This window comes from Streptomyces sp. NPDC107528 (assembly GCF_055639295.1).
The window spans coordinates 110,136-165,366 of record NZ_JBVKAV010000017.1 but is presented as its reverse complement, the minus strand read 5'-3'; the positions used below and the strand labels follow the sequence as shown (position 1 = coordinate 165,366).

Below are 55,231 nucleotides of genomic sequence, written 5' to 3'. Positions count from 1 at the left end.
CGAGTAGCGGAAGATGACCGGGAAGTCCGCGGTGACCTTCTCGCGTACGGCGGCCACGATCTCCGCGGCGAACTTCGTACGGGCGACCGGGTCACCGCCGTACGCGTCGGTGCGGCGGTTGGTGCCGCCCCACAGGAACTGGTCGACGAGGTAGCCGTGGGCGCCGTGGATCTCCACGCCGTCGAAGCCGATGCGCTCGGCGTCCGCGGCGGCCTGGGCGAACGCGCCGATGACGTCGTCGAGGTCGCCCTGGGTCATCGCCTTTCCGGTGGGCTCATCGGCGCCGATGCGCAGGCCCGAGGGGCCGACGGCGGGGGCCTCGGCGTAGGGCGGCTGGCCCTGCTCACGCACCATGCCGATGTGCCACAGCTGCGGCACGATCGTGCCGCCCGCCGCGTGCACGGCATCGGCGACCTTCGCCCACCCCGCCAGCTGCTCCTCACCGTGGAACCGCGGCACCTTGTGGCTCTGCCCGGCCGAGTCGTGCCCGACGTACGTGCCCTCGGTGACGATCAGACCGACGCCGGCGGCGGCGCGGCGCGCGTAGTACGACACGACGTCCTCACCGGGCACGCCGCCCGGGGAGAACATCCGCGTCATCGGCGCCATCGCGATGCGGTTGGGGACGGTCAGACCGTTGATCACGGTCGGCCGGGACAGGATCTGGGCCGCACGGGAGGCGGTGGGCTGGGTGACGGTCACGTGGGGAGCTCCTCGATAGGCATTGACCAGCGGGTATGTGCACGCGCATTGTTGCACCTCCTTAAGCAACTGCTCATCAGAGGTTGCCTATTCCGCACCCCGCCCCCTCCGGCAGTGACCCCGGCCACATACAGCGCGGCACGGCCGGGCTCGGCTGCGTGCAGGGAGGGGGCTGTCACAAACGGGGACGCGGTTTGGTCCTTCCTGCGGACACTCCCTGTTTGGAGGAATTCATGAGCGCTGAGCACGCACACCTGCCCCCGGGCGTCGAGGTGATCAACACCCTGCCGGAGGCGGCGGCCCGGATTCCGGCGGGCGCCGAGGCCAGGACCATCCGGGTCACCCTTGCGCCGGGCGACCCGGGTGCGCCGCCGCACCGGCACCCGGGGCCGCTCTTCGGCTATGTGACCCAGGGCGAGATCCTCTTCGAGCTGGAGGGGCAGCCGCCCCGGGTGCTCAAGGCCGGTGACGCCCTCTTCGAGCCCGGGGGTGACGTGATCCACTACCAGGGCGCCAACAACCTTCCGGACGCTCAGTCGCAGCTGGTGGTGACCATGTTCGCGCCGCCTGGCTCCCCGGTTCTGACCGTGGTCGGCACGGCGGAACTCGCCGAACGCCGACACCTCCGGGCCGACCGGCCAGGATGACCATCGCCGGGTGAGCAAACGCCCGAGGGCGGCACCCCCTGTCGTAACAGGGAGTGCCGCCCTCTATGGACGGACCGGGTCCGAGCCTTCTTGCGAAGAGGCTCAGAAGTCCATGTCACCGCCCGGCATGCCGCCACCGGCAGGCGCAGCGGCCTTCTCCGGCTTGTCGGCGATGACGGCCTCGGTGGTGAGGAACAGCGCGGCGATCGACGCGGCGTTCTGCAGCGCGGAACGCGTCACCTTCGCCGGGTCGATGATGCCCTCGGCGATCATGTCGACGTACTCGCCGGTCGCGGCGTTCAGACCGTGGCCGACCTGAAGGTTGCGCACCTTCTCGACGACGACGCCACCCTCGAGACCACCGTTGACGGCGATCTGCTTCAGGGGGGCCTCGAGCGCGAGCTTCACGGCGTTGGCGCCGGTCGCCTCGTCACCCTCGAGCTCCAGCTTCTCGAACACCTGGGAGGCCTGCAGCAGGGCCACGCCACCACCGGCGACGATGCCCTCCTCGACGGCCGCCTTGGCGTTGCGCACGGCGTCCTCGATGCGGTGCTTGCGCTCCTTGAGCTCCACCTCGGTGGCGGCACCGGCCTTGATGACCGCGACACCGCCGGCGAGCTTCGCCAGGCGCTCCTGCAGCTTCTCGCGGTCGTAGTCCGAGTCGCTGTTCTCGATCTCGGCGCGGATCTGGTTGACCCGGCCCGCGACCTGCTCGGAGGAGCCGGCACCGTCGACGATGGTGGTCTCGTCCTTGGTGATGACGACCTTGCGGGCCTTGCCCAGGAGGTCCAGGGAGGTGTTCTCGAGCTTGAGACCGACCTCCTCGGAGATGACCTCGCCACCGGTGAGGATGGCGATGTCGTTCAGCATCGCCTTGCGGCGGTCACCGAAGCCCGGGGCCTTGACGGCGACGGACTTGAAGGTGCCGCGGATCTTGTTGACGACCAGGGTCGACAGGGCCTCGCCCTCGACGTCCTCGGCGATGATCAGCAGCGGCTTGCCCGACTGCATGACCTTCTCCAGGAGCGGGAGCAGGTCCTTGACGGAGCCGATCTTGGAGTTGGCGATCAGGATGTACGGGTCGTCGAGCGACGCCTCCATCCGCTCCATGTCGGTGGCGAAGTACGCCGAGATGTAGCCCTTGTCGAAGCGCATACCCTCGGTGAGCTCCAGCTCCAGACCGAAGGTCTGGGACTCCTCGACGGTGATGACGCCTTCCTTGCCGACCTTGTCCATGGCCTCGGCGATGAGCTCGCCGATCTGGGTGTCGGCGGCGGAGATGGAGGCCGTGGAGGCGATCTGCTCCTTGGTCTCGACATCCTTCGCCTGCTCCAGCAGGGCGGCGGAGACGGCCTCGACGGCACGCTCGATGCCGCGCTTGAGGGCCATCGGGTTGGCGCCGGCGGCTACGTTGCGAAGGCCTTCCTTGACGAGGGCCTGGGCGAGAACGGTCGCCGTGGTCGTACCGTCACCGGCGACGTCGTCCGTCTTCTTGGCGACTTCCTTGACCAGCTCGGCGCCGATCTTCTCGTACGGGTCCTCGAGCTCGATCTCCTTGGCGATGGAGACACCATCGTTGGTGATCGTGGGGGCGCCCCACTTCTTCTCGAGGACGACGTTGCGACCCTTGGGGCCGAGCGTCACCTTGACGGCGTCCGCGAGCTGGTTCATGCCGCGCTCGAGGCCGCGCCGCGCCTCCTCGTCGAACGCGATGATCTTGGCCATGTGAAGTGGTCCCTCCAGGACTGGGGGTGATTCCTTCGGACCGCGCCCGCGCCCGCGACGGACGGCTCACATGCCTCGTGGTTCCTTGCCCCACCCGGCTTGCGGGCCTCACCGACCCGGTCCTTCTTTGTCACTCTCACCTTCAGAGTGCTAACGCCAATGATTAGCACTCGGGGTAGGCGAGTGCAAGCGCCTCTCGGGTATCGGGCGGCACGCTCTGCGGTGCGCGAACAGGGACGGGCGCGGCCGGGGGCCGGAGCCGGCAGGCTCGGGACAGGACCCGGACGGACCCCGGACATGGCGAAGGGCCCGCACCTCGGGAGGTGCGAGCCCTTCGAAGAAGAACGTCGCTGCTGTTAGTCGACGCGTGCTTCAGCCGGTGGCCAGACGGACCATGTCCGCCTGCGGCCCCTTCTGGCCCTGCGAGATCTCGAAATCGACCCGCTGGCCTTCCTCCAGGGTGCGGTAACCGTCCATCTGGATCGCGCTGTAGTGGACGAAAACATCCGCACCACCGTCGACCGCGATGAAGCCGTACCCCTTCTCCGCGTTGAACCACTTGACGGTGCCCTGAGCCATGCCTAACTCCCCTATTACTGGCCCTTGCACAGATCCACACTTCGCGGATCCGGGTCAGACCTCACCCCCCATCGGTCGGGGGCGTGCGCCGGAACGCGTCGACCGCGGCTGAATGTATCTGCCCAACTGCCGTCTGCAACAGGTCAATCGGACGAGAATTCCGGGCACGACCGGTCGGGAATGTGGGGACAATTCCGCTGACTTCAGGTCAAGTCGGACCCGGCATAGGGAACAAAAGCCGCAAAAAACCCGCACACTTTGGCTACTTCTTGTCGGGCTTGCGGCAGAAATCAAGGGCAGCCGACCAGTGGAACGGCGGCACGTTCCCCAACTGTACCTCGCTCAACCACACAGAATTGCCCCCTCCGCTTCTCTCACGGAGGGGGCAATTCGATGAACTCTCGGTTACCGGGGTTACCGATGGTAATGATCGGTCATTCGGTCAGCCTGTCAGCCACCCGCGACGGCCGGAATGATGGAGACGCCGGCACCGTCGGGAGTCGCGGTCTCCAGCCCCTGCTCGAAACGGACGTCGTCGTCATTGACGTACACGTTGACGAACCGACGCAGCTTGCCCTGGTCGTCGAGAACTCGGGCGGCGATCCCGGTGTGGTTCTTCTCCAGGTCGGCGATGACCTCGCCGAGGTTGGCACCTTCGGCGGCGACCTCGGCCTGGCCACCCGTGTAGGTGCGCAGAATGGTGGGGATGCGGACGTTGACGCTCACGTAATGACCTCCGGTCAGGTGAATGGGCTAAGGGGCGGGGCTGGGCTGAGCTATGCGAGGCCGGCCTCGTGGAACGAATCCAGGTTGGGACGAATCGTCGCAGTCAGCCCGGTACCGGCCACCGCATCCAACGTCTTCAGCCCGTCGCCGGTGTTGAGCACCACAGTCGTGAGGCTCGGATCCAGCACACCGCTCTCGATCAGCTTCTTCGTGACACCCACGGTCACTCCGCCGGCGGTCTCCGCGAAGATGCCCTCGGTCCGGGCGAGGACCTTGATCGCGTCGACGACCTGCTCGTCGGTCACGTCCTCCACGAAACCACCCGTGCGGCGGGCGATGTCCAGGACGTACGGACCGTCGGCCGGGTTGCCGATCGCCAGCGACTTGGCGATGGTGTTCGGCTTCTGCGGCCGGACCACGTCGTGGCCCGCCTTGAACGCCGTCGACACCGGCGAGCAACCCTCGGCCTGCGCGCCGAAGATCTTGTACGGCTTGTCCTCGACGAGCCCGAGCTTGATCAGCTCCTGCAGGCCCTTGTCGATCTTCGTGAGCTGCGAGCCGGAGGCGATCGGCACGACCAGCTGGTCCGGCAGCTGCCAGCCGAGCTGCTCGCAGATCTCGTACGCCAGGGTCTTGGAACCCTCGGCGTAGTACGGCCGCAGGTTGACGTTGACGAAGCCCCAGCCCTCGCCGGCGGGGTCACCGATCAGCTCGGAGCAGAAACGGTTCACGTCGTCGTAGTTGCCCTCGATGCCGACGAGCTCGCCGCCGTAGACCGCGGCCATGACGACCTTGCCCTGCTCCAGGTCGTGCGGGATGAACACGCAGGACCTGAAGCCCGCGCGGGCGGCGGCGGCACCCACCGCACCGGCGAGGTTGCCGGTGGAGGAGCAGGAGAGGGTGGTGAAGTTGAAGGCGCGCGCGGCCTCGATGGCCTGGGCGACGACGCGGTCCTTGAAGGAGTGCGTCGGGTTGCCGGAGTCGTCCTTGACGAACAGCTTGCCGGCGTCGACGCCGAGCTCGTTCGCGAGGTTGTCGGCCTGGACGAGCTTGGTCCAGCCGGGATTGATGTTCGGCTTGGTGGCCACGTCCGCGGGGACGGGCAGCAGGGGGGCGTAACGCCAGATGTTCGCGGGGCCCGCTTCGATGCGCTTGCGGAGCTCCTCGGTGTCGTAGGCCGAGAAGTCGTACGCGATCTCCAGCGGGCCGAAACACTCCTCGCACGCGAAGACCGGTCCGAGGGGTACCCGGTGACCGCACTCGCGGCAGGACAGCGCCGCGGCGGGACCAAGGTCTACGGTGGAGTCGGTGGTGCTTGCAACAGTCTGCACAGCCATGTGAGGCGAGGCCCTTTCTCCTCATCTTCCTCACGACGCATCTCGCCGTGAGACGGATTTGGCACCTTCCCTAGCCGGGAGCCTCGCGGGGACGATCGACAGTGATCGCCACGAGACCGGCTGGAGGGTTGCCGGGGCTTCATCGGGCCGTTTCCCTCTGCCCCTCTGGATGAGCTGTATTCGGTTGTCAACTATGGGCGACCTCGGACATGCGATGGTCACCCGCGTTGTTCAAGACTGTAACCGAAGGCCAGGACAGTTGAGATAGTCGTCCGAACCGCGAGATGGATCACACGATTACCTGCTGTGATCACGACAGTGAGGAGTCGCCGACTGTGCTGGAAGAAGTCGAGCGCTGGCTGAGCACCCGCTCCTGGTCCGCGACCGATCGCCCGCTCCACCACATACTCGCCGCCAAACAGCGTTCGGGCCAGTCGGTCTCCGTCGTGCTGCCCGCGCTGAACGAGGAGGAGACGGTCGGCGACATCGTCGCGATCATCCGTCACGACCTCATGCAACAGGTCCCGCTGGTCGACGAGATCGTCGTCGTCGACTCCGGGTCCACGGACCGCACCTCCGAGGTGGCCGCCGCGGCGGGCGCCACCGTGGTGCACCGGGACGCGATACTCCCGCGCATCCCGGCCGTGCCCGGCAAGGGCGAGGTCCTGTGGCGCTCGCTCCTCGTCACGACCGGGGACATCGTCTGCTTCATCGACGCGGACCTGAAGGAGTTCTCCTCCGACTTCGTCTCCGGGATCGTCGGCCCGCTGCTCACCGACCCCGGGGTCGACCTGGTCAAGGGCATGTACGACCGTCCCCTCGGCGGGGCGGCCGGACAGGGCGGCCGGGTGACCGAGCTGATGGCGCGCCCGCTGCTGAACATGCACTGGCCGCAGCTGGCCGGTTTCGTGCAGCCGCTCGGCGGCGAGTACGCGGCCCGCCGCTCCCTGCTGGAACAGCTCCCGTTCCCCGTCGGGTACGGCGTGGAGCTGGGCATGCTGGTCGACGCCCTGCATCTGGTGGGCCTCGACGCGCTGGCCCAGGTGGACGTGGGCGTCCGCAAGCACCGCCACCAGGACGGACAGGCCCTGGGCCGGATGTCGGCCGCGATCTACCGCACGGCCCAGCTGCGGCTGGCGCGTGGCCACCTCGTCCGGCCGGCGCTGACACAGTTCGAGCGGGGCGAGGACGGATTCGAGCCGCGCACGTACTCCGTGGACACCGAGGAGCGGCCGCCGATGGTGGAGATCGCCGAGTACGCCAAACGGAAGGTCGCATAAGGCCCCGTACCGGGTCATACGCCGGGCAGGGCCGCTGATCGTATACGGACCGGCCACTGAGTGGAACCGTACGTTTGAGCGTTTCCGGGCCGGGCTAGGTTGAGGCGTATGGCTTCCACGCAGGGTGCTGCCAAGGTGCTGGTCGCGTCGAATCGCGGCCCGGTCTCGTATGCGGTGCGCGAGGACGGCTCGCTGCACTCCAAGAGAGGCGGTGGCGGACTCGTCTCCGGGCTGTCGGCGATCGGGCCGGACACCGACGCGCTATGGGTGTGCTCGGCGCTGTCCGACGGGGACCGGGAGGCGGTGCGGCGCGGCGTCGGCGAGGACGGCGTGCTGATGCTGGACATCCCGGCCGACGTGCACGCCGACGCGTACAACGGCGTCGCCAACTCGGTCCTCTGGTTCGTCCACCACATGCTCTACCAGACTCCGCTGGAGCCGGTCTTCGACGCGGAGTTCCGCCGCCAGTGGGAGTCGTACGAGACGTACAACCGTGCCTTCGCGCAGGCGCTGGCGGACCGGGCCGCGCCCGGGGCGGCGGTGCTGGTGCAGGACTACCACCTGTGCCTGGTCCCGGGGATGCTCCGGGAGCTGCGGCCTGACATCAGAATCGGGCACTTCTCGCACACGCCGTGGGCGCCACCGGAGTACTTCTCCATGCTTCCGGACGACATCCGCGCGCGGCTCGTGTGGGGGATGCTGGGCGCCGACCGGCTGGGCTTCCTCACCTGGCGGTGGGCGCAGGCGTTCATGGCATGCGCCGAGGCCGTGGACCGCGAACGGATCGTCCCGTCCTGGCCGAGCGGCGCCCCGGCGTCCGTCCAGCACACGTCGACCGGGCGCCCCCCGCTGCGGACCACGTGGATCGGCGTGCACGGCCTGGGCGCCGACGCGGAGTTCCTGCGCGCCCGCTCCCACGAGGCCGATGTCGAGGAGCGGATGGCCGCGCTGCGTTCGGAGATCGGCACGGCACCGGACGGCACCGCCCGCCGGACCGTCGTCCGCGTCGACCGGACCGAGCTGTCCAAGAACATCGTGCGCGGCCTGCTCGCATACCGGCAGCTGCTCGACGACCACCCCGAGTGGCGCGAGCGGGTGGTCCACGTGGCGTTCGCGTACCCCTCCCGCCAGGACCTCGCGGTGTACCGGGACTACACCGCCGAGGTCCAGCGACTGGCGGACGAAATCAACTCCGCTTACGGCACCCCGACCTGGACCCCGATCGTCCTCCACGTCAAGGACGACTTCGCCCGCTCCCTCGCCGCGTACCGCCTGGCGGACGTCGCCCTGGTCAACCCCATCCGCGACGGCATGAACCTCGTCGCCAAAGAGGTGCCGGTCGTCTCCGACGAGGGCTGCGTCCTCGTGCTGTCCCGCGAGGCGGGCGCCTTCTCGGAACTGGGCGAGGACGCGATTCCCGTCAACCCGTACGACGTGATCGGCACGGCACGGGCCCTGCACGAGGCGCTGTCCATGGGCCCGGAGGAGCGCGCGGAACGCTCGAAACGGCTGGCGGCGGGGGGTACGGCGTTGCCTCCGGCGCAGTGGTTCTTGGAGCAGTTGCGGGCGTTGGAGGAGGAAACCGGCGGCGAGCGACGCGAGTGAGCGGCGCTCGGCGGGGGGCCTTGCAGGGCGTTTGCCTGGCTCAGCTTGCCGGAGTGGCGGGCGATCGCGGGCATCAGCCCGCCGGGCGGCGTCCACGCGAATCAGCCAGCCTGACGACGTCCACTCGAACCAGCCCGCGTCACGGCGACCGCCTCGATCGCACCCCCTGGCGACCGCGGCAGCAGTCCGCCGGATAGCGTCCGCCTGGACCATCGCGCCTGACGACGGGCCGTCTGGACCGCATTGCCCTGGCGATCGCCTGCGGAGGCCCGCCCGACGGCAACCACCTCTAACGCATCGCCCGGCGACCGCACGCGGCAGCCCGCCCGACCGCGACCGCCTGGACCATCGCGCCTCACGACGGGCCGTCTGGACCGCATTGCCCAGGTGATCGCCTGCGGCAGCGCACCAGACGGCAACCACCTCTAACGCATCGCCCGGCGACCGCACACGGCAACCCGCCCGACCGCGACCACCTGGACCATCGCGCCTCACGACGGGCCGTCTGGACCGCATTGCCCTGGCGATCGCCTGCGGCAGCGCACCAGACGGCAACCATCTCTAGCGCATCGCCCGGCGACCATATGCGGCAGCCAGCCCGACGGCGACCGCCTCGGACGCATCGCCCCGCGACCGCACGCGGCAGCCCGCCCGACGGCGACCGCTTGGACCGTCGTGCCTCACGGCGAGGCGGCTGCAGCCCGCCTCACCACGACGGGCTGGGGCAGGTGCCCCCTGGGTCAGGTCGCCTGCGTGGCGATCGTCTGGAGGAGTCGTACGACGCCCTGCGGGCCGTCGACCACGACGTCCGCCTTCTCCGAGAGTTCGGTGACCTCCTCGCTGCCGCTGCAGACCAGGAGGCCGGGGGTGCCGTCGGAGCGCAGTTTGTCGACGGCGGCGTAGGCCGGGAGGTCGCCCAGGTCGTCGCCGGCGTAGAGGACGGACTCGGCGCCGAGTTCGCGGATGTACTTGCTCAGCGCGACGCCCTTGTCCATGCCGGGTGGGCGGAGTTCGAGGACCATGCGACCCGGTTCGACGATGAGGCCGTTGCGGGTCGCGAGGTCGGTCAGGGGGGCTCGGAGGGCGTCGAAGGTGCCCTGCGGGTCGGGCGCGCGGCGCGTGTGCACGGCCAGGGCGTGTCCCTTGTCCTCGATCCAGGTGCCCTGCGCGGTGGATTCGAGGAGACCCGGCAGGGCGGCGCGGACCGCTGCGACGCCGGGGTGGGGGTCGGGGGCGGTGACCTCGCCGCTCACGGCGTCCCAGCGTTCGGCGCCGTAGTGGCCCAGCACGACGAGGTGCTCAAGGCCGGGGGTGTCGGCGAACCCGCCGTACTTCACTGCGACCTCGGCCGGACGGCCGGTGATCACCGCGACTGCGGCCACCTTCGGCGCGAGTGCGGCCAGGGCGGGGATGGCGTCGGGGTGGGCTCGGGCCCTTTCGGGGTCCGGAACGATGGGGGCGAGGGTGCCGTCGAAGTCCAGCGCGATGAGTGAGCGCGCGGGGTGGGTGAGGATGGCGGCCAGGCCGTCGCGGCCGGGCTGGGTGGTGGGGGTCGGGAGGGGATCCTTGTGACTGCCCATGGGGCGACCTTATCGGGGGGCGGGTGCTGCACCATCCCGACGGGGTCTCTCGACGCCGGTCCCGGCAATTCAGCCCGTCCGGGGGTGCCCTCTCTGGGGGAGTTTGAGGACGAGGCCGTTCAGGCCGACAGCGGGGGTCTGGGGGCGGCAGCCCCCAGGGACGGGACGGGTAGGGGCGGCGGGGGCGAAACCCAACCCCCCGCTGCACCGCCGCGCGTCACCGCTCCCCCCGCCGCCCTTCCCGAACCCGCCGCAACCGATTCACCGTCACCGGATCATGAGCCAGCGCCCGCGGATCGTCCAACAGCGCGTTCAGCAGCTGGTAGTAGCGCACCGGCGCCAGCCCCAGCTCCTCACGTATCGCCCGCTCCTTGGCCCCGGCCCCCGAGAACCCCCGCCGCTCCAGCGCAAGAATCGCCCGCTCACGCTCGGCGAGAACGGCGGCCGCGGGCTGGTCCTGGTCCTCGTCCTGGTCCATGAGCCGCACCGTAGCCCACCCCACTGACAGGAAGCCCCCGCTACCTACTCCGCACTCTCCGCCCGAGCGGCCCCCGACTGCAGCTGCCCCAGGATCGCCGACGGGCTCCCCCCGGACGCCACCGTCCTGCCGATGCTCTTCTTCACGTCCGCACTCACCGCGGCCCACGACGTCCGCCCCACCGGATAGAGCTCGGAGAGCGGGAGCTGATCAAGGAAGGGCTTGAGGGCGGCGTCCTGGTCGGCCCCGGCCATCACCGTGGACGCGGAGTTCGTGACGGGGAGCAGGTTGTACTCCCGGGAGAAGTCCAGGACGTTCTGCTTGTCGTAGGCGAAGTCCAGGAACTCCCCCACCTGCTCGGCATGACCGTTCTCCTTGAAGGCCATCATCCAGTCGGCCACACCCATGGAGACCTTGGTCGGCCCCTCGAGCCCGGGCATGGGCACCATGCCGAACTTCACGCCCTTCTTCTCGGCCATCTGCATCAGCGAGGGGTGCCCGTTGAGCATGCCGACGTCGCCCGCAGCGAAGGCGGAGAACGCGTCGGCCCGGTTGAGCTCCCCGGGCGGGACCGGCCCCGTGAGCCCCTTGCCGACGAGGTTGTTCTTGAGCCAGTTGAAGGTGGAGACGTTCTCCGCGGAGTCGATGCTGTACGTGCCGGTCTCCGCGTCGGTGTACCCGCCCCCGCCGCTGAGCAGCCACTGCATGGTCTCGGCCTGCGCCTCCTCGGCACCGAGCGGCAGCGCGTACGGGTACTTCACACCGTTCGCCTTGAGCGCCTCGGCGTCGGCGGCCAGTTCCTTCCAGGAGGTCGGCGGGGTGAGGCCGGCGTCCTCGAAGAGGGACTTGTTGTAGAAGAGCAGGCGTGTGGAGGAGGCGAACGGGATGCCGTACTGGACGCCGTTCACCTGCCCCGCGTCCGCGAGCTGCGAGACGAAATCGGCCTGGACGGGGATGGAGAGCAGTTCGTCGGCCTCGTAGAGAAGGCCCTTCGCGGCGTAGTCGGCATACGCGCCGATCTGCGCGATGTCCGGCGCCTCCCCGGCGTCGACCATCTTCTTGACCTTGGCGTCGACGTCGTTCCACGAGTACACGGTGACGTCGATCTGCACGCCGTCGTGCTGCTCCTCGTACTCCTTGGCGAGCCTGTCCCAGTACTTCTGGGAACTGTTCGCCGCACTGTCCCCGTAGTCCGCGGCGACCAGCTTCAGCGTCACCTCGTCCGAACCACCGGTCAGCCCACAGCCGCCCAGAACCGCCGACAGGCCCAGCGCGGACACCGCCGCAATCGTTCCCGTACGCCTACGCCGCTGCACGCAAAACCGCCCCACACCCATATTCGAAACTTTCGAAACGTCATACATATTGCCCCCATAAGGTCTACACCACGTAAGTGGACTAGACCTCTCGCGGGTATGCAAGACACACTGTTCCCGTGAGACATGTCATCGCCCTCGATGTGGGCGGCACCGGGATGAAGGCCGCCCTGGCGGCGGCGAGCGGCGAGCTGCTCCATCAGGCCCGCCGCCCGACCGGGCGCGAGCGCGGGCCGGACGCGGTCGTCGAGGGCATCCTCGACTTCGCCGGCGAGCTGCGCGCGTACGGCGAAGAGCGCTTCGGCGAGCCCGCGGCCGCCGCCGGCATCGCCGTCCCCGGCATCGTCGACGAGGAGCAGGGCGTCGCCGCCTACTCGGCCAACCTGGGCTGGCGTGACGTACCCCTGCGGCGGCTGCTCGCCGAACGGCTCGGCGGCGTCCCGGTCGCCCTCGGCCACGACGTGCGCACCGGCGGTCTCGCGGAGGGCCGGATCGGCGCCGGCAAGGGTGCCGACCGTTTCCTGTTCGTGCCGCTCGGCACCGGGATAGCCGGCGCCATCGGCATCGACGGCCGGGTGGAGGCGGGCGCGCACGGCTTCGCGGGCGAGATCGGCCACATCGTCGTACGGCCCGGTGGAGCGCCGTGTCCGTGCGGGCAGCGCGGCTGCCTGGAGCGGTTCGCTTCCGCGGCGGCGGTGAGCGAGGCGTGGGCCGCCGCGTGCGGAGACCCGGAGGCGGATGCGGCGGACTGCGCGAAGGCCGTCGCGTCCGGCGATCCGAACGCCGTACGGGTCTGGCACGAGGCCGTGGACGCCCTGGCCGACGGCCTGGTCACCGCCCTCACCCTGCTGGACCCGCGCACCCTGATCATCGGTGGCGGCCTGGCGGAGGCGGGGGAAACCTTGTTCACACCGCTGCGGGAGGCCGTCCGGCGCCGGGTGACCTTCCAGAGGCTGCCGTCCATCGTCCCCGCGGCCCTGGGCGACACCGCCGGATGCCTGGGTGCCGGCCTCCTGGCCTGGGATCTCCTCGACCGAACCGACCGTACGGAGGTAACTCCCTGATGGCAGCCGACCTAGGGGCGCGGGACAGCGCTGAATCTGCGGCCACCGCCGCGCGGGCGCGACAAGCCACAACGAGCCCGCGGCCCGCAACGAGCAAGGTGCCCCTCGTCCTCTCCGGCGCCAACGTGGTCATGCCGACGGGAACCCGCAAACAGGGCCAAGTGATCGTCGACGGCACACGCATCGCCGGCACCGCCCCGGAGAACGCCCACCGCATCGACCTCACCGGCCACTGGCTCCTGCCAGGGTTCGTGGACATCCACAACCACGGCGGAGGCGGAGCCTCGTTCACCTCGGGCACCGTGGACGACGTGGTCACCGGCATCCACACCCACCGCCTGCACGGCACCACCACCCTGGTCGCCTCCACCGTCACCGGCGACATGGACTTCCTCACCCGCCGCGCGGGCCTGCTGTCCGAGCTGGCCGAGCAGGGCGACATCGCCGGCATCCACTTCGAGGGCCCCTTCATCTCCCCGTGCCGCAAGGGCGCGCACTCCGAGGAACTGCTGCGCGACCCTGACCCGGCGAACGTGCGCAAGCTGATCGACGCGGCGCGCGGCCACGCGACGATGGTCACGCTCGCCACCGAACTGCCGGGCGGCCTCGACTCCGTACGGCTGCTCGCCGAGCACGGCGTGATCGCCGCGATCGGGCACACGGACGCGACGTACGAGCAGACGGTGGAGGCGATCGAGGCGGGCGCGACGGTCGCCACGCACCTCTTCAACGCGATGCCGCCGCTGGGCCACCGCGAGCCGGGCCCGATCGCCGCCCTGCTGGAGGACGAGCGGGTGACCGTCGAGCTGATCAACGACGGCACGCATCTGCACCCGGCGGCGCTGGAGCTGGCGTTCCGTCACGCGGGTGCGGACCGGGTCGCGTTCATCACGGACGCGATGGACGCGGCCGGCTTCGGCGACGGCCGCTACATGCTCGGCCCGCTGGAGGTGGAGGTCGCCGACGGTGTGGCACGCCTCGTCGAGGGCGGCTCGATCGCGGGCTCGACCCTCACGCTGGACCGGGCCTTCAAGCGGGCGGTGACGATCGACCGGCTGCCGGTCGAGGACGCGGTGGCGGCCCTGTCCGCCAACCCGGCCAAGCTGCTCGGCCGCTACGACCGCATCGGCTCCCTGGACCCCGGCAAGGACGCCGACCTGGTGGTCCTGGACGCCGACTTCGACCTCAAGGGCGTGATGCGCCGGGGCGAATGGGTGGTGGATCCGCAACTGGGGTGATCTGTCCTGCTGTTGAGGGCGGTGGTTGTCCTGCCAGACTGGGACGGCCGCCGCCCTTTTGGCATGATCGGCAACTGCCGGCGGGAACAACCGGCAGACGGACGGCGCACGCATGCTGAACTCTTCGGGGGAGGTCGAGTACAGGTGATCCTCACTGTCACTCTGAACACCGCTCTCGACATCACCTATCGCGTACGGTCCCTGCGGCCCCACGCCTCCCACCGTGTCTCCGAGGTGACCGAACGCCCCGGCGGCAAGGGTCTGAACGTGGCCCGGGTGCTGGCGGCCCTCGGCCACGAGGTCACGGTCACGGGCTTCACGGGCGGGGCGACGGGCCGTGTGGTCCAGGACCTGCTGACGGCCACGCCGGCCGTGGTGGACGCGCTGGTCCCGGTGACGGGAGCGACCCGCCGGACGATCGCCGTGGTGGACGAGCTCACCGGCGACACGACCCAGCTCAACGAACCCGGCCCGACGATCACGCCCGCCGAGTGGTCCGCCTTCCAGGAGGCCTACGAGGACCTCCTCGCCGCCGCCTCCACGGTGGCCCTGTGCGGCAGCCTGCCACCGGGCGTACCGGTCGGGGCGTACGCCGGCCTGGTCCGGGCCGCGAGGACCGCGGGCGTCCCCGTCCTGCTGGACACCAGCGGCGAGGCCCTGCGCCGGGGCGTCGCCGCCCGCCCGGACATCATCAAGCCCAACGCAGACGAACTGGCCGAACTCACCGGCTCCCACGACCCGCTGCGCGCCACCCAGGACGCCCGCCGCCGAGGCGCCCGCACGGTGGTCGCCTCCCTCGGCAAGTCGGGCCTCCTGGCCCACACCCCCGAGGGCCGCTGGCAAGCCACCCCACCAACCCGCCTCCACGGCAACCCGACCGGCGCCGGCGACGCAGCGGTCGCGGGCCTGCTGTCGGGTCTGGTGGAACACCTCCCGTGGCCGGACCGCCTGACCCGAGCGACGGCGCTCAGCGCGGCAAGCGTGGTGGCACCGGTGGCGGGGGAGTTCGACCGGGGGGCTTATGAGGAGTTGCTGGGGCGGGTGGCGGTGACCGGGGAGGTCACCGCCGCGTGATCAGGAGCTGGACTTGACCCAGCCCTTCACCAGCCACATCTGGTCGAGCAGGGCGTCGCACTGGTTGCCCTGCTCGCAGGACACCTTGATCGTGTTCGTGCCCTTGTTGAGCTGGATCCAGTTGTACGTCTTCGTCCAGCCCTTCTCGTAGTCGCCCTCGGCGGCGCCTGTCCAGTTCTTCAGGTCTACCGGTGAGTCGGAGGCCGTGCCGTTGACCGTGAGGGTGGCGTTCTGGTCCTTGCCCGGGACGCTGTAGCCGACGAAGACGGTGTACTTGCCGGACTTCGGGATCCCGTCCACGTTCCAGCTGACCGAGGAGCCGACCACGTTGAACCCGGAGACATAGACGCCACCGTCCGCCTTGGCGCCCTTGATGTCGGACGCGGTGGTGGCGCCGCCGGCGAGAGCGAGGCTCTTGGCGTCCCTCGTCGGCAGGTCGTCCTCGGCCGCCTGGCTGTTGCTGTTCGACGGGCTCGGCGCGCTGCTCTCCTGGGACTGCGTCGGAGTCGACCCCGTGTCGCCCCCCGCGTCGTCCTTCTCGCCGTCGCCGCCCAGCATCGCCACGCTGATGCCGATGACGACCGCCGCGACGACCGCGATGGCGCCGATCAGCAGGCCCTTGGTGTTGGGGCCGCCGCGGCCGCCCGAGCCGTGGCCGCCGCTGTAGGACGACTGCTGGCTGGCCGTGGTCACGCCGCCGGGGTGTGTCTCCGGTGCCGCGTAGTGCGCGTTCGGCTGGCCGTACGTGCCCTGCTGTTGCGGTATCTGGCCGTACGCGGCCGTGGGGGCCTGCTGGCCGTACTGCCGCTGTCCGACCGGGCGCACACGGTTCACCGAACCCGGGTAGCCGTAGCCCCCGCCACCGGACGGCGGCTGGGCGCCGTTGGCCTGCCCGTCGGCGTAGAGGTAGCCGAACGGGTCGTCGTCCTCGGGCGTGCTGGCGCCGTTGTTGCCGGACGTCATCCCTTGGTACTCCTCACCAGGTGCGGGCGGATGCGATGCGTATGGTCAGAATGGCGAGCCTACCCGCTCCTGATGGCCCAAACGGGTGACTCGGATCGCATCAGCTCGCTGACCTGGCAGTTACCCGGCGCGTCTGTGTTGTTTGGGACGAGATCGTTTCTCTACGTACATCCGCTCGTCGGCAGACTTCAACACTTCGTCCGCAGTCATTCCGCAGTGTGCCCACCCGATGCCGAAGCTGGCGCCCACGCGGACCGCCCGCCCTTCGGCGCGGATCGGCTGGATGATCTCGTTGCGCAGACGTACCGCGAGGTCCTGGGCGTCCGCCTTGCCGAGCCCGTCGGCAAGGATCACGAACTCGTCGCCGCCGAGCCGGGCCACGGTGTCGCCGTCGCGGACCTGGCGGGACAGCCGCCTCGCCACCTCGATGAGAACTGCGTCACCCGCGTTGTGCCCGAACCGGTCGTTGATCGACTTGAAGCCGTCGAGGTCGCAGAAGAGCACCGCGAGCCCCTTCGCACCGTCGTCCCCTTCCCCCTCGACCGGCGCGACGGTGTGGACATGGTGGTCGTAGGCGTCGAACGCCGCCACCGCCGGCCGGAAGTCGAAGCCGTGACCGTTGGCGTCGTAGGCCGGGTGACCGTAGGCCGCGTCGACCGACTCCAGGGCGGCGCCCGGGTGCGTGGAGCGCTGACACAGCCGCGAGGCGAGGCGGGAACGCAGCTCGGCGGAGTTCGGCAGCCCGGTGAGCGAGTCGTGCGAGGCGCGGTGGGCGAGCTGCAGCTCGCGGCGCTTGCGCTCCTCGATGTCCTCGACGTGGGTGAGCAGGAAGCGAGGCCCGTCGGCGGCGTCGGCGACCACGCTGTTGCGCAGCGAGACCCATACATACGTGCCGTCGCGGCGGATGAGCCGGAGCTCCGCCCGGCCCCCCTCGGCGGACGTACGCAGCAGCGTGCCGATGTCCTCGGGGTGGACGAGGTCGGAGAAGGCGTAGCGGCGCATCGCGGAGGCGGGGCGGCCGAGGAGCCGGCACAGCGCGTCGTTGGTGCGCAGGATCCGGCCGTGCTGGTCGCCGCCCATCTCGGCGATGGCCATGCCGGACGGGGCGTACTCGAAGGCCTGCCTGAAGCTTTCCTCACTGGCACGCAGAGCCTGCTGCTCGCGCTCCAGCCGGACCAGTGCCCGCTGCATATTCGCGCGTAGACGTGCGTTGCTGATGGCGATCGCCGCCTGGAACGCGTACATCTGGAGCGCCTCGCGCCCCCACGCGCCCGGCAGCCGCCCGTTGCGGGGCCGGTCCACGGACAGGACCCCGATCAGCTCACCGCACGCGCTGCCCTGCACGCCGGGCGTGTACATCGGGGCGAAGAGACGGTCCGAGGGGTGCCACTCGTCCTCGAAGCGGGGCGCGGGGCCGTCGGTGTACCACTGCGGGACGTCGTCGTCGTCGAGTATCCAGCCCTCGGTGTGCGGGATGAAGACCAGGTCGCCCCAGCGCTCACCCATGCTCAGCCGGCGCTCCCAGGAGTCCCGGGAGCCGACACGGCCGGTGATGAGGGCCTCGGCGGCGGGGTTGCCGGAGAAGGCTGCGACGACGAGATCGCCGTCGGGGCGTACGAGGTTGACGCACGCGAGCTCATAGCCGAGGCCGTTGACGACCCCGTCGGCAACGGTCTGCAGCGTGTCCGCCAGGCTGCGGGCCGTGTTCATGTCAGCCATGACCTGGTGCAGTTGCCGCAGGGTCGCAAGACGGACATACGGCTCCGACTCGGTCTCCATGCTCGCCCTCCCCCCGAGACCTCGCAGCGAATCAAGGGTTCTACTTCGGCGTAACTTCCCTTGCTAGTTCCCCGCCACTGAATCACAGCGCGCTGCTCACTCGGTACACAGGGTCAACAATTAATGGCCCTTGTGACTCAAGTCACAGGTAAACGTGAACAATTGAGCGGTGTTTCTGCGTTTTTCCTGTGCGTTTACTGAACGCAAACTTTGTGCGTGTGTGGAGATGCCACGAAACGGTCTTGATCAGGTACGTCAGTCGTCGGTCCATGGTCCTAGGACCACGTCCCGGTCCGTTCTCGGGCGAAGGCCCGATGCCGGGTGCGCAGTGCCGACATTAGCGTTTTCGGCGTGCCGAACACTTCACCGCCCGCGCCGCCCGTGACCGCCGTCCTCCCCGCCTCGCGCAGCGCCGCCGGGCATGCTGAGGGAGTGAGCAACGACGAGTTCCGTGCCGCCATGTCGCGGCTGGCCGCCGGTGTGGTCCTGGTGACCGCGCTGGAGCCGCCGCTGGACCCGGACGACCCGCACGCACCCGTCGGCGAGGACGTCGGCATGACGGCCACGGCGTTCATGTCGGTGTCCCTGGACCCGCCGTTGGTCCTGGTCAGCGTGCGCGAGGGGTCCCGCATGGACGACCTGCTCGACGAGCAGCCGCTGTGGGCGGTCTCGGTCCTCGCCGAGAGCCAGCGCCACATCGCCGGCCGCTTCGCCATGAAAGGCCGCGTCAGCGACCGCCTGCTGTTCGCCGACATCCCGTACGTCCGCGGCGAGGAGACCGGCGCCCCGCTCGTGGGCGGCGCCCTGGCCACCCTGGAGTGCCGCACCGAGCAGCGCGTGACGGCAGGCGACCACACACTGGTGATCGGCCGCGTCCTGTCGGCCTCTCTGCCGAGTGCGAACGGGGGGCCGCTTACGTATTTCCGGGGCCGTTACCGGCAGTTGGGATGATCAGCGGACGGGACCGTTCGCAATTCCATGGCGGGGAACTGATCATCCGCCTTACGGTGCCGGGATGACGTCGACCACTTCCGCGCCGCGCCTCGAAGAAATCACACCCGCGAACTTCGAGGCCGCCACCGGCATACGCGTTCGCCCTGAACAGGAATTCGCGGTCTCCCCGGTGATGCAGTCCCTGGCCGAGGCATACGCCCACCCCGCGGGCGTCGCCTGGCCCCGCCTGATCGTCGACGACGACCGCCCGGTGGGCTTCCTGATGGCCTTCTTCGACATCGACTGGCGCGGCGACGGCAGCCTCCTGCGCTCCGGGCTGTGGCGGCTGAACATCGCCGCGGACGAACAGGGCCGGGGGTACGGCCGGTTCGCGGTCGAGTCGGTGGCCGCGGAGCTCCGCCGCCGGGGCGGCAGGCAGCTCTACGTCACCTGGCACCCCGGCGAGAACGGCCCTGAGGGCTTCTATCTGGGCCTCGGCTTCCGCCCCAACGGCGAGACGAGCGAGGGCGAGACGGTGGGCGTGCTGGAGCTGGACCGCACCGGCACCGCGCCGGCCAGATCGGCCTGAGGTCGAGCCGGGACACCCGCTCGGGGTCCGTCACGATGTCGATCACGGCGATCCGGTCCCGTACGAACGCAAACCGCAGGGCCCGTTCCACCCGGCCATCGGCCGGCACGACGGCCCCCGCCGCACCTTCGACCAGCATGAGCTGCGCGACACCGGCAAGCGACCCGAACGTCGCCGCACCCCGCGCCACCGCCGCCGCCCCCCTGGCCACCCCGGCCTCGGTGCGCGCGATGACGTCCTGGCCCAGGACCTCCAGCAGTCCCCCGAAGTCCCCCTCCCGCGCGGCGGCGAGGAGAGCGCCGACCACCTCGCGCTGCCTGCGCCGCCCGGCCAGGTCGGCCCCGCCGAGGTTGTCGATGCGGGCGGTATCGGACCGACTCACCCGAAACCACGCCTCCTGCACCGCGTCCTCGGCCTCGACGACCGACCCGAGCATCCGGTGAGCCACGGCCGCCGCGGTCCGTCGTCGCAGTCCGTCGTCACTGCGCTGACGAATGGAGGGACGGGGACGTGACGGCGACAGCGGGTGAGGCGACGGCTGCTTCGGGTGCGGGCGCGAGTACGGCGACCGGGGTGGCGATTGCGGCGACGATGGCGAGGACGGCGACAGCGCGCAGGGTCCACTTCAGCACGATGAGGATCCAATCCGGACGGTGACGGTATGCGCCTCGATCGTCGCCACCGATCCGGTGTCCGCGGATCGTCCGAAGGTCGCGACCGTCTCCCCCGCACGGCGGAGGGGACAGGCGGCGCCGACGGGACTACGTCCAGCCCCGCCCCGTCCGCCCCCGCTTGGTCTCCGAGCGCTGCTTCTTCTCCCTCAGCCGGCGTTCGTTGATGCCGCGGGGGATGCGGGTCGGCGTGCGCGGCTTCGGTGGTGGGGCCGTCGCCTCGGCGAGGAGGGCGGCGAGGCGGACGGCGGCGGTCTCGCGGTTGCGCCACTGGGAGCGGTGCTCGGAGGAGCGGACGGTGAGGACACCGTCGACGAGGCGGGACGCCAGCCGCTCCAGCGCCCGCTGCTTCCACACCTCGGGAAGCGCGGCCGTGCTCGCCAGGTCGAACCGCAGCTCGACCTGGGAGTCACTGGTGTTGACGTGCTGGCCCCCAGGGCCGCTAGATCGCGAGAAACGCCACATGAGCTCGGCCTCGGGCAGGGAGACGGAGCCACGGATGACGTACGGACCAGACATGCCGTACATGTTCCCGCTTCTGTCCGGTCCACGTCACCCGAATATCCCCTACGGGTGCTCTTTGGCAAAGAAAGTAAAGACACCTGGAACTTGAGGTACCCCTCTCCGCGTTCATAGGGGTAGCTGTAGCTTCTAGCCGTACCGCAACGAGGGAAGGGACTCCCAACAATGGCTGTAAGCCTGTCCAAGGGTGGCAACGTCTCGCTCACCAAGGAGGCACCGGGCCTGACCGCCGTCACCGTGGGCCTCGGCTGGGACGTCCGCACCACCACCGGCACGGACTTCGACCTCGACGCCTCGGCGATCGCGGTCAACCCCACGGGCAAGGTCTACTCGGACGGACACTTCGTCTTCTTCAACAACAAGCAGACCCCGGACCAGACCATCGTCCACACCGGTGACAACCGCACCGGCGAGGGCGCGGGCGACGACGAGGCGATCAACGTCAACCTGGCCGGCCTCCCGGCCGACGTCGACAAGATCGTCTTCCCGGTCTCGATCTACGACGCGGAGAACCGCTCGCAGAACTTCGGCCAGGTCCGCAACGCCTACATCCGCATCGTCAACCAGGCCGGCGGGGCCGAGATCGCCCGCTACGACCTGTCCGAGGACGCGGCCACCGAGACCGCCATGGTCTTCGGCGAGCTCTACCGCAACGGCGCCGAGTGGAAGTTCCGCGCCGTCGGCCAGGGCTACGCCTCGGGCCTGGTGGGCATCGCGCAGGACTTCGGCGTGAACGTCTGACGGACGCCTCGCTGTGCAGGAACCCCTGGCTTCGGCCGGGGGTTCCGGCGTTCTGGGACTTCGATCGTCCAGCGCCTCGATCGTCCAGGGGATCGGTCGCCCAGCGCCTCGATCGTCCAAGGCCGCCTCGATCATCCCCGTCTTCGATCGTTCATGTCTTCGATAGGTTGCCCCACGTGATCCTCGACCCGCTCCCCCTCGGCCCCGACCACGACATCCCGGCCCCGCTCCTCACCGAACTCACCGCGCTGTACGCCTCCAACCGTGAGTTCCACGCGCTCAGCGGCGAGTTCCCGGACCCGGACGACGTACGGCCCGAGCAGGTGGCGGCCGCGCTGGCCGACGAGTTGGTCAACCCTGACGTGGAGGTCCTGCTGGCCCGCAGTGCAGGGCAGCTGGTCGGGATCGTGATCACGCTCGGCCGGCACCCGGACCCGTCCGACCCCGATCCGTGGATCGGCCTGCTGATGGTGGACGCGAGCGCCCAACGCCAGGGGCACGGACGCCGCTTGGCCGCCCTCGTCGAGGACCGCCTGCGCGCCGCGGGCCGTACGGCCGTACGCCTCGCGGTCCTCGACAACAACCCCGGCGCCATCGCCTTCTGGACCGCCCTCGACTACGAGGTCATCGGGTACGGCGAGGACCTCCAGCTCGGCCGCGCCTGCACGGTCCTGCGCAAGCCGCTCACCGATCCCGACAGCGCCCCGCGCACCCCGCGCCAGGCCGCCCGAGTCGCCGTACTCGACTCGGAGGGTTCGGTCTTCATGTTCCGGTACGACAACGTCGAGGTCGGCGTCCACTGGGCCCTGCCCGGCGGCGGCCTGGAGGCGGACGAGACACCCGAGGAGGGAGCCCTGCGCGAACTGCGCGAGGAGACCGGCTGGACCGACCTCGGATTGGGCCCCCTGCTCTGCACCTGGGAGCACGATTTCACCCACTCCGGCACCCCGGTCCGCCAACACGAGCACATCTACGTCACCCGTGGCCCGCACCGGGACCCGACCGGCCCCGGCCTCCCCGCAGCCCACGCCGCCGACGGCATCCTCACCGGTCAGTGGTGGCCCCGGGCAGACCTCGCCAAGGCCCCGGAACCCCTGTGGCCCCCGGACCTGGCCCGTCTGCTGGACGAGTGGGAAGCGGGCGGGGAGGCCTGAACCACCGTGGACTGGACGCCCCTGGCAGGCACCGCCCTCGGCGCGTTCGTCGGTGTCGGCTCGACGCTGCTCGCGGACCGCGCCCGCTGGCGCCGGGACCTGACCGACCGGACCCGGCAGGAACGCCGGCAGATCTATGTGACGGTCCTGACGAAGTACCGCCTGGCCTACGAGGCCATGCACGCCGCGGCGGTCACCGGCCGCGGCCAGGCGCAGGCGGCACGGGAGACGGCCGTGCGGGAGGCGTTCAGGTCCTCCGGCTGCGACGAGGCCCGTGAGACCGCCCTGATCTGCGCGCCGCAGGAGATGTCCGACCTGCTCGAGGCGGTCTACGCGACCCTGCGGGACCTCCAGGACGCGTTCGCAGCCGGTGATCCACCGCTCGACTCACCGCAGTTGCAGGAGCGGCGGCTCAAGCACGCGGAGGCGATATGGGCGGCCCGTGCGGCGATGCGGCGGGATCTGGAGCGGGGATCCTGAGCAGCCGTCCCAACGGGACGGCGGGCCGGCGCGCCGGCGTCACGGTTGCTCGGGCTTTCCGTCCCCGTAGAGCCAGTCCTCCCAGACGGACGTGAAGTCCTCGTCCGGGGCCGTCTTCTCCACGTACGCGGTGAAGTCCCCGGTGTCCGCGTTCCCGTGCCGGTGTTCGGCCGTCCAGCCCTGGACGATGTCGTAGAAGGTGTCGTCGCCGACGGCCTGGCGGATCTTGTGGAGCACCATCGCGCCGCGCTGGTAGACCGGTTCGCCGGAGATGTGCGCGGCGCTCCTGGGCTTGGCGGGCGGGAAGGACCAGAGGTCCTCGTACTCGTCCTCGCCGTGGTCGTACAGGGCGTCGAAGGTCTCCTGCGCGCTGTCGCCGCCGTTGTCCTCCTGCCACAGCCACTCCGCGTACGTGGCGAAGCCCTCGTTCAGCCACATGTCCCGCCAGCTCTCCGGCGTCACGGAGTTCCCGAACCACTGGTGGGCCAGCTCGTGGACGAGCAGTTCGGTGCCGGGGGCGCCGGGAAAGACGGGCCGGTTCTGGGTCTCCAGGGCGTAGGCGGAGGCGTTCTCGCGGGCGACGATCGCGCCGGTGGAGGAGAAGGGGTAGGGACCGAAGTTGTACTCGGCCCACTCCACGATCTCGGGGAGCCGGGCCAGGACTTCACGGCTGGAGCGGGCCTGGGAGGGGGCTACGGCCGTGTAGACGGGCAGCGCCCTGCCGGCCGCGCCCGGCACGCTGGAGCGGCGGATGTCGTAGTCCCCGATGGCGAGCGTGGCCACGTAACTCGCCATCGGCTCGGCGGCGCGCCAGTGGAACGTCGTACGCCCGCCGCCGGTGGTCCGCTCGGCCAACTCACCGTTGGAGATGACCTGGAGCCCCCTCGGGACGGTCACCGCGATGTCGTACGACGCCTTGTCGGACGGGTGGTGGTTGCCGGGGAACCACGCCATGGACCCCGTCGGCTCGCCGAGCGCGAGCGCACCGTCGGCGGTGGGGAGCCAGCCCTCCTCCGAGCCGTCCGGGTCGGTGACGGTCTGCGGGGTGCCGGAGTAGCGGACGGTGAGCCGGAAGGTCTCGCCCTCGCCGAGCTCGTCGCGCGGCCGGACGACGACCTCCTCGCCGCTACGGCTCCAGCGGGCACGCTCGCCCTCCACCGTGACCCGCTCGACGTCCATGCCCTTCAGATCGAGGTCGAAGGCGGAGAGGTCCTTGCCGGCACGTGCGGTGATCTCGGCGGTGCCGGTGAGGCGGCGGTCGTCGGGGTCGTAGGCGAGGTCGAGGTCGTAGTGCGTGACGTCGTAGCCACCGTTGCCGGCCTTGGGGAAGTACGGGTCGCGCACACCGGAAGCACCGGGGGTGCCGTGGACGCCGCCGCACGCGGTGAGCACGAGGGCGAGCACACCACAGGCGATGGCCGGAACAGGCACGGAACGGGACACACCAGTGATCCTATGAGCGCGGACCACACCACCGTCACCTCGGCGCCCAGCCCCGCCCCACGACACCGCCGGCCCACATGCCTGCATGCGAGCCGCGACACCGTCACCTCGGCGCACGGCACGAGACCTGGCACCACCGGCCCACATGCCTGCACCCGGACCGCGAAACCGTCAGCCCCACCCCTGCGCGCGCCAGGCGCCACCGGCCGCCGCACATGCACCGGAGCCGCAACACCCCCGTTCCGTGCCCGCATCCGGGGCGCGAACCCGTCACTCCGCGTACAAGGCGACCCCCCGGCCCCACCGACCGCCATGCCTCACCCGGGCCAGCACACCCCCGCCCCGCCCGCACCCCGAACCGCGCAGCCGCCCCACCTCGCAATCACGCCCCGCACCGACCCGTGACACCATCACCCCCGTGCTCGACATCGGCTACGCCCTCTCCAACCGCTTCCCGGACCCCCCGCAGACGGACTACCGTCGCGCGGACGTCCGTGCCCTCCGCCACGATCTGTTCTGCGGCGACGTCTACCTCGCCGACACCAAGGCGGACCGGGAGTTGTCCACAGCCTGGGGATGGGTGCCGGTGCTCGACTTCGCCTGGGCCCTGTGCGACATCGCGGAGCTGTTGGACCAGGACCCGGCCGGCTCCCGCGCCGCCCGCCCCCAGCACGCGGAACTGGACTTCACCGAGTCCACCGACCGCATGCTGTTCGAGCGCCGCTTCGGCTGGGTCGACATCGAGGCCGACTGGATGCGGGCGGAGGAGCCCCCGCTGACCTTCTCGCACACCGAACTGCGCCGCGAGGCCCGCGACTTCCTGCATGACCTGATCGCCGACCTGATCGACCTGCACGAGGACCTGGCCGAGAACCCGGCGATCTGGACCCTCCAGGCCCGCTTTCCCAGGCCGGCGTAGCCCAGCCGCCCGACGGACACGGACAACGAAGGAGCCCCATCCCGAACAACGTGGGATGGGGCTCCTGATCCGAGCGCCGGGCAGGCCTTGCACCTGCATCTCCCCGCAGGAAGCGGGACGTCTTTCCTTGGACCACCAACGCAACACCGACCACCGCGAGTTCCGGCGACCAGCTCAGGATTGATCATACCGCAGGCGCCCAGGCACCGCACACCGGCGTCCGGCCACCAGCCTTCTCGCCCCGCGCCCCCTGGACCCCGTGCCCCTCGCCCTACTCGTCAGCCTCCACCCGCACCCCCACCGCCGCCGCCAGCACCGGCGCCAGATCCAGCAGCTGCGAAGGGCTGATCACCGCCCCGGCGAGCCGCTCCACCCCCCGCGTGATGTCCAGCTCGCCCGCCCTGCGCAGGTCCACGTCCGTCAGGGTCACCCCGGTGAGGTCCGCCCCCTTCAGCGCGCAGTCCACGAACTCCACCCGCTCCAGCCGGGCGCCCCCGAAGTCCGGCTCGACCAGGACGCAGCCCTCGAAGACGACGTCTCTGAGCTTGGCCTTGCGCAGGTTCAGGTAGTCGATCTTGCCGCCGCGGATCACGACCCGCTCCAGCACCGCCCCGTGCAGCTGCACCCCGCCCAGCCGGGCGTCCACCAGTTCCACATCGCGCAAGGTCGACTCGGCGAGGTCGGTCCCGACACCGCGCGGGCCCGTGAGGACCGAGTCGAGGATGCGGGCGTGGTGCAGTCTCGTCTCGTCCAGGGCACAGCCCCGCAGCGCGCAGTCCATGAAGCGGGCGCCCCCGCCGTCCTGTCCGGTGAGGTCCTCCTCCCGGAACTCCAGGCCGTCGTAGTCGCCGTCCGGCTCCAACTCCCCGTCCCGGAACGGCTCCAGCCGCGGCAGCCGCACCTCGGGCCGCCGCGCGCGCTTCACGCCGCCGCCCCTGCCCGGACCGCCCGCCCCGCCGGAACCGCCGCCCGCACCCATCGCTCGCCTCGCCATGCCCCCATGCTGCACCCCACCACTGACAATCCCTCCGACCTGCACCGACGCCCCGCCGACCCCGCCCGGGCCCAGCACCCCCACCACCCCATGTCACATTCCGCGCGCCCAGGACCGTCGTACTCACAGAACAGGGAAGCAAGGCCACCCCGAGCACGAGGGAGACCCCCAGCCATGCACCGCATCACCGTCGTCGGCGGCGGCTTCGCCGGACTCACCGCGGCCATCACCGCCGCGGAGGCGGGCGCCAAGGTCACCGTGTACGAAGCCCACCACACCCTCGGCGGGCGGGCGCGGACCGCCGACGGGCCGTACCGGACGAACGAAGGACCGCACGCCCTCTACAGCGGAGGCCCGCACTGGGCCTGGCTCAAGCAGCGGGACCTCATCGGGCCGCTCGCGCCGATCCCGCCCCTGGAGGCGGCCAGGCTGCGGCTGCGGCACCGGGGCGTCCTGCGCCGGACTCCGCCGTTCGCCATGCTCAAGCTGCTGCGGCGGGGCCTGCCGCAGGCGCCCGTGGACGTCGACTTCATGACGTGGGCCACCGGCATCGCCGGCGAGGAGGGCGCAAGTGCCGCCGCGCACTACTCCGCCGTCGCGCTGTTCCACCACGACCCCGGCGCCCTGTCGGCCGCGTTCGTGCAGGAACGGCTGCGCCGGGCCACCAAGTTGCCGCCGGAGGCGCACTACCCGCGCGGCGGCTGGGCGACCATGATCGACCGGATGGCGGCCCGGGCGTGGAACCTCGGGGTGCGGATGGAGACCCTCTCCCGCATCGACAGCCTCGACGGCCTGACGACCGACGCGCCCGTCGTCGTCGCGACCTCCCTCGACGCCGCCCGCCGCCTCCTCGGCGACGACTCGCTGACGTGGACCAGCGGGCGTACGGCACTCATCGACCTCGCCGTGCGCACCCGGCGCGGGGACGCCTTCGCCGTCTCCGATCTCGACGGGACGGGGTGGCTGGAGCGGTTCACCGCGCAGGACCGGTCGCTGGCACCGGCCGGTGAGCAGTTGATCCAGGGGCAGATCCCGATCGCCCCGCACGAGAGCAGGGCCGCCGGCATCGCGCGTGCCGAGCAGCTCCTCGACCTCGGTTTTTCCGGCTGGCGCGAGCGGGTCACCTGGCGGCGCGAGTCCGTGGCGAGCGGCCGTACCGGCGCCGTCGACCTGCCCGGCACCAGCTGGCGCGACCGTCCGGCCGTCGACCGGGGCGACGGGCTCTACCTGGCGGGTGACCAGGTCGCCGCTCCCGGCGTCCTGTCCGAGGTCTCCTTCAACAGCGCGCTCACGGCCGTCTCCCTGGCCCTCGGCCGGAACGCCCTTGACCTCAAGCAAGCTTGAGGTTGAAGGCTGGCTCCTCGACAGCTTCCGAGCACATGGCCCGTCCACGTGGCCCGTCTCCTGGGGGATCCAGATGCACGCCATCCGACTGCACACCTTCGGCCCGGCCGAGAACCTCGCCCACGAGCAGGTCGCCGATCCCGTGCCGGGCCCCGGCCAGGTCCGGATCGCCGTGGCGGCGGCCGACGTCCACCTGCTCGACACGGCCCTGCGCCAGGGCATCCAGGGCCCGGCACCCGAGCCGCCGACGCTGCCCACGATCCCCGGCCGTGAGGTCGCCGGAGTCATCGAGTCCCTCGGTGAGGGCGTCGCGCGGCTCTGGCTCGGCAAGCGCGTGGTCGCCCACCTCGGATTCGCCCCGGGCGGCTATGCCGAACTCGCCGTCACGGACGTCGACCGCGTCCACGAGATCCCGGAGAACCTCGACTTCGCCGAGGCCGTCGCCATGATCGGCACGGGGCGTACGGCGATGGGGATCCTGCAGTTCGCCGAGCTCGGCCCGGAGACCGTGGCCCTGGTCCCGGCGGCGGCCGGCGGCATCGGCACGCTGCTCGTGCAGTACGCGAAGAACGCCGGCGCCATAGTCGTGGGGCTGGCCGGGGGGCCGGAGAAGGCGGCCCGGGTACGGGACAACGGCGCCGATCTCGCCGTCGACTACACGGACCCGGCTTGGCCCGGGAAGGTCCGCGCCTTCCTGAGCGGCCGGGGTGCCACGGTCGTCTTCGACGGCGTCGGCGGCGACGTGGCCCGCGAGTGCGTCGCCCTGCTCGCGCCGGGCGGCAGGCACCTCGTCTTCGGCTGGTCCGGCCAAGGGCTGCACGACGGTGAGCCCTACCTGGTCGACGGCGTCTCCGAGAACGTCCTCGGCCCCGCGATGATGCGCCGGGCCGGCGGCCCCAACCCCGTGCAGACCCTCGAACTGCGCGCTCTCGCCGAGGCCGCCGCGGGCCGACTCACCCCGGCCGTGCAGCGCTTCCCGCTCGCCGAGGCCGCAGCCGCGCACCGCGCCCTCGAAACCCGTGCGACCACCGGAAAGGTGGTGCTGGAGCCGTGACCGGCCACAAGCACTCCCCAGATGCGATACCCCCCGAATCATGGTCTTCTGGCCGGGTGACCGTCACCCGAACGGGTGAACACACCCGGGACGTCGACCCCGCCGCTGGTGGGGTCTGGTGATCATCGCGCTCGCGCAGCTCATGGTCGTCCTGGACGCGACCATCGTGAACATCGCGCTCCCGTCCGCGCGGGAAGACCTCGGGATATCCGACGGCAACCGCCTGGGGGTCCCCCCACGCCTTTAAGGCAGTGGGGGAGGGTGATCACCGCGTACACCCTGGCCTTCGGCGGACTGCTCCTGCTCGGCGGCCGGATCGCCGACCTGGTGGGCCGCAAACGCACCTTCGTCATCGGCCTCGTCGGCTTCGCCGCGGCCTCCGCACTGGGCGGTGCCGCCACCTCGGCCGGCATGCTCTTCGGCGCCCGCGCCCTCCAGGGCGTCTTCGCCGCCGTACTGGCCCCGTCGGCGCTGTCGTTGCTGACGACGACCTTCACCGACCCCAAGGAGCGCGGCAAGGCCTTCGGCATCTACGGGGCCCTGGCCGGCAGCGGAAGCGCGATCGGGTTCATCGTCGGCGGTCTGCTCACCGAGTACCTGGACTGGCGCTGGTGCCTGTACGTCAACGTGCCCATCGCCGTGATCGCCGTCTTCGGCGCGCTGACCCTGCTCAACGACAGCCCGGGCCACGCGGGCGCCCGCCTCGACGTGCCCGGCGTGCTGCTCGGCTGCGGCGGCCTGGTCGCCATCGTCTACGGGTTCGCCGAGGCGGAACGGCGCGGCTGGACCGACCCGCTGGTCCTGACCCTCTTCGTGGTCGGAGCCGGCCTCCTCGCCACGTTCGTCTGGTGGCAGACCAGGGCCCCGGTGCCCCTGCTCCCGCTGCACATCATCAAGGACCGCACCCGCGCCGGCTGCTTCCTCACCATGGCGCTGGCCGTCATCGGGATGTTCGGTCTCTTCCTCTTCATGACCTACTACCTCCAGGTCATCCTCGACTACTCGCCCGTGATGACCGGCCTCGCCTTCCTCCCCCTCACGGTCGCGATCATCACCGGCTCCACCCAGATCGCCGCCCGGCTCCTGGACCATGTGGCGCCGCGCCTCCTCATGGCCCCGGGCGCCCTGCTGGCCGCGATCGGCATGGTGCTCCTGACCAGGCTGACGGTGCACTCCTCCTACGCGAGCGACATCCTGCCCGCCCTCATCCTCATGGGCCTCGGCATGGGCCTGATCTTCATGCCGGTCTTCGCCACGGCGACGGCCGGCGTGGCCCCGCAGGACTCCGGCGTGACCTCCGCGACCATCAACACCTCGCAGCAGGTGGGCGGTTCGATCGGTACGGCCCTGCTCAACACCATCGCCACCACCAGCAGCGCCGCCTACATCACCGCCCACCTGACCGACCCGGCCCGCCGGGCCCTGGTCACCAAGGAGGGCATCGTGCACGGCTACACGGTCGCCATCTGGTGGGCCGCCGCCTTCATGCTGCTGGCCGGTGTGATCGCGGCCCTGATGGTGACGGCGAAACCCCCGAAGCACGGTGCCGCGCAGGAGGCGCAGATCCCGGAGTCGGTGGCCTGACGGCCGCCCCGACCGGCCTCCACAAACGGGGGGAGGGGCCCCACCGGACCGCGGAGCCCCTCCCCCACCCACCGCCCCTGCGGCGCCCGTGTCAGTGCCGCCCGGCCACCCGGTCCGCCACCCGGGCCAGCCGCGACGACTCCCCCGCCCCGCTCACCCGCTCCCGCCGGTCGGCGGCCCGGTAGGTGGCGTACAGGCCCTGCACACCGAGCCACCGCAGCGGCTCCGGCTCCCACTTGCGGACCTTGTGCCCGACCCAGGGCAGGCCGATCAGGTCGGTCTGCAGGCCCTGTCCGGAGTCCAGTTGGACGAGATCGCGGAGCGTGCGCGCGGCGAGGTTGGCGGTGGCCACGCCCGAGCCGACGTAGCCGCCCGCCCAGCCGATCCCCGTCGACCGGTCCAGCGTGACGGTGGCGCACCAGTCGCGCGGTACGCCCAGGACGCCCGACCAGGCGTGGTCGACGCGCACCCCGGCCAGTGCCGGGAAGAACCCGACGAGGATCTCCCGCAGGGCCTCGATGGTCTCGGGCTGCGTGCGGCCGTCATTGTCGGTGCGCGAGCCGAAGCGGTACGGCACCCCGCGCCCGCCCAGCGCGATCCGCCCGTCGGCGGTGCGCTGCGCGTACATGTAGGCGTGCGCCATGTCGCCGAGCGTCTCCAGACCCGCCCAGCCCACCGACTCCCACTGCTCCGGCGACAGCGGCTCGGTGGCGATCATCGACGAGTTCATCGGCAGCCAGGTCCGCCGCTGGCCCTTGAGGCCCGCCGTGAAGCCCTCGGTGCAGCGCAGGACGTAGGGCGCACGGACGGTGCCGTACGGGGTGACCGCGTGCTTGGGCCGGATCTCCGTGACCGGCGTCAGCTCGTGGATCGTCACGCCCAGCGCCTCGACGGCCGCCGCGAGACCCTTGACCAGCTTGACGGGGTGCAGACGCGCGCCGTGCGGCGTCCACGTCGACCCGACGGCGTCGGCCACCCGGATCCGCTCGGCGGTCTCGCGGGCGCCGTACAGCTCGCGGTCCTTCTCGCCGTACGACAGCCCGTGCGCGTGGAACTCCTTCAGTCGCGCCAACTGGGCCGGTGTACGCGCGACTTCGAGCACCCCGCCCTTGTGGATGTCGGCGTCGATGCCCTCTTCCGCGGCGGCCCGTACGACCTCGTCGACGGTGTCGTTCATGGCGCGCTGCAGCCGTACGGCGGCCTCGTGGCCGTGCAGCTTCGCGTACCGGTCGCGGCCCGCGATGCCGTTGTACAGCCAGCCGCCGTTGCGCCCGGAGGCGCCGTAGCCGCAGAACTTCTGTTCCAGGACGGTGATCCGCAGGAAGGGGACGGCCTTCTTGAGGTAGTACGCCGTCCACAGTCCCGTGTACCCGCCGCCGACGATCACCACGTCCGCGGAGGTGTCCCCCGCGAGCGGCTCACGCACCGAGGGGAGGCCGTCGTGCGCGTACCAGAAGGAGATGGCGCCGTTCACGGCACCGTTGACCGAGCTGCTCATGGGAGGACGTTAATTCGCGTGAGCCGATTCCGGGAGCCCAGTAGGGTCCGCGAAGTGATCGACATTCCTCAGGAGCTCGCCGCATCACAGCAGGAGTACAACGGGGAGGCGGGCCGTGCCTTCATCGCCGGGCTGCCGGACCTGACGGCCGCGTTCCTCGACCGCTGGGACCTGACGGTCGACGGACGGCCGATGCACGGGGTCAGCGCCCTGGTCCTCCCCGTGACCCGCCGGGACGGCACCCGGGCCGTGCTGAAGCTGCAACTCCTCGACGAGGAGAGCGAGGGCGAGCCGGTCGCCCTGCGCCTGTGGGACGGCGACGGGGCGGTACGCCTCCTCGACCACGACGAGGCCACCGGCACCATGCTCCTCGAACGCCTCGACTCGTCCCGCATGCTCGCCCACCAGCCGGACATCCACGAGTCGGTCCTGGTCATCGCCCGTCTGCTGGCCCACCTCACGTCCTTCACCGCCCCCGCCGGCCTGCGCCGCCTCGGCGACATCGCGCAGGACATGCTGGAGCAGACGCCCGGGGCGCTGGAGCGCATCCCGGACCCGGAGGCCCGCCGTGTCGTCGCCGACTGCGCAGCCGCCGTACGCGAAGTCGTCGACGAGCCCGGCGACCGCCTCCTGCACTGGGACCTCCACGACGAGAACGTCCTCGCCTCCGCACGCGCCCCCTGGCTCGCCATCGACCCCAAGCCCCTCGCCGGCGACCCGGGCTTCGAACTGTGGCCCGCCCTCGCCAACCGCTTCGACGCCGACGACATCCGCTGGCGCTTCGACGCCATGACCGACGTCCTCGGCCTGGACCGGGCACGCGCGCGTGCATGGACGTACGGCCGGCTTCTGCAGAACTCCCTCTGGGACATCGAGGACGGCCGCCCGCTGGACGAGGAGCAACTGGAAATCGCCAGAAGGCTGCGCCCGCCGCGCGGCTGACCGACCGCGGCCCTCAGCTCACCCACGCGGCAGACGCCGCAACCGCCTTCAGTTCCTGGGCGACCGCGTCACCGATCATCTCGGCGTCACCGGCGCGCAGGTGGCTGACGACGGTGAGGGTGTAGGCGTCGGCGGTGTGCACGAGGCAGAGGTTCGCCGTGCCGGGCGGGGACAGCTGCGGCAGGGGAACGATGCGGGCCAGCGGGCGGCCGTGCAGGCGGCTCGGGTTGTCCCGCCACTTGAACGCGGTGCACAGGCTGGTGGTGAGCTCGGGGCGGGCCAGGCGCTCGGCCATCACCCCGGCCAGCCACGGCACGGTCCGTGCGGCGCCCTTCAGCGCGGGAAGGAACGCGCGGTGGGCGTCGCAGCGGCGGTCGAACCCCGCGACCTCGTCCTGGCACGCCTGCAGCCGCGCCACCGGGGACTCGACGTCGACGGGCAGCGGCATGCGCAGTGCGGTGACTCCGTTGCCGAGTTGGCCCGCGTTCTGGCGGGTCCGCAGGTCGACCGGCACGGTGGCGTAGAGCGGGGTCGGTGCCTTCGGCCAGGTCCGCAGGGGCCCGTAGCAGGCGTGGAGGGCACCGGCGTACGCGCTCAGCAGCAGCTCGTTGAGGGTCGCCCCGCGCCCGCCGGCCGGCTGGCGTCGGGCGGCCCGCATCACCTGCGGGTCGAGCTCGACCACGGCCACCGAGGGCCGCAGGTCGGGCACCGCGGGCAGGGGCTGGCCGGGGAACCCGATGCGCCGCAACTCCCGGTACACCGTGGCGGCTCCGACGCGCGGCCGCTGTCGTACGACCGCGGCGGGGTCCGCCCCGGCCGCGACGCCGGCCCTCGGGGTGACGGCGTCGTCCATCAGCAGCCGGAACAGTGTCTCCAGGGATCTGCCGTCCAGCAGGGCGTGATGGGCGAGCAGCACGATGCCCTGCCGCGTGACCAGCAGCCGCCACAGGGGCCGTTCGGGCGGCAGCAGGTCGCTGACACCGTCGGTGAGCAGGGACCTCAGGTCCTGATCGGTGGCGCTGACGTGCACCCCGGGATCGAACGGCCGGGCCGTCCGCCACCGGTGGCCCGACAGCGCGGCCGGCCCGCCGGGACGCCCGAGCACCAGGCTCATCCGGTCCAGCCCGCCCCACCGGTCGCGGACCCGGGACCGCACCTGCGCCAGGTCGAACGGCTCACCGGGAAACACCGCGGCGATACCGATCGTCCCCGGCATTCCGTTGCGCAGGTGCCCTTCCTCGACAGCGGTCAGCCGCATGTTCCACAACCTCTCGTGCTCTCGTGATCAACCGCGGGGTGAGTCGAACACGACAGTGGCGTTGTGACCGCCGAAGGCGAAGCTGTTGCTGAGCACCGGCCCGTCCAGGATCTTGCGCGGCTCACCGGTGACCACGTCCAGTTCGCACCGGGGATCCAGCCGCGTCAGATGGGCGGTCGGAGGCGCGAGCCCTTCCCGCACGGACACCGCCGTGATCACGGCCTCCAGCGCTCCCGCCAGCCCGAGCCCGTGCCCGGTCACCGCCTTGGGCGCGGTGACCGGCACCGCACGGGGGCCGAACAGGGCCGCGATGGCCTGCGCTTCCGCGAGGTCGTTCAGCTCGGTGCCGGTGCCGTGCGCGTTGACGTGGGTGACGGCGTCGGCCGTCGTACCGGCGTCGGCGAGCGCCTGCTCCATGCACGCCCGCGCCCCCGCCCCGTCGGGATGCGGTGCCGTGAGGTGGTGGGCGTCGGAGGTACGTCCGTATCCGGTCAGCGTGGCGTAGATCCGGGCGCCCCGCGCGCGGGCGAGGTCCAGCCGCTCCAGCACCAGGAACGCCGCCCCCTCCGCGAGGACGAAACCGCGTCGCCCGATGTCGAACGGCCGTGACGCGGAAGCGGGATCGTCGCTCTCGGTGACCATGGCGCCGGACCGCCCGAAGGCCAGCGCGGTCGTGGGCGTCAGCGGGCTGTCATGGCCCCCTGCCACCACCACGTCCGCGCACCCCGCCCGGATCATCTGCATCGCCTCACCCACCGCATGCGTGCCCGAGGCACAGGCGGTGGAGATCGTCAGGCTGGGCCCGGTGATGCGGAGGCGGGCACTGATCCAGTACGCGCCCGCGTTGTTCATCAGCCGGGGCGCGTAGAGCACGTCGGGATGCCCGATGCCGTTCTCCTGGCTGATCACCCCGCCGTACCCGGTACCGGTGACCACCGCCCGCCGCCCGGGACCGACATGCAGCCCCCCGGCGTCCTCGACGGCGTCCACGGCCGCGCACACGGCCAGCTGCACCGACCGGTCCGCCCGCCGTACCTCCTTGGGCGCGAGGTAGCCCGTGGGGTCGAAGTCGGTCATCGGGCAGGCGGGGTAGCGGACCGCGCCCTCGTCGTCGAACGCGTGCAGCCGCGTAGCCGAACGGCGCTGTACGAGGCTCTCCCAGAGCGCCGCCGGGCTCGCTCCGGCCCCGCAGCGGACTCCCAGGCCGGTGACGGCGACCGCGGGTCGGCCGGTCATCGGGCGAGGGTGTTGCGGGCGTCAGGGGTACGCATCCGCACGATGAGGTCGGCGACATCACCCACGGTGGACACCGCGGCCTTGTCGGTCCCCCGCAGGGACACCCCGAACAACTCCTCCGACGCCGCCTCCAGTTCGGTGATGTCCAGGCTGTCGGCTCCCAGGTCGGCGACCAGCCGGGCCTGCGGGACCACCGCCTCCGGCGGCACCGACATCACCCGCGCGCACAGCGGGCGCAGCGCTTCCCATACATCGCCGTGTTCCGCTACGCCGCCGTGTTCCGCTTCCATGCAACTGCCTCCATCTCCTGGTGCCGTCAGGGCACTGACGGCGTCGCCGTCCGGGCCCATGTCTCGAACTCCGTGACGACCGCCTCCGCGAGCCGTCCCGCGTCGTTCGGGCGCAGGTTGCACACCACGGTGAGCGTGAACGCGTCCCCCGCCTGGGCCAGGGTCAGGCTGGCGGTGCCCGGGTACTGCAGGGGCGGCAGCCCGACCGTGCGCACCAGCCGGCGGCCCTGGAAGGTGCTCGGTCCGCCCGGCCACTTCATGGCCGTGGTCGCGGTCGCCGCGAAGCAGGAGTGCCGGCTGCGGCCGGCCAGGAACCTGGTGACCCAGGAGCCCGTCCGGCGAACCGCTTCTGCGGCGGGGAACAGCACGTTCGCGTGGACGGCGGCCCGGTCGGGGACGGTGGCCATCGCGGCCTGACACGCCCGCAGCCGCGCCACGGGACCGTCCACGTCGACGGGCAGCGGCACCCGGACCACCGTGAGGGTGTTCCCGAGTTCCCCCGTGTTCGCCCGACTGCGCAGGTCACACGGGACGGCCGTGTAGACGGGCTCGTCCCGCTGCCGCCACCGCCGCACCGGACCGTACTGCGCCCGCAGCGCCCCGGCCACGGCGCCCACCAGCAGTTCGTTCAGCGTCGCGCCTCGGCCGTCGGCCGGCTGCCTGCGTGCGGATCGGACCGTGTGCGCGGGCAGTTCCGTCACCGCGACCGAGGAGCACGTCTGCCCCGGCAGCCGCATCGGCAGGGCCTGCCCCGCGGCCGTCATCGTCCTGAGCTCACGCCCCGCCATCAGCAGCCCGGTCCGCGCGAGGGGCACCGACCGGGCCGGCTCCCGCGCCGCCACGGGGCCGTCCATCAACGAGCGCAACAGCGTCGCCAGGGAACGCCCGTCCAGCAGCGCGTGCTGGGCCACGAGCGCCAGGGCGAAGTCACCGCCGTGCGTCGCGTCCGGAACGACGAAGAGCCGCCACGGCGGCACCCCGCCGGCGAGCGGCCGGTCCACAATCTCCGCCCACAGGTCGTCCAACTTGTGCCGCGCCACGGCGACATGCGCGACGGGATCGAACGGCCCCGGTACGACCCACCGCATCCGCCCGGGCCGGCCGAACGGCCCCTGCCGTGCCGCAGCGCCGGCGCCCTCCGGACCGTCGAGCACGCAGTTCATCCGCTCCAGACGCGCCCACCGCTCGGCGACACGGGCCCGCACCTGATCCACGTCGGGCTGCTCGCCGGAGAGGACCACCGCCAGGCCGATGACGCCCGGACACCCGTTGAACAGCAGCATCTCGTCGGCGTAGGACAGTCTCATGCGGTCTCTCCGGCTCGTAGTCCAAACGCCCGCCCCGTGATGGAGCGGGCGTCGAACCGAACTCTTCGTACGGTCTACTTGAGCGCTCCGCTGTTGCAGCCCATGTCCGAGCCGAGGTGGCTGGGCTGCGCGCCCGGGGAGCCTTCGCCGTTGAGGGCGTTGCCCAGCGCGCCGTTGATGAGACCGAGGCTGCCGAGGACGTCGATGTTCATGTCGTGCGAGCGGCACTCGATGCCCTGCGTGATGTCGACGTCGTGAGCCCGCCCCTCACCGTGGGCGACGGCAGTGCCGACACCGAAGGAGCCGACACTGCCGAGGACGGCGCCCATGAGGGCGACCTTCTGAAGCTTGCGCATTTCTTCTCCGTTGGTCGAGCGGAAGTGGGGGTGCAGCAAAACGCTGTGGAACGGTGGAGACTTACGGAACGGCTGTCAGCCGAGCCGGGGCAGACCCAGCTGGCCCACCGGAGGCGCCGCGACCTGGCCGAGGCCGAGCCCGGGCACCTGCGGAGCGCTGGCCGGCGAGATCAGCGGGTTGATGAGCGGGTTCACCTCAGGGTTCACCTGCGGGTTCACCTGCGGCGCGACCTTCGGCGCGGGCTCCGGGTTGAAGACCTGCGGAGCGGAGACCTGCGGAGCGACCTGCGGCATCACCTGCGGCGCCGTCTGCGGGGTGACCTGCGGCACGACCTGCGGAACGGACGGCTGCGCGGCGGCCGGCGCCGAGGACTGCGGCGAGCCGGAGGCCTGCGCGTAGCCGCCCGAGGTGGCCGAGGCGGAGGCGTAACCGCTCTGCTGCTGCGGGGCCGGAGCGGGCGCCGGGGCAGGCGCCGGGGGCGCGTAGTGAGGTGCCGGCTGCGGACGCGTGACCTGGGCGGTGCCCGTCGACCTGGTCACCGCCGTCGCCTGCGGAGCGCTCTGCTGGGGCGGCGCGTAATGCGGAGCCGGCGCGGGTGCGTACTGGGGCGCCGCGTACTGCGGGGCGGGCGCCGGGGCGTACTGCGGTGCCTGGTACTGAGGAGCGGGCGCCGGAGCGTACTGGGGCGCCGCGTACTGGGGAGGAGGCGCCGGAGCGTACTGAGGCGCCTGATACTCAGGAGCGGGCGCCGGAGCACCGCTGTACCCGACGGGATAGTCGGCGGCCTCGCTGACGCCGGCGCCGATGGCGGTCAGACCGCCGGCCGCTGCTACGACGAGCGCGGCCTTGTGAAGCTTGCGCATGGAACCCTCGGCCCTTCATTACCTGTACAGGGAAATCCGTTGTATTCAGTGCAGTCATGCGTGCGCTCAGTCTGATATTCGTACTGCGCCCTTACAGGGGTAATGCCTGAGCTGTCATGTGGACTTCACGCCGGAGCAGGCAGCGGATCCCGTTGCCTCTCTCTGATTCCAGGACGCTGCCCTCTCTCAGCTGGCAACGACTTTTCTCCGGCCAGGTCACGGGATCGGGATTTCCGTCACTCCATTGCCATCGATCCGATAAAAGGCTCTGCGGCTTGTCGACGAATAACACCCTCTGGCAAACGGGTGACCACGCCCCGACTCACGTGACCGGCCCCGCATTTGGCTCGTTCCCCCCACAGGGTCAGAGCGGTGGTCCATCGCAGCCGCATTTCCATACGTTCCAAGCACAGGTCAATGAAGGGCCGGGGTTCCATGCGCAAGCTTCATCAGGTCGCGCTCGTCGTAGCAGCAGCCAGTGGTCTGTCGGCCATCGGAGTCGCGCCCAGCGTCGCCGGCGACGTACCCCTCGGGTACGGCGGTGCTCCGGCACCCGCTGGACAGCCGGACACCCAGGCCGCCTCGTGGACCCGCTCGCAGGCGACCGCGCAGTCCTCCAACTCGCCGACCCCGCACCGGCAGGCGGCCCCGGCTCCGCAGCGCGGCGCCGAAGTCAGCCCGCAGGTCAACCCCCAACTGAGCCCGAAGATCAGCCCGCAGGTCAACCAGCAGCCCGCCGCGGCGCCGGCCGGCCCGCTGGAGCAGGCCAACCTGTTCCGTCCGTACCAGGAATGCAGCCCGCAGTCCGTGCTGAACGCGGCCGTCCCGGTCGCCGTCCTCGCGGCCGCCGAGACCCGCGGCGTCGACTGCGACCAGGCCAACAGCCAGGCGAACTCCTTCGCCCACGCCCAGTCGCGCTAGGGCGCGCGGCTCGGGGGACTCAACGAGCCGCTGTGACCAGGACTTTCACTTCACGCCACGGTTGGCGATGCGGCTTCCGGGTGCTTCTGCCACGAGATCACGAGCCCCGGCGTGCCTCCGGGACATAACGGGATACTTCGTATTAATCTTCCGTAACTGTACGAAGTCGATCTCGCACAGATCGCACCCACCTCACTCCACCGGAGATGACATGCACAAGCTTCGCAAGGCTGCCGTCGTGGCCGTTGCCATCGGCACCGTCGGACTCCTGGGCGCCGGGACGGCCACCGCTGACGGCCACGGCGGCAAGGACGGCGGCAAGTTCAGCGTCCTGCAGAGCTCCAACTGCAAGTCGCACGACCTGAACCTCGACGTCCTCGGCCAGGTCGGCGTCCTCAACGGCCTGCTGGGCAGCGCGCTCAACGGCGAGGGCGACCCGGGCGCGCAGGACACGCACCTGGGCTCGTCGATGGGCTGCAACAACAGCGCCTTCTGATCCAGGCACTGACGGTCGCCTAGTCGACCGAAGCGGGAAACAGATCCCGGTACCGAGCCTCAGGCCCGGTACCGGGACTCTTTTTCGTGTCACGCATATGCGCCGCAATTATCCCCGAATTCTCCCGGCCACCTTACAACAATATGAATTTACTATCCATCGGCCAAGATGGTGAGACTTTCCCCGATTCGGCGTGCCGCCCATTTCTGCGAAATATTTCCTATTAGCCTCCGTAACTGTTCGAAGTCGATCTCCCAGAGATCGCACCCACTCCACTCCACCGGAGATGAATATGCACAAGCTCCACAAGGCCGCCGTCCTGGTCGCCGCTCTCGGGAGCGTCGGACTCCTGGGCGCCGGCGTCGCCCACGCCGACGGAGGCGGCTGGGGCCAGAAGGACAAGGGCACGGGCTCGAGCTTCAGCGTCCTGCAGAGCAGCAACTGCAAGTCGCACGACGCCAACGTGGACATCCTCGGCCAGGTCGGCATCGCGAACGGCCTGGGCGGCAACCTGCTGAACGGCGAGGGCAACCCCGGCACGCAGGAGACCGGCCTGGGCTCGTCCATGGGCTGCAGCAACACCGTCGGCGGCAAGTGACGTAGCGCCGCACGCCTCCCCCGGTGCCCCGGCCCCAGGCCGGGGCACCGGTCTTTTCCCGGCCGGGCACGGCCCCGGAAAGAACGAAATGCCGGACCGGGCTCATGCCCGGTCCGGCATCGTGTGCTCGCGCCTCGTAAAGCGCGCCTCAGAAGTCGAATTTGGGGATCTTGACGCCCTTGGGCAGCTCCGCCCGGTTGTTGCATTCCACTACCGGCCCGCTCGTGGTGGACCCGCCCTCCAGCATGTGGTCCTCGGGGAGCGTGAAGCGCGGACGCTCCGTCGTCGAGCAGTCGTGCTTCTGCTTGACGACGTAGCCGTTGCGCTTGTCGTCGCGGACGACCTCGCTCTTCTTGACGCAGACGATGTCCCCCTGCGCGGTGAGCGTGCAGGCACCCTTGGAGTCGTCGTCGGCATACGCCGGCGCGGCACCGCTGTAGATCACGGCGAGAGCCCCGAGGATCCCCGAGACGGTTGCGATCTTCTGTCGACCGGTCATGTACGGCGTTCCTTTGCAAGGAGAAGGTCGGATACGGAAACTGCTGCAGCCCGGACGCGCACCCTGATGGGTCTGCCGCGCGTCCGGGCTGCATTTGCTAAGGGTGTTGTCCAGCACACCGTCGAAAACAGCTCGATCCGGTCCAGGAGCAGGGGTTCGGATCGCGCGATATGCATAACGGTGTTCCGACGGATTTCGATGCGCCCGTCGCGACGCTCCGAGGCGATGCCCTAAGGGGCCGACTGCGGCTCGCAGTTGGGAGCCGCCCGCCCCGCGGTGGTCACGACGACATTCGCAGTGCCCTGAAACTCGCGCACCGAACCCTCGGGACTTTCTTACTGAGCGGCGTACGGAGCGGAGTACTCGCCGTAGCCGTACTCCGGCGCGGCGGCCTTGGGAGCGGCCTCCGGCGCGACCTGCGGAGCAGCCTCCGGAGCGGCGTGCGGGGCAGCCTGCGCCTTGTCGGCCGGAGCACCCCACGTGGCAACGGCGTTGGCCGTCGACGTGGACACAGCGGAGACGATCTGACCGTCAAAGCCGTCGCCCTCGTGAGCGAAGGCACTGCCGGCGGCACCGAAGGCGGACAGTCCTGCGACCGCTGCGGCTACGACCGCAACGCGCTGAAACCTGCGCATAGTTTGACCCTTTCTTCCCGGGCACGAAGCCCTGGTTGACTACTTAATGTGAGCATATACAAACGAACCGTAGCAATTTGGGACCTTTAGTCCTTCCTTGTGTCGTGTCGGCATACGAAACGGCGGATGGCCGGACCGGGTTGACCCGGTCCGGCCATCCGCCGTTTGAAGCTCAGCCCAGGATGCGGGAAAGCAGCGGGCTGGCGTCGCTCGCGTCATTGGTGTCGGCGGCCGGCACGGGCGCCATTTCGGCACAGGTGATGTGGGGGCCGATCCGCGTCTGCCCGTTGGACAGAAGGCCGGGAGTGGGCAGGGTCAAGGGCTGGGTGGGCTGGCAGTTCACCGACCGGCGGACGATGAACCCGTCACCCTCGGGGGTCTGCCCCTGGACCTGCTGGGTGCAGATGATGTTGCCCTGGGAGTCGAGCGAGCAGACGCCCGGGCCCGCCGCGTGAGCCTGGCCGGCGCCGAGACAGGTCATGGCAAGGCCACCGAGAAGCCCGGTGACAGCCGCGATCTTCTTTCCGTTGAACATGTGTTGCGTCTCCTTTTGCGGGGGGGTGCCCGAGCGCAATACACCGCGGAACCGGCCGCGCCGTGCCCTCGGGAAATCGGAGATACGGGCCACCGCGTCCGGTCCATGTCGCGGACGTTCGGGGCCGTTTCGCTTACGAAGTGAAGGACCGACCAGAGGGTGACTGGTCCTCGGGGGACCAACCGCTCATCGGTGCGCCGGAGTTCAGGACAGCAGCGAACGCATACGGGCCCAGGGAGCGGCCTCGCGCTCCGGGCAGCGGCACATGAACGGGCCCCCTCGGGGGTGACCCCGAAGGGGCCCGCGGAAGGCGTCGCGCACGACTATGCCGCCGACCTCAGCCAGTGAAAGCGTTGTTGAACTGGCCGCAAGTGGTGTCGAAGGTCTCGGACAGACCGAGCACCGCGACCGGGATAGAGGCCTCGCCAACCGTCTGCGGGCTGCACTCCTGGTAGGGGCGGTAGAGGTCGGACACGCTCGGCCCGCTCTCGTAGGCGACACCGGTACCGGCACCGATGGCGGACAGGCCGCCGGCCGCCGCTGCGACGATCATGACCTGGTGAAGCTTGCGCATGGAACCCTCGGTTTTCATTACATGTACATTGAGGCTGATTGCCTACTGTGACTGAACGAACACTAGCAGTAGCGATGCTAATCCACGTTTGGGCATGTCCCGTGTCCCAGAGGGGACATGAGGGTGTTCGAAGGTGCATTCGCGGACCGGTGAAGTCGCTCGGCGGGCGAATGAAATGAGGGGATGAAAAACAAACCGCGGGGCGGTGTCATCGACAACCGCCCCGCTGATTGAGCCCCCTGTCGGATTCGAACCGACGACCTGCTGTTTACAAGACAGCCGCTCTGGACCAGCTGAGCTAAGGAGGCCTGCGCGCTGTCACGCACGCGCCCGTGCAGTGTACCCAGGTTCCGAGTGGCCCCTGTCGAAAATTTCCGCGAAGTTCACATGCCCTCGGGTACTGACAGATCAGGCGAACGCCAGGTACCGTCCAGAGCCAGTCCGCACATGTGGACTAAACCAACCACCTTCCTACAACGGATCGTCCGGCACGTTCCTGCCGGTAGAAGGGGGCCCATCACCATGGCCACTGTCTCGTTCGACAAGGCGACCCGGATCTACCCGGGTTCCGAGAAGCCCGCTGTTGACGCGCTCGACATCGAGATCGAGGACGGAGAGTTCCTCGTTCTGGTCGGCCCGTCCGGCTGCGGCAAGTCCACCTCGCTCCGGATGCTCGCGGGGCTCGAGGACGTGAACGCCGGCGCCATCCGCATCGGTGACCGCGACGTCACGCACCTGCCGCCGAAGGACCGGGACATCGCCATGGTGTTCCAGAACTACGCGCTGTACCCGCACATGACCGTCGCCGACAACATGGGCTTCGCGCTCAAGATCGCCGGTGTGCCGAAGGCCGAGATCCGCCAGAAGGTCGAGGACGCGGCGAAGATCCTCGACCTCACCGAGTACCTCGGCCGCAAGCCGAAGGCGCTCTCCGGCGGTCAGCGCCAGCGTGTCGCGATGGGCCGCGCGATCGTGCGCGAGCCCCAGGTCTTCCTCATGGACGAGCCGCTGTCCAACCTGGACGCCAAGCTCCGTGTGTCGACGCGTACGCAGATCGCGTCGCTGCAGCGCCGTCTCGGCATCACCACCGTCTACGTCACCCACGACCAGGTCGAGGCCATGACGATGGGTGACCGCGTGGCGGTCCTCAAGGACGGTCTGCTCCAGCAGGTCGACACCCCGCGCAACATGTACGACCGCCCGGCCAACCTCTTCGTCGCCGGCTTCATCGGCTCCCCGGCCATGAACCTGGTCGAGGTCCCGATCACCGACGGCGGCGTGAAGTTCGGCAACTCGGTCGTCCCGGTCGACCGTGACGCGCTCTCCGCCGCCACCGACAAGACCGTCACCGTCGGCGTCCGTCCCGAGCACTTCGACGTCGCCGGCGCCGAATCGGACCAGGGCCTCGCGGTCACCGTGAACGTCGTCGAGGAGCTCGGCGCCGACGCGTACGTCTACGGCACCGCCAAGGTCGGCGGCGACGACTCCAAGGACCTCGTCGTCCGCGTCAGCGGCCGTGACGTCCCGGAGAAGGGCAGCACGCTGCACGTCGTCCCGCGCGCCGGCGAGACCCACGTGTTCGCGACCTCCACGGGCGCGCGGCTCTCCGACTGAGAGGGCGCCGACCGCCCGACGTAAAGGCAGCACAACCCCGGGTAATTCACCCAGGTTGACGAAGAGGGCCCCGCAGAGCGCTGCGGGGCCCTCTTCGTTGTCGACAAATACCCCGGCATACCCGGCCATTTCGAGTGCTGTACGTCAACACGCCGCAGGGGAAGAGGCACCTCTTCGTCCCCCGAAACGGTGACCAAATGTCGCCATATCAGTACTGAACGCTACCCTCACTCGCGTGAAGCACTCCACCATCCAACAGACACGACGCGGCCAGCGGGGCCCCGCCCGCCAGCTCGGCCGCACTCTCGCCCTCGTCCTGCCCGTCGTCCTGGTGCTCTCCGGGACGCTCGCGGTAACCCGGGTCAACTGGTCGGGGAACCCCTCGGACTCGGTGCTGACCGCGACCGACGTCTCGAGCGCGCGTGACACCAAGAACGCCGCCCCGCGCGCCCCTCAGGACGTGCTGCGCGACCAGCTCCTGACCGAGCTCCAGGAGGAGGACCCGGGCGTCGCCCTCACCCACCTCCAGCAGGCCGTGCACGACCGTCCGTCGCTGGGGCGGCACTGCGCCTCGATCGCCCGTGCGCTGGGGCGCGCGGCGGTCCGTGTGTACGGGCCGACGCGTGCGCAGTCGTTCGCCCGGCCCGTGTGTGACACCGCGTTCGCGTCAGGGGTCGCGGCGGTGCACGGCTAGCCATCCCCTTTTCGAAGAACACTCCGCTTCCGGACCGTAACGGCTGATTAAGGAACGGTTGCAGGTGAATGCCGTGAGCGGGGCGCCGCGTACAGTTCGGTCATGACTGATCCGAACGCCGCGTCCCGCCCCGTTCAAGCCGTCATCCTGGCCGGCGGCCAGGGTTCCCGGCTGCGTCCGTACACCGACGACCGGCCCAAGCCGATGGTGGAGATCCCCGGTACGGGGACGCCGATCATCGGCCACCAGCTCGCCTGGCTCGCGGAGGAGGGCGTGACCGACGTGGTGGTCAGCTGTGGGCATCTCGCCGAGGTGCTGCAGGACTGGCTGAAGTCGGCCGAGCTGCCGGTGCGGGTCACGACCGTCGTGGAGACGGAGCCGCTCGGGCGGGGTGGCGGTCTGAAGTACGCGGCGGCGCATCTGCCGCACCCGGAGCGGCCCTGGTACGCGACCAACGGTGACATCTGGACCCGGTTCTCGCTGCGCGACATGGCGGACTTCCACGCGGAGCGCGACGCGGTCGCGACGTTGGCGCTCGCGCGGCCCCGGATTCCCTGGGGGGCGGTGAAGACGGACGGCTTCGGGCACATCACGGACTTCATCGAGGCGCCGCCGTCGACGTTCGAGATCAACGCGGGCGTGTACGTCTTCTCCCCCGCCTTCTCCGGCCTCCTCCCCGAGCGCGGCGACCACGAGCGCACCACCTTCCCCCACCTGGCCCGCGAACGCCGCCTGGCCGGGTTCCCGATCCCGCAGGGCGCGTACTGGCGCGCCATCGACACGGCGAAGGACCTGACGGAGGCGGCGAAGGAGCTGGCGGCGCTGGGGCGTTGATGCCTGCGGCGGCCTGTGACTGTTTCGGTGGGGGTGCGCGTAGCGCCTCCGGGTGTGGCGTGGGTCGGGGCCGTACGCGGGTGCTGCGCCGCGGGAGTACGCCACGACGGCGACTCTGCGACGCCGGTTCGCGTCATCCGGTTCATGCGAGGCCCCCAGGGGCCTTCACCTCTCTGCGCCGGTCCAGTCATTCCAGCCCGTCCTGGGTGCCCCCTCTGGGGGAGTTTGAGGACGAGGCCCGTTCATGGCCGAAGCGGGGGTCTGGGGGCCGCAGGCCCCCAGGGACGGGACGGGCAGGGGCGGCGGGGCGAGGAGAGCTTGGTGTGGCGATGGGCCCCGCACGGGAAGTGTGCGGGGCCCATCGAGGTTGTGCTGGTCCGGGTCAGCCGGTGGGCCAGGTAGCGAGTAGTGGGCCCACCGGCAGGGTTACCCCAACAGGCCGCCCACCAGCCCCGGTTCGTCGGCGTCGGAGCCACCCGTGGAGCCGCCGCCGGAGGAGGGCCCCCCGGAGGTCGGCCCGGTGCTGGTGCTCGGCGCCTCGTCGGCCGGAGTCGACTGCTGCGGCGGAGCCTGCCCCCCGGTGCCCTGCGTCTGGCTGGGCGTACCCGCCCCGGCGCTGCCGGTGTCACTGGTCGCGCCCGGCGTCGTCGCGGCGCCGGACGGCGTGGCCGACCCCGACGTGGCGCCCTGCGTGGGCGAGTTGGAGGCCGACGGCGCCTTCTGCCGTTGGCCGGGCTCCTGCGGCAACGGGGAGCCCGGCAGTTCGTTGCGCGGGGCCTCGCCGGGGCCGGGGACGACGACACGGTCGGCGTCTCGGACCGCGCCGCCGAGCAGCGAGCCGATGAGGAGGGTCAGGCCGGTGACGATCACCGTGACCAGGGCGCCCCGGCGCAGGACGTGATTGCGCAGCTCCCAGATGTCGGCGCGAGGGCCGAGACGGCGCCAGGCCATGCCCGCGAGGCGGCCGTCGATCGAGTAGACCGGGGCGCCGGCGATGATCAGCGGGGACCAGGCGGCGAGGTAGATGATGTCGGGGGCGTCGTAGGCCGGGACGCTCTTCCAGCTGACGGTGACCAGAAGCGCGGCAGACAACAGCGCGCCCATCACCGCGGCGACCCGCTGCCAGCATCCCAGGACCGTGAGGACGCCCACGATGACCTGGAAGAAGGCGATGACCAGGCCGGAGCCGACGGGGTGTTCCAGGGCGAACTGGCGGAGGGGCTCGGCCACTTCCCACGGATGCAGGGTGTTGAGCCACTTCACCATCGAGCCGCGTTTGCCGCCGTCGAAGTAGACGGGGTCGCAGAGCTTGCCCATGCCGGCGTAGATGGAGATGAAGCCGAGGAAGACGCGCAGGGGGAGAAGGACGACGCCGAGGTTCATGCGGCGGCCGGGGTAATAGGCGTGCCGGGCCGGGTCGTCACCGCCGCCGGGCCGCTTGAGGGGCGTGTCGGTCGCCTGCGTGCCGTGCGGGTCTTCCTCGAACTCCTCGTCGTCGTAGACGAGTTCCTCGTCGTATGCGCCCTCGACCGTGCGCATGTTGGGGAGGAGCCGGGTTTCGAGGGATTCGTGCGTGCGTTGGGCGCCCACGATCGGCGTTTCGACGGTCCGTGAGAACTCGTCGTCGTAGCCGCCGTCGTAGCCGCCCCCGTCGTAGCCGCCCCCGTCGTAGCCGTCGTAGCCGCCGACATCGACCCGTGGGATGACCTGGGTGGCTCCGCCGAGGCCGGGGGCCGGCTCTTCGCCGTGGCGGACACTGCCGTCCCGCACGGCCTGGAGCAGGCGGTGGGCGCCGGTGTCGTCGGGCGCGGACGTGCCGTTCCAGACGGCGACTCTGCGGCGGGCGCCGGGGGCCGCGCCCGCTCTGCCGGCCGCGCCCATGACGGGGATGCGGGCAGTGTCCTCGGTGGCGCTCAAGTGCCGTGCGATCCTGGGGGATTTGGTGCGCCCGGTCGACGCGCCCAGCAGCACGCGGAAACTCGCGTGATTGACGATGATCTGCGCCGGATCGCTCGGCACCTTCACCATGCTCAGCGCGGGAGCGTCGTCGTAACCCGACGAGCGGTCCCCCGTGGGTGTGCGGGGTGTTCTGGTGTCCACACTCAACTAACCGAGTGATGTGTGGTTAGGACACTGCCTTGACCGGCCGGATCTGTCCGGACCCCGTCAAGGATGCGCAGGTCGCACCACTGTCACCGGAATTACCCCGCACGGGTGACGCCACGGACGCGTGTTCAGCCGCGTCGGCGAGCCGCCTCGTAGAGGACGATCCCCGCCGCCACACCGGCGTTGAGGGACTCCGCGCCGCCCGGCATCGGGATGCGGACGCGGAAGTCGCACGTCTCGCCCACGAGTCGGGACAGGCCCTTGCCCTCGCTGCCGACCACGATGACGACCGGACCTTCGAGGGCCGCCAGGTCGCCCAGTTCGGCCTCGCCGTCGGCGGCGAGACCGACGACCACGATGCCTGCCTTCTTGTACGCCTCCAGGGCGCGGGTCAGGTTCGTGGCGCGGGCGACGGGGGTGCGGGCCGCGGTGCCGGCCGATGTCTTCCAGGCGCCGGCCGTCATGCCGGCCGCTCGCCTTTCCGGTACGACGACGCCGTGGCCGCCGAAGGCGGAGACCGAGCGGACCACGGCACCCAGGTTGCGCGGGTCCGTCACGCCGTCGAGGGCGACGATCAGCGGGTCCTCGCCCCCGTCCGCGGCCGCGTTGGCCAGGTCCTCGGGGTGCGCGTACTCGTACGGCGGGACCTGGAGGACCAGGCCCTGGTGGTTGAGGCCGTTCGTCATGCGGTCCAGCTCGGGACGCGGGGCCTCCATGAGGTTGATGCCGCCGCGCTCGGCGGCGAGCTGGAGGGCCTCGCGGACGCGCTCGTCGTTGTCGATGAACTGCTGGACGTAGAGCGTCGAAGCCGGGACGCCCTCGCGCAGGGCCTCGACCACCGGGTTGCGTCCTACGACCATCTCGGACGTGCCCTTGCCGCCGCGGCCGCGCGGCACGGGGCGGCGCGCGGCCTGCTTCGCCTTGGCGGTCGCGATGCGGTTCTTCTTGTGCTTCTTGCGCATCTCGGCGGGCGGGGTCGGGCCCTTGCCTTCGAGGCCCTTGCGTCGCTGGCCGCCACTGCCGACCTGCGCGCCCTTCTTGCCGGACATGCGGCGGTTGTTCGCGGCCATGACCTACCTGTCTGTCGTGAGGCGTTCGTATGTACGTCTATGCAGTGTGCCGCCCGGAGGGCCGGGCGGCACAATCGATCTTCCGGGAACCGGAATCCGTCAGCGCGAGCCGAGGGTCCAGCGGGGGCCCTGCGGGCCGTCCTCGATCACGAGGCCCGACTGCTTCAGCTGGTCACGGATGGCGTCGGCGGTGGCCCAGTCCTTGCGGGAGCGGGCCGCCTCGCGCTGGTCGAGAACCATGCGGACCAGGGTGTCGACCACGCCGTGGAGGTCCTCGCCGCGGTCGGACTCGCCGGCCCAGTGCTCGTCGAGCGGGTCCATGCCGAGGACGCCGAGCATGGCGCGGACCTCGGCGAGGCGGGCCACGGCGGCTTCCTTGTCGTCGGCGGCCAGTGCGCTGTTGCCCTGACGGACGGTGGTGTGGACGACGGCCAGCGCCTGCGGGACGCCGAGGTCGTCGTCCATCGCCTCGGCGAACGCGAGCGGCACCTCGGCGGACGGCTCGACGACGTGCCCGGTCATCTCGACGACGCGCTGCACGAAGCCCTCGATGCGCGCGAACGCCGACTCGGCCTCGCGCAGGGCCTCCTCGCTGTACTCGATCGTCGAGCGGTAGTGCGGGGTGCCGAGGTAGTAGCGCAGGACGATCGGGCGCCACTGCTTGACCATCTCGGAGACGAGGACGGAGTTGCCGAGCGACTTCGACATCTTCTCGCCGCTCATGGTGACCCAGGCGTTGTGCACCCAGTACTGGGCGAAGTCGTCGCCGTAGGCCTTGGCCTGGGCGATCTCGTTCTCGTGGTGCGGGAAGATCAGGTCGAGTCCGCCGCCGTGGATGTCGAAGGCGGAGCCGAGGTACTTGTGCGCCATCGCCGAGCACTCCAGGTGCCAGCCGGGGCGACCGCGGCCCCACGGCGTCTCCCAGTCGGGCTCGCCGGGCTTGGCGGCCTTCCACATCGCGAAGTCGCGCGGGTCCCGCTTGCCGGTGATGCCCTCCTCGGTGGGCTGCCGCATCTCGTCGAGGTCCTGCCGGGACAGCTCCAGGTAGGAGGGCCAGGACCGGACGTCGAAGTAGACGCTGCCGTCCGCCTCGTAGGCGTGTCCGCGCTCGATGAGCCCGCGCATCATCTCGACCATCTCGGTGACATGGCCGGTGGCGCGGGGCTCGTATGTCGGCGGGAGGCAGCCGAGGGCGGTGTAGCCGTCGGTGAAGGCGCGCTCGTTCTCGTAGCCGATGGACCACCAGGGGCGGTTCTGCTGCTCCGCCTTCCAGATGATCTTGTCGTCGATGTCCGTGACGTTCCGGATGAACGTGACGTCGTAGCCGCGGTATTCGAACCAGCGGCGCATGATGTCGAAGTTGAGCCCGGAGCGGATGTGCCCGATGTGCGGTGCGGCCTGCACGGTGGCGCCACAGAGGTAGATCGAGACACAGCCCGGCTGAAGGGGGGCGAAGTCACGGATCTGCCGGGCACTGGTGTCGTACAGGCGAATAGTCACGACACCAGGGTAGTGGGCGGATGGGAGTGCCTGGTGCGTAAGTGCGCTTTGGCCGTTCGTGGTCGCTCCCAGGCCGGTGGGGACCGGTCGGGCCCGCGCTGGAACGGCCCGCCGGGCGGCCTCAGCCGACCCGGACCACCAGCGCCGTCGCCACCGCCATGAGCCCCTCGTCGCGGCCCGGGAAGCCCAGGCCGTCCGTGGTCGCGCCCGACACCGACACCGGGGCTCCGGCCGCCTCCGACAGGATCTTCTGCGCCTCGTCGCGGCGCTTGCCGATCTTGGGGCGGGGGCCGACGACCTGGACCGCGACGTTGCCGATCCGGAAGCCCGCCTCACGGACGATCCGGGCCGCCTCGGTGAGCAGTACGACACCCGGGGCACCGGACCACTCGGGGCGCCCGGTGCCGAAGTGCTGTCCCAGGTCGCCGAGGCCGGCCGCCGAGAAAAGCGCGTTGCACGCGGCGTGTGCGACGACGTCCGCGTCGGAGTGGCCGGCGAGGCCCGGTCCCTCGCCCTCCCACTTCAGGCCCGCGCACCACAGCTCGCGGCCCTCCTCGAAGGCGTGGATGTCGGTGCCGATGCCGACCTGGGGAAGGATCACGGGCTGCTCAGAAGCCATCGTTCAGCCTCCGGCGCGCCAGAACCGCCTCCGCCAGGACCAGGTCCAGCGGGCGCGTCACCTTGAAGGCCTCCTCGTGGCCGGGCACGACCACGACGGTGAGGCCGAGCTGCTCGACCATGCTCGCGTCGTCGGTGACGTCGTCGCTCACCGTCTCGTGCGCACGGATCAGCGTCGCGCGGTCGAAGCCCTGCGGAGTCTGCACGGCACGCAGACGGGCGCGCTGCGGGGTGGCCACCACCGGTTCGGGCTCGCCCGTGACGGCGGCCGGCTCGACCTCCTTGACGGTGTCCGCGAGCGGCAGCGCGGGAACCACGGCCTGCGCCCCGTCCCGTACCGCCTCGATCACCGCGTCCACCGTGTCCACCGGCACCAGCGGGCGGGCCGCGTCGTGCACCAGGACGATGTCGTGCTCCGGCGGCAGCGCGTCCAGGCCGAACTTCACGGACTCCTGGCGGGTCTCGCCGCCGGGCACCACCAGGAAGTCGGTGCGCTCGGGCAGCGCGTGTGCGTCGAGCAGGCTCTTGACCTCGGCGGCGCCGTCGGGCGGGGCCACGACGACCACGAGGGAGACGGCCCGGGAGGCGGCCATCGCACGCACAGCGTGGATGAGCATGGGCGTGCCGTTCAGCGCGCGAAGCGCTTTGGGGGCGCCCGGACCGAGGCGTACGCCCTTTCCGGCGGCTGGGATCACGACGGCGGTACGGGCCCCGGCACGTGTGTCCGCGGGGACACCCGTGGGCGAAGGACGCGAAACGTCAGACATCGGTTCCTGTCAGGTTTGTGTGCTCTGCCTACGTGGGTATGGCCTCAAGCGTGCCGGGTGGGCCTTTCTTGACCGAACCCTTCCGTGACATCGGTCGAGCCGGCTGCCCGGACCCGGCACATCAAGTATCGGGGGCGCCCCCGAGGTAGGACGTACCGCGCCTGTGAGCGAACATGCCGCAGCGCCCGGCGACAGCAATTACGTCATCGGGCACCGCGGCACTTCTTTGAAAAAAATCAGCACACTGCCGAAACCACTGTGCTGAAACTGAGGCGGATGTACCGCGTCAGGACGCGAGGACCTCGTCGAGCAGCGCCTCGGCCTTGTCCTCGTTGGTGTTCTCCGCAAGAGCCAGCTCGCTCACCAGGATCTGGCGGGCCTTGGCGAGCATGCGCTTCTCACCGGCGGAGAGTCCGCGCTCGCGCTCACGACGCCACAGGTCACGCACGACTTCCGCGACCTTGATGACATCGCCGGAGGCGAGCTTTTCCAGATTTGCCTTGTATCGACGCGACCAGTTCGTGGGCTCCTCGGCGTACGGCGCGCGCAGCACCTCGAAGACCCGGTCCAGCCCGTCCTGACCGACCACATCACGCACGCCGACGAACTCCGCATTGTCCGCTGGCACACGTACCGTCAGGTCACCCTGGGCGACCTTCAGCACCAAGTAGGTCTTGTCCACGCCTTTGATCTGGCGAGTTTCGATGGCCTCGATCAGCGCGGCCCCGTGATGGGGATAGACCACGGTGTCGCCAACCTTGAACGTCATGTGACAGGTACCCCTTCCGTGGCTATCCAGGGTAACACGGAAACTGCGGGTTCTGAATGGCGTTTTCGCAGGTCAGGGCATATCTCGGGGCTTGACAACTCCAACAGGAACGTGCTGCGCGGGCCGAGCGGAAGAAAGTATTCGCAGGTGGGAGTGGCTCTGCGGGCGAGGTGAAACGCGTACGTTACACACATCCGGGGACGCCTCCGAGTGGCTGAACGTCCGCATATGTCCGGTTCCAAGTGTGCGACTTCCGCTACTCCGTTCGGCGTCCCGAGTCACCTCCCCGGTGAATCCGGAATTGATCACAGCCAGGTCGGCGGCACATCCGGTGATCAATTCCGGGAGCGTCGCGCATTCCTTCACCGAAATTTTGCGGGGGCCTAGCGAGACGTCTTATGTGAATGACGGACAGAGGTCCGGGCAAAGTGACCGGCGGGCCACTTGCGGGTGAAGGAACGGGTGGCGGAAGAGGCGCTTCGGACGTACTTCCTCGTCTCGTCGCCGCTCGGGGGAGGGTCGGGTGCGGTCGCACGGGAACGGCTCGGTAACCTAAGGCCGCTGACAGACACTTAGGGCGGCTTCAAGCGCCCCCCGTTCGAGTCAAGGAGTTGCCGCCGCCGTGAGCAGCAGCCTTCGACGCGGCGCCCTCGCTGCCGCCGCCATCACGTTCTCGATCGCCGCGCTCTCCGCGTGCGCGGCCGGCAACAACGCGCAGACCCTGGAGATCAAGCCGGACAACGCAGCCACCAGCGTCGGCGACATCAAGATCCAGAACGCCATCGTCATCACTCAGCCCGACCTGGAGTCGACCGGCCCGGCCGCGATCTCCGCGACCCTGTTCAACTCCGGCAGCTCCGCGCAGACGCTGGACTCGATCAAGGTGGACGGCACCTCCAAGAGTGCCGAGCTCAAGCCCGCCAAGGGCGGCAGCCTGACCATCCCGGCCGGCGGTTCGCTGATCATCGGCGGCAAGGACAACGCCGCCGCCCTGCTGCCCAGCAGCCGCGAGGCCGTCCAGGACGGCAACGCGCAGCGGATCACCTTCACCTTCAGCAAGACCGGTGACGTGAGCCTGCGCGCGTTCGTCGTGCCCGCCGAGCACTACTTCGAGGGCTGGGGCCCGACCGAGGTCCCGGCGACGCCGGGCACCACGTCCTCCCCGACCGGCTCGCCGACCGGAACCCCGGGTGCGGGCGCGGAGGCCACCCCGACCGGCGGTGCGTCCGGGAACGCTACGGAGACCGGCGGAGCGGCCGGTGACGAGGCGGGGGCCGGCACCACGGGAACCCCGAGCGACAGCGCCTCGCAGACGGTCTCCGGGCACTGAGCGGCCGTACGGCATCGGATCGTCGTACGGCACTTGCACAGTCGTAGAAAAAGGGCGGGACCCCCGGAATCGGGGGTCCCGCCCTTCGACGTACGTGGCGATCGTGTTCTCGTGCCCTACGGCCGCGTCCGTGCCACGCCGGCGGTTTCGGTTTACGGCTCGAACTTGTAGCCGAGGCCGCGGACCGTCACCAGGTACCGCGGCGCGCCCGGGTCCGGCTCGATCTTGGCGCGCAGGCGCTTGACGTGGACGTCCAGGGTCTTGGTGTCGCCGACGTAGTCGGCACCCCAGACGCGGTCGATGAGCTGCATACGGGTCAGGACGCGGCCCGCGTTGCGCAGGAGCATCTCCAGGAGGTCGAACTCCTTGAGCGGGAGGTCGACCTTGGAGCCGGAGACCGTGACCACGTGGCGGTCGACGTCCATCCGGACCGGGCCCGCCTCCAGGGCGGCCGGGGTCACCTCCTCCGGCTCGCCGCGGCGGCGCAGGACGGCCCGGATACGGGCGACCAGCTCGCGCGAGGAGAACGGCTTGGTGACGTAGTCATCGGCTCCTATTTCCAGGCCGACCACCTTGTCGATCTCGCTGTCCTTGGCGGTGACCATGATCACCGGGACGTTGGATCGGCCGCGCAGCTGGCGGCAGACCTCGGTGCCCGGCAGGCCGGGCAGCATCAGGTCGAGGAGGACGAGGTCGGCGCCGTTGCGCTCGAACTCGTCGAGTCCGTCGGGCCCGGTGGTCGCGACGGCGACCTCGAAGCCCTCTTTGCGGAGCATGTACGACAGGGCGTCGGAGAAGGACTCCTCGTCCTCGACGACGAGCACACGGGTCACGGAAGGACCTCCGGGGCGGAAAGCGTTTCGTACGCGGTTGAGTCAGCGAGTGAGTCGGGCGTTGCGCGGCGATGGGATGGAGCGGCGGACTGCCCGGCCTCTTCGTCGAGACCGGGGGGCTGTTGTGCGCGGTCGCGGGCCGCGCCCGCCTCCGGCAGCCGCAGGGTGAAGGTGGAGCCCTGTCCCTCGGAGCTCCACACCGTGACCTCCCCGCTGTGCGAGGCTGCCACGTGTTTGACGATCGCGAGACCGAGGCCGGTGCCGCCTGTGGCACGGGAACGGGCCGGATCCACGCGATAGAAGCGCTCGAAGATGCGCTCCTTGTCCTTGTCCGAGATGCCGATGCCCTGGTCGGTCACGGCGATCTCGATATTGTCCCCGCCCGGAGCGTTGACCCGGCGCGCGGCGATGCCGACGCGGGTGCGGGCGGGCGAGTAGTTGACGGCGTTCTCGACGAGGTTGCCGAGCGCGGCGGCGAGCTGGCCGCGGTTGCCCCAGATGCTGAGGTCGGAGGTGGCGCCCGCCCGTCGCCCGCCACCAGCCTGATCGGGCCCTTCGGGCGCCCA

The 55,231-nt window shown here is 70.5% G+C and carries 55 protein-coding genes, 1 tRNA gene, 1 pseudogene and 1 riboswitch (2 of these 58 only partly in view); of the genes and pseudogenes, 23 read left to right on the top strand and 34 right to left on the bottom strand.

Translation table 11 applies throughout. From position 1 onward, the window contains the following. A protein-coding gene (locus tag ACZ7L5_RS41525; protein ID WP_471523832.1) for an NADH:flavin oxidoreductase crosses the window boundary here: on the bottom strand, nt 1-702 show its 5' portion. It extends 426 nt beyond the left edge of the window; the window shows 702 of its 1,128 coding nt (coding positions 1-702); its start codon is at nt 700-702; its stop codon lies beyond the left edge, outside the window. 233 nt (nt 703-935) lie between these two features. On the opposite strand from ACZ7L5_RS41525, the gene ACZ7L5_RS41520 reads away from it, so the two are divergent. After that, the gene (locus ACZ7L5_RS41520; protein WP_471523830.1) at nt 936-1,349 is read left to right on the top strand and encodes a cupin domain-containing protein; all 414 of its coding nucleotides are present in this window, start codon (nt 936-938) and stop codon (nt 1,347-1,349) included. Nucleotides 1,350-1,451: 102 nt separating this feature from the next. Here the strand turns inward: ACZ7L5_RS41520 and groL are convergent, their stop codons facing one another. The 4 genes from groL to thrC all read right to left on the bottom strand — a co-directional run bounded on the left by groL (nt 1,452) and on the right by thrC (nt 5,716). Then, complete coding sequence (gene groL, locus ACZ7L5_RS41515) at nt 1,452-3,074, bottom strand: chaperonin GroEL (RefSeq protein WP_328880850.1); 1,623 nt, start codon at nt 3,072-3,074, stop codon at nt 1,452-1,454. A gap of 372 nt (nt 3,075-3,446) precedes the next feature. Continuing rightward, a complete protein-coding gene (locus ACZ7L5_RS41510) occupies nt 3,447-3,653 on the bottom strand; it encodes a cold-shock protein (RefSeq protein ID WP_007493268.1) in 207 nt (68 codons plus the stop codon). A 450-nt stretch (nt 3,654-4,103) separates the two neighbouring features. Further along, on the bottom strand, nt 4,104-4,379 hold the full coding sequence (locus ACZ7L5_RS41505; RefSeq protein WP_148000006.1) for a MoaD/ThiS family protein: 276 nt from the start codon (nt 4,377-4,379) through the stop codon (nt 4,104-4,106). A gap of 50 nt (nt 4,380-4,429) precedes the next feature. Then, nucleotides 4,430-5,716 (bottom strand): threonine synthase, encoded by a 1,287-nt coding sequence (thrC, locus tag ACZ7L5_RS41500; RefSeq protein ID WP_328880849.1) that lies wholly within the window; start codon nt 5,714-5,716, stop codon nt 4,430-4,432. Between the two features lie 18 nt (nt 5,717-5,734). Continuing rightward, nucleotides 5,735-5,892: riboswitch (SAM riboswitch) on the bottom strand. 159 nt (nt 5,893-6,051) lie between these two features. On the opposite strand from thrC, the gene ACZ7L5_RS41495 reads away from it, so the two are divergent. Continuing rightward, complete coding sequence (locus tag ACZ7L5_RS41495; protein ID WP_471523827.1) at nt 6,052-6,996, top strand: glucosyl-3-phosphoglycerate synthase; 945 nt, start codon at nt 6,052-6,054, stop codon at nt 6,994-6,996. Between the two features lie 108 nt (nt 6,997-7,104). Continuing rightward, nucleotides 7,105-8,601 carry an alpha,alpha-trehalose-phosphate synthase (UDP-forming) gene (locus ACZ7L5_RS41490; protein WP_471523825.1) on the top strand — a complete coding sequence of 499 codons (1,497 nt, stop codon included), beginning with the start codon at nt 7,105-7,107 and terminating at the stop codon, nt 8,599-8,601. Nucleotides 8,602-9,341: 740 nt separating this feature from the next. On the opposite strand, the gene otsB is transcribed toward ACZ7L5_RS41490, so the two are convergent. The 3 genes from otsB to ACZ7L5_RS41475 all read right to left on the bottom strand — a co-directional run bounded on the left by otsB (nt 9,342) and on the right by ACZ7L5_RS41475 (nt 11,996). Continuing rightward, entirely contained in the window at nt 9,342-10,181 is an 840-nt protein-coding gene (gene otsB, locus ACZ7L5_RS41485) for a trehalose-phosphatase (protein WP_471523823.1), read from the bottom strand. A 217-nt stretch (nt 10,182-10,398) separates the two neighbouring features. Further along, on the bottom strand, nt 10,399-10,659 hold the full coding sequence (locus ACZ7L5_RS41480) for a DUF3263 domain-containing protein (protein ID WP_471523821.1): 261 nt from the start codon (nt 10,657-10,659) through the stop codon (nt 10,399-10,401). A 44-nt stretch (nt 10,660-10,703) separates the two neighbouring features. Beyond that, a complete protein-coding gene (locus ACZ7L5_RS41475) occupies nt 10,704-11,996 on the bottom strand; it encodes an ABC transporter substrate-binding protein (protein ID WP_363041422.1) in 1,293 nt (430 codons plus the stop codon). Between the two features lie 98 nt (nt 11,997-12,094). Between ACZ7L5_RS41475 and ACZ7L5_RS41470 the strand changes: the two genes are divergently transcribed. From ACZ7L5_RS41470 to ACZ7L5_RS41460, 3 genes are all read left to right on the top strand, one after another. Then, complete coding sequence (locus ACZ7L5_RS41470) at nt 12,095-13,039, top strand: ROK family protein (protein WP_471523819.1); 945 nt, start codon at nt 12,095-12,097, stop codon at nt 13,037-13,039. Beyond that, entirely contained in the window at nt 13,039-14,277 is a 1,239-nt protein-coding gene (nagA, locus tag ACZ7L5_RS41465; protein ID WP_471523817.1) for an N-acetylglucosamine-6-phosphate deacetylase, read from the top strand. The genes ACZ7L5_RS41470 and nagA overlap by 1 nt, the downstream gene beginning before the upstream one ends. A 144-nt stretch (nt 14,278-14,421) precedes the next feature. Continuing rightward, nucleotides 14,422-15,351: a 1-phosphofructokinase family hexose kinase gene (locus tag ACZ7L5_RS41460; RefSeq protein WP_471523815.1), complete on the top strand. Its 930-nt coding sequence runs from the start codon at nt 14,422-14,424 to the stop codon at nt 15,349-15,351. On the opposite strand, the gene ACZ7L5_RS41455 is transcribed toward ACZ7L5_RS41460, so the two are convergent. Next, entirely contained in the window at nt 15,352-16,314 is a 963-nt protein-coding gene (locus ACZ7L5_RS41455) for a CBM35 domain-containing protein (RefSeq protein WP_471523813.1), read from the bottom strand. Nucleotides 16,315-16,434: 120 nt separating this feature from the next. Further along, nucleotides 16,435-18,093 carry a diguanylate cyclase CdgB gene (gene cdgB / locus ACZ7L5_RS41450; RefSeq protein ID WP_471523811.1) on the bottom strand — a complete coding sequence of 553 codons (1,659 nt, stop codon included), beginning with the start codon at nt 18,091-18,093 and terminating at the stop codon, nt 16,435-16,437. 351 nt (nt 18,094-18,444) lie between these two features. On the opposite strand from cdgB, the gene ACZ7L5_RS41445 reads away from it, so the two are divergent. Together ACZ7L5_RS41445 and ACZ7L5_RS41440 are read left to right on the top strand one after the other, a co-directional pair. Then, complete coding sequence (locus tag ACZ7L5_RS41445; protein ID WP_384191838.1) at nt 18,445-19,044, top strand: flavin reductase family protein; 600 nt, start codon at nt 18,445-18,447, stop codon at nt 19,042-19,044. Between the two features lie 64 nt (nt 19,045-19,108). After that, nucleotides 19,109-19,615, top strand: a complete 507-nt coding sequence (locus ACZ7L5_RS41440) for a GNAT family N-acetyltransferase (protein ID WP_471523809.1) — start codon at nt 19,109-19,111, stop codon at nt 19,613-19,615. 479 nt (nt 19,616-20,094) lie between these two features. On the opposite strand, the gene ACZ7L5_RS41435 is transcribed toward ACZ7L5_RS41440, so the two are convergent. Next, on the bottom strand, nt 20,095-20,247 hold the full coding sequence (locus tag ACZ7L5_RS41435; protein ID WP_471523807.1) for a hypothetical protein: 153 nt from the start codon (nt 20,245-20,247) through the stop codon (nt 20,095-20,097). A 129-nt stretch (nt 20,248-20,376) separates the two neighbouring features. Continuing rightward, nucleotides 20,377-20,814 carry an alternative ribosome rescue aminoacyl-tRNA hydrolase ArfB gene (gene arfB, locus ACZ7L5_RS41430; RefSeq protein WP_328426811.1) on the bottom strand — a complete coding sequence of 146 codons (438 nt, stop codon included), beginning with the start codon at nt 20,812-20,814 and terminating at the stop codon, nt 20,377-20,379. A 159-nt stretch (nt 20,815-20,973) separates the two neighbouring features. Between arfB and ACZ7L5_RS41425 the strand changes: the two genes are divergently transcribed. From ACZ7L5_RS41425 to ACZ7L5_RS41415, 3 genes are all read left to right on the top strand, one after another. After that, the gene (locus tag ACZ7L5_RS41425; RefSeq protein WP_107906089.1) at nt 20,974-21,549 is read left to right on the top strand and encodes a TerD family protein; all 576 of its coding nucleotides are present in this window, start codon (nt 20,974-20,976) and stop codon (nt 21,547-21,549) included. A gap of 176 nt (nt 21,550-21,725) precedes the next feature. Continuing rightward, nucleotides 21,726-22,703: a bifunctional GNAT family N-acetyltransferase/NUDIX hydrolase gene (locus tag ACZ7L5_RS41420; RefSeq protein ID WP_471523804.1), complete on the top strand. Its 978-nt coding sequence runs from the start codon at nt 21,726-21,728 to the stop codon at nt 22,701-22,703. A gap of 6 nt (nt 22,704-22,709) precedes the next feature. After that, a complete protein-coding gene (locus ACZ7L5_RS41415) occupies nt 22,710-23,183 on the top strand; it encodes a hypothetical protein (RefSeq protein WP_471523802.1) in 474 nt (157 codons plus the stop codon). A 39-nt stretch (nt 23,184-23,222) separates the two neighbouring features. Here ACZ7L5_RS41415 and ACZ7L5_RS41410 read toward each other — a convergent pair whose 3' ends face one another. After that, nucleotides 23,223-24,626, bottom strand: a complete 1,404-nt coding sequence (locus ACZ7L5_RS41410) for a M1 family metallopeptidase (protein WP_471523800.1) — start codon at nt 24,624-24,626, stop codon at nt 23,223-23,225. Nucleotides 24,627-25,044: 418 nt separating this feature from the next. Here ACZ7L5_RS41410 and ACZ7L5_RS41405 point away from each other — a divergent pair, with 418 nt between their 5' ends. Further along, on the top strand, nt 25,045-25,545 hold the full coding sequence (locus ACZ7L5_RS41405; RefSeq protein ID WP_471523798.1) for a hypothetical protein: 501 nt from the start codon (nt 25,045-25,047) through the stop codon (nt 25,543-25,545). A 271-nt stretch (nt 25,546-25,816) separates the two neighbouring features. Here the strand turns inward: ACZ7L5_RS41405 and ACZ7L5_RS41400 are convergent, their stop codons facing one another. Beyond that, the gene (locus ACZ7L5_RS41400; RefSeq protein WP_328880833.1) at nt 25,817-26,539 is read right to left on the bottom strand and encodes a pentapeptide repeat-containing protein; all 723 of its coding nucleotides are present in this window, start codon (nt 26,537-26,539) and stop codon (nt 25,817-25,819) included. Between the two features lie 174 nt (nt 26,540-26,713). Here ACZ7L5_RS41400 and ACZ7L5_RS41395 point away from each other — a divergent pair, with 174 nt between their 5' ends. From ACZ7L5_RS41395 to ACZ7L5_RS41385, 3 genes and pseudogenes are all read left to right on the top strand, one after another. Beyond that, nucleotides 26,714-27,883 carry an FAD-dependent oxidoreductase gene (locus tag ACZ7L5_RS41395; protein WP_471523796.1) on the top strand — a complete coding sequence of 390 codons (1,170 nt, stop codon included), beginning with the start codon at nt 26,714-26,716 and terminating at the stop codon, nt 27,881-27,883. A gap of 73 nt (nt 27,884-27,956) precedes the next feature. Then, entirely contained in the window at nt 27,957-28,937 is a 981-nt protein-coding gene (locus ACZ7L5_RS41390; protein ID WP_471523794.1) for a zinc-binding dehydrogenase, read from the top strand. A gap of 97 nt (nt 28,938-29,034) precedes the next feature. After that, nucleotides 29,035-30,521 (top strand): annotated as a pseudogene (locus tag ACZ7L5_RS41385) (MFS transporter); the annotation flags it as partial. 91 nt (nt 30,522-30,612) lie between these two features. Here ACZ7L5_RS41385 and ACZ7L5_RS41380 read toward each other — a convergent pair. Continuing rightward, on the bottom strand, nt 30,613-32,019 hold the full coding sequence (locus ACZ7L5_RS41380; RefSeq protein WP_471523792.1) for an NAD(P)/FAD-dependent oxidoreductase: 1,407 nt from the start codon (nt 32,017-32,019) through the stop codon (nt 30,613-30,615). Nucleotides 32,020-32,037: 18 nt separating this feature from the next. Here ACZ7L5_RS41380 and ACZ7L5_RS41375 point away from each other — a divergent pair, with 18 nt between their 5' ends. After that, complete coding sequence (locus ACZ7L5_RS41375; RefSeq protein WP_471523790.1) at nt 32,038-32,961, top strand: aminoglycoside phosphotransferase family protein; 924 nt, start codon at nt 32,038-32,040, stop codon at nt 32,959-32,961. A gap of 13 nt (nt 32,962-32,974) precedes the next feature. Here the strand turns inward: ACZ7L5_RS41375 and ACZ7L5_RS41370 are convergent, their stop codons facing one another. From ACZ7L5_RS41370 to ACZ7L5_RS41345, 6 genes are all read right to left on the bottom strand, one after another. Further along, nucleotides 32,975-34,219, bottom strand: a complete 1,245-nt coding sequence (locus ACZ7L5_RS41370) for a wax ester/triacylglycerol synthase domain-containing protein (protein WP_471523788.1) — start codon at nt 34,217-34,219, stop codon at nt 32,975-32,977. A 27-nt stretch (nt 34,220-34,246) separates the two neighbouring features. Then, on the bottom strand, nt 34,247-35,455 hold the full coding sequence (locus tag ACZ7L5_RS41365) for a beta-ketoacyl-[acyl-carrier-protein] synthase family protein (RefSeq protein ID WP_471523786.1): 1,209 nt from the start codon (nt 35,453-35,455) through the stop codon (nt 34,247-34,249). Continuing rightward, nucleotides 35,452-35,745: an acyl carrier protein gene (locus tag ACZ7L5_RS41360; protein WP_362388271.1), complete on the bottom strand. Its 294-nt coding sequence runs from the start codon at nt 35,743-35,745 to the stop codon at nt 35,452-35,454. Before ACZ7L5_RS41360 ends, ACZ7L5_RS41365 begins: the two co-directional genes overlap by 4 nt. 26 nt (nt 35,746-35,771) lie before the next feature. After that, entirely contained in the window at nt 35,772-37,052 is a 1,281-nt protein-coding gene (locus ACZ7L5_RS41355) for a wax ester/triacylglycerol synthase domain-containing protein (protein WP_471523784.1), read from the bottom strand. Between the two features lie 74 nt (nt 37,053-37,126). Next, on the bottom strand, nt 37,127-37,408 hold the full coding sequence (locus ACZ7L5_RS41350) for a hypothetical protein (protein ID WP_328426784.1): 282 nt from the start codon (nt 37,406-37,408) through the stop codon (nt 37,127-37,129). Between the two features lie 75 nt (nt 37,409-37,483). Continuing rightward, complete coding sequence (locus tag ACZ7L5_RS41345; RefSeq protein WP_471523782.1) at nt 37,484-38,272, bottom strand: hypothetical protein; 789 nt, start codon at nt 38,270-38,272, stop codon at nt 37,484-37,486. A gap of 435 nt (nt 38,273-38,707) precedes the next feature. Between ACZ7L5_RS41345 and ACZ7L5_RS41340 the strand changes: the two genes are divergently transcribed. The 3 genes from ACZ7L5_RS41340 (at nt 38,708) to ACZ7L5_RS41330 (ending at nt 40,287) form a co-directional block, all read left to right on the top strand. Then, nucleotides 38,708-39,193: a hypothetical protein gene (locus tag ACZ7L5_RS41340; RefSeq protein WP_471523780.1), complete on the top strand. Its 486-nt coding sequence runs from the start codon at nt 38,708-38,710 to the stop codon at nt 39,191-39,193. 211 nt (nt 39,194-39,404) lie between these two features. Next, nucleotides 39,405-39,689: a hypothetical protein gene (locus ACZ7L5_RS41335; protein ID WP_384191804.1), complete on the top strand. Its 285-nt coding sequence runs from the start codon at nt 39,405-39,407 to the stop codon at nt 39,687-39,689. A gap of 292 nt (nt 39,690-39,981) precedes the next feature. Further along, nucleotides 39,982-40,287 carry a hypothetical protein gene (locus tag ACZ7L5_RS41330; RefSeq protein ID WP_328880821.1) on the top strand — a complete coding sequence of 102 codons (306 nt, stop codon included), beginning with the start codon at nt 39,982-39,984 and terminating at the stop codon, nt 40,285-40,287. 148 nt (nt 40,288-40,435) lie between these two features. Here the strand turns inward: ACZ7L5_RS41330 and ACZ7L5_RS41325 are convergent, their stop codons facing one another. From ACZ7L5_RS41325 to ACZ7L5_RS41305, 5 genes are all read right to left on the bottom strand, one after another. Next, a complete protein-coding gene (locus tag ACZ7L5_RS41325) occupies nt 40,436-40,786 on the bottom strand; it encodes a hypothetical protein (RefSeq protein ID WP_471523778.1) in 351 nt (116 codons plus the stop codon). Between the two features lie 335 nt (nt 40,787-41,121). Next, entirely contained in the window at nt 41,122-41,421 is a 300-nt protein-coding gene (locus ACZ7L5_RS41320) for a hypothetical protein (protein WP_328880819.1), read from the bottom strand. Between the two features lie 172 nt (nt 41,422-41,593). After that, complete coding sequence (locus ACZ7L5_RS41315; RefSeq protein ID WP_471523776.1) at nt 41,594-41,956, bottom strand: hypothetical protein; 363 nt, start codon at nt 41,954-41,956, stop codon at nt 41,594-41,596. Between the two features lie 337 nt (nt 41,957-42,293). After that, nucleotides 42,294-42,530: a hypothetical protein gene (locus ACZ7L5_RS41310; RefSeq protein ID WP_328426772.1), complete on the bottom strand. Its 237-nt coding sequence runs from the start codon at nt 42,528-42,530 to the stop codon at nt 42,294-42,296. 233 nt (nt 42,531-42,763) lie between these two features. Beyond that, nucleotides 42,764-42,838: transfer RNA gene (locus ACZ7L5_RS41305), tRNA-Thr, on the bottom strand. A 214-nt stretch (nt 42,839-43,052) separates the two neighbouring features. Here ACZ7L5_RS41305 and ACZ7L5_RS41300 point away from each other — a divergent pair. The 3 genes from ACZ7L5_RS41300 (at nt 43,053) to ACZ7L5_RS41290 (ending at nt 45,672) form a co-directional block, all read left to right on the top strand. Further along, nucleotides 43,053-44,144, top strand: a complete 1,092-nt coding sequence (locus ACZ7L5_RS41300) for an ABC transporter ATP-binding protein (RefSeq protein WP_362388257.1) — start codon at nt 43,053-43,055, stop codon at nt 44,142-44,144. Between the two features lie 235 nt (nt 44,145-44,379). After that, nucleotides 44,380-44,838: a hypothetical protein gene (locus tag ACZ7L5_RS41295; protein WP_328880816.1), complete on the top strand. Its 459-nt coding sequence runs from the start codon at nt 44,380-44,382 to the stop codon at nt 44,836-44,838. Nucleotides 44,839-44,940: 102 nt separating this feature from the next. Next, on the top strand, nt 44,941-45,672 hold the full coding sequence (locus ACZ7L5_RS41290) for a nucleotidyltransferase family protein (protein WP_328880815.1): 732 nt from the start codon (nt 44,941-44,943) through the stop codon (nt 45,670-45,672). A 426-nt stretch (nt 45,673-46,098) separates the two neighbouring features. Here the strand turns inward: ACZ7L5_RS41290 and ACZ7L5_RS41285 are convergent, their stop codons facing one another. The 6 genes from ACZ7L5_RS41285 to ACZ7L5_RS41260 form a co-directional block, all read right to left on the bottom strand. Next, nucleotides 46,099-47,772: a DoxX family protein gene (locus ACZ7L5_RS41285; protein ID WP_471523874.1), complete on the bottom strand. Its 1,674-nt coding sequence runs from the start codon at nt 47,770-47,772 to the stop codon at nt 46,099-46,101. Nucleotides 47,773-47,906: 134 nt separating this feature from the next. Beyond that, nucleotides 47,907-48,848, bottom strand: a complete 942-nt coding sequence (gene rlmB / locus ACZ7L5_RS41280; protein ID WP_365058395.1) for a 23S rRNA (guanosine(2251)-2'-O)-methyltransferase RlmB — start codon at nt 48,846-48,848, stop codon at nt 47,907-47,909. Between the two features lie 99 nt (nt 48,849-48,947). After that, the gene (gene cysS / locus ACZ7L5_RS41275) at nt 48,948-50,348 is read right to left on the bottom strand and encodes a cysteine--tRNA ligase (RefSeq protein WP_471523772.1); all 1,401 of its coding nucleotides are present in this window, start codon (nt 50,346-50,348) and stop codon (nt 48,948-48,950) included. A gap of 121 nt (nt 50,349-50,469) precedes the next feature. After that, entirely contained in the window at nt 50,470-50,967 is a 498-nt protein-coding gene (gene ispF / locus ACZ7L5_RS41270) for a 2-C-methyl-D-erythritol 2,4-cyclodiphosphate synthase (RefSeq protein ID WP_328880812.1), read from the bottom strand. Further along, nucleotides 50,957-51,733 (bottom strand): 2-C-methyl-D-erythritol 4-phosphate cytidylyltransferase, encoded by a 777-nt coding sequence (ispD, locus tag ACZ7L5_RS41265; RefSeq protein ID WP_471523770.1) that lies wholly within the window; start codon nt 51,731-51,733, stop codon nt 50,957-50,959. The genes ispF and ispD overlap by 11 nt, the downstream gene beginning before the upstream one ends. A 286-nt stretch (nt 51,734-52,019) precedes the next feature. Beyond that, the gene (locus ACZ7L5_RS41260) at nt 52,020-52,502 is read right to left on the bottom strand and encodes a CarD family transcriptional regulator (RefSeq protein ID WP_003953493.1); all 483 of its coding nucleotides are present in this window, start codon (nt 52,500-52,502) and stop codon (nt 52,020-52,022) included. 622 nt (nt 52,503-53,124) lie between these two features. On the opposite strand from ACZ7L5_RS41260, the gene ACZ7L5_RS41255 reads away from it, so the two are divergent. Beyond that, a complete protein-coding gene (locus tag ACZ7L5_RS41255; RefSeq protein ID WP_471523769.1) occupies nt 53,125-53,832 on the top strand; it encodes a copper chaperone PCu(A)C domain-containing protein in 708 nt (235 codons plus the stop codon). A 152-nt stretch (nt 53,833-53,984) separates the two neighbouring features. On the opposite strand, the gene phoP is transcribed toward ACZ7L5_RS41255, so the two are convergent. Further along, nucleotides 53,985-54,656 carry a two-component system response regulator PhoP gene (gene phoP / locus ACZ7L5_RS41250; RefSeq protein WP_004000192.1) on the bottom strand — a complete coding sequence of 224 codons (672 nt, stop codon included), beginning with the start codon at nt 54,654-54,656 and terminating at the stop codon, nt 53,985-53,987. A 5-nt stretch (nt 54,657-54,661) separates the two neighbouring features. Next, nucleotides 54,662-55,231: the final stretch of a two-component system sensor histidine kinase PhoR gene (gene phoR, locus ACZ7L5_RS41245; protein WP_471523767.1), read on the bottom strand. The gene runs 774 nt beyond the window's last position; only the last 570 of its 1,344 coding nucleotides appear in the window; the start codon falls outside the window, past its right edge; the stop codon is at nt 54,662-54,664.

Excerpts from the sequence above, each read along its gene's own strand:
- cdgB (WP_471523811.1), bottom strand. The coding sequence starts at position 18,093 with ATGGAGACCGAGTCGGAGCCGTATGTCCGTCTTGCGACCCTGCGGCAA.
- rlmB (WP_365058395.1), bottom strand. The coding sequence starts at position 48,848 with ATGGCCGCGAACAACCGCCGCATGTCCGGCAAGAAGGGCGCGCAGGTC.
- ACZ7L5_RS41475 (WP_363041422.1), bottom strand. The coding sequence starts at position 11,996 with ATGGGTGTGGGGCGGTTTTGCGTGCAGCGGCGTAGGCGTACGGGAACG.
- ACZ7L5_RS41510 (WP_007493268.1), bottom strand. The coding sequence starts at position 3,653 with ATGGCTCAGGGCACCGTCAAGTGGTTCAACGCGGAGAAGGGGTACGGC.
- ACZ7L5_RS41300 (WP_362388257.1), top strand. The coding sequence starts at position 43,053 with ATGGCCACTGTCTCGTTCGACAAGGCGACCCGGATCTACCCGGGTTCC.
- otsB (WP_471523823.1), bottom strand. The coding sequence starts at position 10,181 with ATGGGCAGTCACAAGGATCCCCTCCCGACCCCCACCACCCAGCCCGGC.
- ACZ7L5_RS41380 (WP_471523792.1), bottom strand. The coding sequence starts at position 32,019 with ATGAGCAGCTCGGTCAACGGTGCCGTGAACGGCGCCATCTCCTTCTGG.
- thrC (WP_328880849.1), bottom strand. The coding sequence starts at position 5,716 with ATGGCTGTGCAGACTGTTGCAAGCACCACCGACTCCACCGTAGACCTT.
- ACZ7L5_RS41490 (WP_471523825.1), top strand. The coding sequence starts at position 7,105 with ATGGCTTCCACGCAGGGTGCTGCCAAGGTGCTGGTCGCGTCGAATCGC.
- ACZ7L5_RS41350 (WP_328426784.1), bottom strand. The coding sequence starts at position 37,408 with ATGCGCAAGCTTCAGAAGGTCGCCCTCATGGGCGCCGTCCTCGGCAGT.
- ACZ7L5_RS41345 (WP_471523782.1), bottom strand. The coding sequence starts at position 38,272 with ATGCGCAAGCTTCACAAGGCCGCGCTCGTCGTAGCAGCGGCCGGCGGT.
- ACZ7L5_RS41260 (WP_003953493.1), bottom strand. The coding sequence starts at position 52,502 with ATGACGTTCAAGGTTGGCGACACCGTGGTCTATCCCCATCACGGGGCC.
- ACZ7L5_RS41400 (WP_328880833.1), bottom strand. The coding sequence starts at position 26,539 with ATGGCGAGGCGAGCGATGGGTGCGGGCGGCGGTTCCGGCGGGGCGGGC.
- ACZ7L5_RS41365 (WP_471523786.1), bottom strand. The coding sequence starts at position 35,455 with ATGACCGGCCGACCCGCGGTCGCCGTCACCGGCCTGGGAGTCCGCTGC.
- ACZ7L5_RS41315 (WP_471523776.1), bottom strand. The coding sequence starts at position 41,956 with ATGTTCAACGGAAAGAAGATCGCGGCTGTCACCGGGCTTCTCGGTGGC.
- ACZ7L5_RS41360 (WP_362388271.1), bottom strand. The coding sequence starts at position 35,745 with ATGGAAGCGGAACACGGCGGCGTAGCGGAACACGGCGATGTATGGGAA.
- ACZ7L5_RS41520 (WP_471523830.1), top strand. The coding sequence starts at position 936 with ATGAGCGCTGAGCACGCACACCTGCCCCCGGGCGTCGAGGTGATCAAC.
- ACZ7L5_RS41335 (WP_384191804.1), top strand. The coding sequence starts at position 39,405 with ATGCACAAGCTTCGCAAGGCTGCCGTCGTGGCCGTTGCCATCGGCACC.
- ACZ7L5_RS41310 (WP_328426772.1), bottom strand. The coding sequence starts at position 42,530 with ATGCGCAAGCTTCACCAGGTCATGATCGTCGCAGCGGCGGCCGGCGGC.
- ACZ7L5_RS41390 (WP_471523794.1), top strand. The coding sequence starts at position 27,957 with ATGCACGCCATCCGACTGCACACCTTCGGCCCGGCCGAGAACCTCGCC.
- ACZ7L5_RS41425 (WP_107906089.1), top strand. The coding sequence starts at position 20,974 with ATGGCTGTAAGCCTGTCCAAGGGTGGCAACGTCTCGCTCACCAAGGAG.
- ispF (WP_328880812.1), bottom strand. The coding sequence starts at position 50,967 with ATGGCTTCTGAGCAGCCCGTGATCCTTCCCCAGGTCGGCATCGGCACC.
- arfB (WP_328426811.1), bottom strand. The coding sequence starts at position 20,814 with ATGTACGGCATGTCTGGTCCGTACGTCATCCGTGGCTCCGTCTCCCTG.
- ACZ7L5_RS41290 (WP_328880815.1), top strand. The coding sequence starts at position 44,941 with ATGACTGATCCGAACGCCGCGTCCCGCCCCGTTCAAGCCGTCATCCTG.
- ACZ7L5_RS41395 (WP_471523796.1), top strand. The coding sequence starts at position 26,714 with ATGCACCGCATCACCGTCGTCGGCGGCGGCTTCGCCGGACTCACCGCG.
- ACZ7L5_RS41320 (WP_328880819.1), bottom strand. The coding sequence starts at position 41,421 with ATGCGCAGGTTTCAGCGCGTTGCGGTCGTAGCCGCAGCGGTCGCAGGA.
- groL (WP_328880850.1), bottom strand. The coding sequence starts at position 3,074 with ATGGCCAAGATCATCGCGTTCGACGAGGAGGCGCGGCGCGGCCTCGAG.
- ACZ7L5_RS41340 (WP_471523780.1), top strand. The coding sequence starts at position 38,708 with ATGCGCAAGCTTCATCAGGTCGCGCTCGTCGTAGCAGCAGCCAGTGGT.
- ACZ7L5_RS41325 (WP_471523778.1), bottom strand. The coding sequence starts at position 40,786 with ATGACCGGTCGACAGAAGATCGCAACCGTCTCGGGGATCCTCGGGGCT.
- ACZ7L5_RS41355 (WP_471523784.1), bottom strand. The coding sequence starts at position 37,052 with ATGAGACTGTCCTACGCCGACGAGATGCTGCTGTTCAACGGGTGTCCG.
- nagA (WP_471523817.1), top strand. The coding sequence starts at position 13,039 with ATGGCAGCCGACCTAGGGGCGCGGGACAGCGCTGAATCTGCGGCCACC.
- ACZ7L5_RS41370 (WP_471523788.1), bottom strand. The coding sequence starts at position 34,219 with ATGCGGCTGACCGCTGTCGAGGAAGGGCACCTGCGCAACGGAATGCCG.
- ACZ7L5_RS41455 (WP_471523813.1), bottom strand. The coding sequence starts at position 16,314 with ATGACGTCCGGCAACAACGGCGCCAGCACGCCCGAGGACGACGACCCG.
- ispD (WP_471523770.1), bottom strand. The coding sequence starts at position 51,733 with ATGTCTGACGTTTCGCGTCCTTCGCCCACGGGTGTCCCCGCGGACACA.
- ACZ7L5_RS41330 (WP_328880821.1), top strand. The coding sequence starts at position 39,982 with ATGCACAAGCTCCACAAGGCCGCCGTCCTGGTCGCCGCTCTCGGGAGC.
- ACZ7L5_RS41440 (WP_471523809.1), top strand. The coding sequence starts at position 19,109 with ATGACGTCGACCACTTCCGCGCCGCGCCTCGAAGAAATCACACCCGCG.
- ACZ7L5_RS41480 (WP_471523821.1), bottom strand. The coding sequence starts at position 10,659 with ATGGACCAGGACGAGGACCAGGACCAGCCCGCGGCCGCCGTTCTCGCC.